This is a genomic window from Paenibacillus sp. SEL1 (assembly GCF_054602535.1).
The window spans coordinates 990,001-1,047,671 of record NZ_CM137723.1 but is presented as its reverse complement, the minus strand read 5'-3'; the positions used below and the strand labels follow the sequence as shown (position 1 = coordinate 1,047,671).

59 protein-coding genes and 1 riboswitch (1 of these 60 running past the window's edge) are annotated in these 57,671 nt (G+C 45.9%); of the genes, 44 read left to right on the top strand and 15 right to left on the bottom strand.

What is annotated here, in order from left to right; genetic code table 11:
• A protein-coding gene (locus ACYCSE_RS04995) for an amino acid permease (protein WP_440723593.1) crosses the window boundary here: on the bottom strand, positions 1-1,059 show its 5' portion. Its footprint begins 408 nt before the window's first position; only the first 1,059 of its 1,467 coding nucleotides appear in the window; its start codon is at positions 1,057-1,059; its stop codon lies beyond the left edge, outside the window.
• A 134-nt stretch (positions 1,060-1,193) separates the two neighbouring features.
• Positions 1,194-1,396: riboswitch (Lysine riboswitch) on the bottom strand.
• 121 nt (positions 1,397-1,517) lie between these two features.
• Positions 1,518-2,651, bottom strand: a complete 1,134-nt coding sequence (locus tag ACYCSE_RS04990) for a virulence factor (RefSeq protein WP_459701705.1) — start codon at positions 2,649-2,651, stop codon at positions 1,518-1,520.
• Between the two features lie 416 nt (positions 2,652-3,067).
• Between ACYCSE_RS04990 and ACYCSE_RS04985 the strand changes: the two genes are divergently transcribed.
• From ACYCSE_RS04985 to ACYCSE_RS04970, 4 genes are all read left to right on the top strand, one after another.
• Complete coding sequence (locus ACYCSE_RS04985; RefSeq protein ID WP_459701703.1) at positions 3,068-4,414, top strand: cytochrome ubiquinol oxidase subunit I; 1,347 nt, start codon at positions 3,068-3,070, stop codon at positions 4,412-4,414.
• Positions 4,411-5,442 (top strand): cytochrome d ubiquinol oxidase subunit II, encoded by a 1,032-nt coding sequence (locus ACYCSE_RS04980; protein ID WP_069290393.1) that lies wholly within the window; start codon positions 4,411-4,413, stop codon positions 5,440-5,442. Before ACYCSE_RS04985 ends, ACYCSE_RS04980 begins: the two co-directional genes overlap by 4 nt.
• Before the next feature lie 6 nt (positions 5,443-5,448).
• The gene (gene cydS, locus ACYCSE_RS04975) at positions 5,449-5,559 is read left to right on the top strand and encodes a cytochrome bd oxidase small subunit CydS (RefSeq protein ID WP_007432143.1); all 111 of its coding nucleotides are present in this window, start codon (positions 5,449-5,451) and stop codon (positions 5,557-5,559) included.
• 211 nt (positions 5,560-5,770) lie between these two features.
• Positions 5,771-6,781 carry an MBL fold metallo-hydrolase gene (locus ACYCSE_RS04970; protein WP_459701700.1) on the top strand — a complete coding sequence of 337 codons (1,011 nt, stop codon included), beginning with the start codon at positions 5,771-5,773 and terminating at the stop codon, positions 6,779-6,781.
• Positions 6,782-6,876: 95 nt separating this feature from the next.
• Here the strand turns inward: ACYCSE_RS04970 and isdG are convergent, their stop codons facing one another.
• From isdG to ACYCSE_RS04950, 4 genes are read right to left on the bottom strand one after another with little or no spacing between them, the layout of a single operon-like run.
• The gene (isdG, locus tag ACYCSE_RS04965) at positions 6,877-7,227 is read right to left on the bottom strand and encodes a heme oxygenase (RefSeq protein WP_459701698.1); all 351 of its coding nucleotides are present in this window, start codon (positions 7,225-7,227) and stop codon (positions 6,877-6,879) included.
• A gap of 1 nt (position 7,228) precedes the next feature.
• Positions 7,229-8,020 (bottom strand): ABC transporter ATP-binding protein, encoded by a 792-nt coding sequence (locus tag ACYCSE_RS04960; protein ID WP_459701696.1) that lies wholly within the window; start codon positions 8,018-8,020, stop codon positions 7,229-7,231.
• Positions 8,017-9,015 carry a FecCD family ABC transporter permease gene (locus ACYCSE_RS04955; RefSeq protein ID WP_459701694.1) on the bottom strand — a complete coding sequence of 333 codons (999 nt, stop codon included), beginning with the start codon at positions 9,013-9,015 and terminating at the stop codon, positions 8,017-8,019. Before ACYCSE_RS04955 ends, ACYCSE_RS04960 begins: the two co-directional genes overlap by 4 nt.
• A 9-nt stretch (positions 9,016-9,024) precedes the next feature.
• Positions 9,025-10,005 carry an ABC transporter substrate-binding protein gene (locus tag ACYCSE_RS04950; RefSeq protein ID WP_459701692.1) on the bottom strand — a complete coding sequence of 327 codons (981 nt, stop codon included), beginning with the start codon at positions 10,003-10,005 and terminating at the stop codon, positions 9,025-9,027.
• A gap of 398 nt (positions 10,006-10,403) precedes the next feature.
• Between ACYCSE_RS04950 and isdC the strand changes: the two genes are divergently transcribed.
• From isdC to ACYCSE_RS04910, 8 genes are all read left to right on the top strand, one after another.
• Entirely contained in the window at positions 10,404-10,919 is a 516-nt protein-coding gene (gene isdC, locus ACYCSE_RS04945; protein ID WP_165179350.1) for a heme uptake protein IsdC, read from the top strand.
• A 72-nt stretch (positions 10,920-10,991) separates the two neighbouring features.
• The gene (locus ACYCSE_RS04940; RefSeq protein ID WP_025718712.1) at positions 10,992-11,459 is read left to right on the top strand and encodes an NEAT domain-containing protein; all 468 of its coding nucleotides are present in this window, start codon (positions 10,992-10,994) and stop codon (positions 11,457-11,459) included.
• Between the two features lie 31 nt (positions 11,460-11,490).
• Complete coding sequence (locus ACYCSE_RS04935; RefSeq protein WP_025718714.1) at positions 11,491-11,988, top strand: NEAT domain-containing protein; 498 nt, start codon at positions 11,491-11,493, stop codon at positions 11,986-11,988.
• A gap of 89 nt (positions 11,989-12,077) precedes the next feature.
• Positions 12,078-16,070 carry an NEAT domain-containing protein gene (locus tag ACYCSE_RS04930; protein ID WP_459701689.1) on the top strand — a complete coding sequence of 1,331 codons (3,993 nt, stop codon included), beginning with the start codon at positions 12,078-12,080 and terminating at the stop codon, positions 16,068-16,070.
• Positions 16,071-16,352: 282 nt separating this feature from the next.
• A complete protein-coding gene (gene isdE / locus ACYCSE_RS04925) occupies positions 16,353-17,312 on the top strand; it encodes a heme ABC transporter substrate-binding protein IsdE (RefSeq protein ID WP_459701687.1) in 960 nt (319 codons plus the stop codon).
• Positions 17,313-17,326: 14 nt separating this feature from the next.
• Positions 17,327-18,310: a FecCD family ABC transporter permease gene (locus ACYCSE_RS04920; protein WP_069290386.1), complete on the top strand. Its 984-nt coding sequence runs from the start codon at positions 17,327-17,329 to the stop codon at positions 18,308-18,310.
• Positions 18,300-19,079 (top strand): ABC transporter ATP-binding protein, encoded by a 780-nt coding sequence (locus tag ACYCSE_RS04915; protein WP_069290385.1) that lies wholly within the window; start codon positions 18,300-18,302, stop codon positions 19,077-19,079. The genes ACYCSE_RS04920 and ACYCSE_RS04915 overlap by 11 nt, the downstream gene beginning before the upstream one ends.
• Positions 19,080-19,362: 283 nt before the next feature.
• A complete protein-coding gene (locus ACYCSE_RS04910; RefSeq protein ID WP_061831472.1) occupies positions 19,363-20,991 on the top strand; it encodes an ABC-F family ATP-binding cassette domain-containing protein in 1,629 nt (542 codons plus the stop codon).
• A 174-nt stretch (positions 20,992-21,165) separates the two neighbouring features.
• On the opposite strand, the gene ACYCSE_RS04905 is transcribed toward ACYCSE_RS04910, so the two are convergent.
• Positions 21,166-21,351, bottom strand: a complete 186-nt coding sequence (locus ACYCSE_RS04905) for a hypothetical protein (RefSeq protein WP_029517162.1) — start codon at positions 21,349-21,351, stop codon at positions 21,166-21,168.
• A 410-nt stretch (positions 21,352-21,761) separates the two neighbouring features.
• On the opposite strand from ACYCSE_RS04905, the gene ACYCSE_RS04900 reads away from it, so the two are divergent.
• Both ACYCSE_RS04900 and ACYCSE_RS04895 read left to right on the top strand, forming a co-directional pair.
• Complete coding sequence (locus ACYCSE_RS04900) at positions 21,762-22,631, top strand: cation diffusion facilitator family transporter (protein WP_459701684.1); 870 nt, start codon at positions 21,762-21,764, stop codon at positions 22,629-22,631.
• A gap of 191 nt (positions 22,632-22,822) precedes the next feature.
• Complete coding sequence (locus ACYCSE_RS04895; RefSeq protein WP_336078269.1) at positions 22,823-23,989, top strand: C40 family peptidase; 1,167 nt, start codon at positions 22,823-22,825, stop codon at positions 23,987-23,989.
• 125 nt (positions 23,990-24,114) lie between these two features.
• Here the strand turns inward: ACYCSE_RS04895 and ACYCSE_RS04890 are convergent, their stop codons facing one another.
• Positions 24,115-24,282, bottom strand: coding sequence for a DUF1328 domain-containing protein (locus ACYCSE_RS04890; protein WP_028541846.1), 168 nt, complete (start codon positions 24,280-24,282; stop codon positions 24,115-24,117).
• Between the two features lie 260 nt (positions 24,283-24,542).
• Between ACYCSE_RS04890 and ACYCSE_RS04885 the strand changes: the two genes are divergently transcribed.
• The 11 genes from ACYCSE_RS04885 to ACYCSE_RS04835 all read left to right on the top strand — a co-directional run bounded on the left by ACYCSE_RS04885 (position 24,543) and on the right by ACYCSE_RS04835 (position 36,589).
• On the top strand, positions 24,543-25,064 hold the full coding sequence (locus tag ACYCSE_RS04885; protein WP_250266674.1) for a DUF948 domain-containing protein: 522 nt from the start codon (positions 24,543-24,545) through the stop codon (positions 25,062-25,064).
• A gap of 51 nt (positions 25,065-25,115) precedes the next feature.
• Positions 25,116-25,634, top strand: coding sequence for a hypothetical protein (locus ACYCSE_RS04880; protein ID WP_061831467.1), 519 nt, complete (start codon positions 25,116-25,118; stop codon positions 25,632-25,634).
• A gap of 96 nt (positions 25,635-25,730) precedes the next feature.
• Positions 25,731-26,072, top strand: coding sequence for a YflT domain-containing protein (locus tag ACYCSE_RS04875; protein ID WP_023990277.1), 342 nt, complete (start codon positions 25,731-25,733; stop codon positions 26,070-26,072).
• Positions 26,073-26,307: 235 nt separating this feature from the next.
• The gene (locus tag ACYCSE_RS04870) at positions 26,308-27,489 is read left to right on the top strand and encodes a PP2C family protein-serine/threonine phosphatase (protein WP_190297954.1); all 1,182 of its coding nucleotides are present in this window, start codon (positions 26,308-26,310) and stop codon (positions 27,487-27,489) included.
• Complete coding sequence (locus ACYCSE_RS04865) at positions 27,473-31,192, top strand: response regulator (protein WP_459701679.1); 3,720 nt, start codon at positions 27,473-27,475, stop codon at positions 31,190-31,192. The genes ACYCSE_RS04870 and ACYCSE_RS04865 overlap by 17 nt, the downstream gene beginning before the upstream one ends.
• Before the next feature lie 79 nt (positions 31,193-31,271).
• Positions 31,272-32,141, top strand: a complete 870-nt coding sequence (locus ACYCSE_RS04860; RefSeq protein ID WP_023990274.1) for a CheR family methyltransferase — start codon at positions 31,272-31,274, stop codon at positions 32,139-32,141.
• A 19-nt stretch (positions 32,142-32,160) separates the two neighbouring features.
• Entirely contained in the window at positions 32,161-33,831 is a 1,671-nt protein-coding gene (locus ACYCSE_RS04855) for a response regulator (RefSeq protein WP_459701677.1), read from the top strand.
• 99 nt (positions 33,832-33,930) lie between these two features.
• Entirely contained in the window at positions 33,931-34,269 is a 339-nt protein-coding gene (locus ACYCSE_RS04850) for an STAS domain-containing protein (protein ID WP_023990272.1), read from the top strand.
• 18 nt (positions 34,270-34,287) lie between these two features.
• The gene (gene rsbW / locus ACYCSE_RS04845) at positions 34,288-34,740 is read left to right on the top strand and encodes an anti-sigma B factor RsbW (protein WP_061831463.1); all 453 of its coding nucleotides are present in this window, start codon (positions 34,288-34,290) and stop codon (positions 34,738-34,740) included.
• Entirely contained in the window at positions 34,737-35,510 is a 774-nt protein-coding gene (locus tag ACYCSE_RS04840; RefSeq protein WP_013311929.1) for a sigma-70 family RNA polymerase sigma factor, read from the top strand. Before rsbW ends, ACYCSE_RS04840 begins: the two co-directional genes overlap by 4 nt.
• A gap of 119 nt (positions 35,511-35,629) precedes the next feature.
• Positions 35,630-36,589 carry a magnesium transporter CorA family protein gene (locus ACYCSE_RS04835; RefSeq protein WP_459701674.1) on the top strand — a complete coding sequence of 320 codons (960 nt, stop codon included), beginning with the start codon at positions 35,630-35,632 and terminating at the stop codon, positions 36,587-36,589.
• 115 nt (positions 36,590-36,704) lie between these two features.
• On the opposite strand, the gene ACYCSE_RS04830 is transcribed toward ACYCSE_RS04835, so the two are convergent.
• From ACYCSE_RS04830 to ACYCSE_RS04815, 4 genes are all read right to left on the bottom strand, one after another.
• A complete protein-coding gene (locus ACYCSE_RS04830) occupies positions 36,705-37,181 on the bottom strand; it encodes a DUF5665 domain-containing protein (RefSeq protein WP_165179367.1) in 477 nt (158 codons plus the stop codon).
• 91 nt (positions 37,182-37,272) lie between these two features.
• Entirely contained in the window at positions 37,273-37,674 is a 402-nt protein-coding gene (locus tag ACYCSE_RS04825) for a YtxH domain-containing protein (RefSeq protein WP_023990268.1), read from the bottom strand.
• A gap of 53 nt (positions 37,675-37,727) precedes the next feature.
• Positions 37,728-37,985 carry a GlsB/YeaQ/YmgE family stress response membrane protein gene (locus ACYCSE_RS04820; protein ID WP_013311925.1) on the bottom strand — a complete coding sequence of 86 codons (258 nt, stop codon included), beginning with the start codon at positions 37,983-37,985 and terminating at the stop codon, positions 37,728-37,730.
• Positions 37,986-38,122: 137 nt separating this feature from the next.
• Positions 38,123-38,827 carry a phosphatase PAP2 family protein gene (locus ACYCSE_RS04815; protein ID WP_459701671.1) on the bottom strand — a complete coding sequence of 235 codons (705 nt, stop codon included), beginning with the start codon at positions 38,825-38,827 and terminating at the stop codon, positions 38,123-38,125.
• A 231-nt stretch (positions 38,828-39,058) separates the two neighbouring features.
• On the opposite strand from ACYCSE_RS04815, the gene ACYCSE_RS04810 reads away from it, so the two are divergent.
• On the top strand, positions 39,059-39,778 hold the full coding sequence (locus ACYCSE_RS04810; protein WP_459701669.1) for a pirin family protein: 720 nt from the start codon (positions 39,059-39,061) through the stop codon (positions 39,776-39,778).
• A 196-nt stretch (positions 39,779-39,974) separates the two neighbouring features.
• Here ACYCSE_RS04810 and ACYCSE_RS04805 read toward each other — a convergent pair whose 3' ends face one another.
• Positions 39,975-40,202, bottom strand: coding sequence for a DUF1128 domain-containing protein (locus tag ACYCSE_RS04805; protein WP_013373034.1), 228 nt, complete (start codon positions 40,200-40,202; stop codon positions 39,975-39,977).
• A gap of 120 nt (positions 40,203-40,322) precedes the next feature.
• Here ACYCSE_RS04805 and yyaC point away from each other — a divergent pair, with 120 nt between their 5' ends.
• Both yyaC and ACYCSE_RS04795 read left to right on the top strand, forming a co-directional pair.
• Positions 40,323-40,913, top strand: a complete 591-nt coding sequence (gene yyaC / locus ACYCSE_RS04800) for a spore protease YyaC (protein WP_459701667.1) — start codon at positions 40,323-40,325, stop codon at positions 40,911-40,913.
• A gap of 88 nt (positions 40,914-41,001) precedes the next feature.
• Positions 41,002-41,796, top strand: a complete 795-nt coding sequence (locus ACYCSE_RS04795; RefSeq protein WP_459701665.1) for an alpha/beta fold hydrolase — start codon at positions 41,002-41,004, stop codon at positions 41,794-41,796.
• A gap of 93 nt (positions 41,797-41,889) precedes the next feature.
• Here ACYCSE_RS04795 and ACYCSE_RS04790 read toward each other — a convergent pair whose 3' ends face one another.
• Positions 41,890-42,456, bottom strand: coding sequence for a pyridoxamine 5'-phosphate oxidase family protein (locus tag ACYCSE_RS04790; protein ID WP_459701663.1), 567 nt, complete (start codon positions 42,454-42,456; stop codon positions 41,890-41,892).
• A 393-nt stretch (positions 42,457-42,849) separates the two neighbouring features.
• On the opposite strand from ACYCSE_RS04790, the gene ACYCSE_RS04785 reads away from it, so the two are divergent.
• Both ACYCSE_RS04785 and ACYCSE_RS04780 read left to right on the top strand, forming a co-directional pair.
• Positions 42,850-43,506 (top strand): DUF6483 family protein, encoded by a 657-nt coding sequence (locus tag ACYCSE_RS04785; RefSeq protein WP_069290374.1) that lies wholly within the window; start codon positions 42,850-42,852, stop codon positions 43,504-43,506.
• A complete protein-coding gene (locus ACYCSE_RS04780) occupies positions 43,493-44,707 on the top strand; it encodes a class I SAM-dependent methyltransferase (protein WP_025721769.1) in 1,215 nt (404 codons plus the stop codon). The genes ACYCSE_RS04785 and ACYCSE_RS04780 overlap by 14 nt, the downstream gene beginning before the upstream one ends.
• 80 nt (positions 44,708-44,787) lie before the next feature.
• Here the strand turns inward: ACYCSE_RS04780 and ACYCSE_RS04775 are convergent, their stop codons facing one another.
• A complete protein-coding gene (locus ACYCSE_RS04775; protein WP_013311916.1) occupies positions 44,788-45,111 on the bottom strand; it encodes a hypothetical protein in 324 nt (107 codons plus the stop codon).
• Between the two features lie 144 nt (positions 45,112-45,255).
• Here ACYCSE_RS04775 and uptA point away from each other — a divergent pair, with 144 nt between their 5' ends.
• From uptA to ACYCSE_RS04705, 14 genes are all read left to right on the top strand, one after another.
• Complete coding sequence (gene uptA / locus ACYCSE_RS04770; RefSeq protein WP_069290373.1) at positions 45,256-45,870, top strand: undecaprenyl phosphate transporter UptA; 615 nt, start codon at positions 45,256-45,258, stop codon at positions 45,868-45,870.
• Position 45,871: 1 nt separating this feature from the next.
• On the top strand, positions 45,872-46,441 hold the full coding sequence (locus ACYCSE_RS04765) for a thioredoxin family protein (protein WP_061831455.1): 570 nt from the start codon (positions 45,872-45,874) through the stop codon (positions 46,439-46,441).
• 3 nt (positions 46,442-46,444) lie between these two features.
• Complete coding sequence (locus tag ACYCSE_RS04760; protein WP_061831454.1) at positions 46,445-47,074, top strand: MBL fold metallo-hydrolase; 630 nt, start codon at positions 46,445-46,447, stop codon at positions 47,072-47,074.
• A gap of 242 nt (positions 47,075-47,316) precedes the next feature.
• Positions 47,317-47,526, top strand: coding sequence for a hypothetical protein (locus ACYCSE_RS04755; protein ID WP_061831453.1), 210 nt, complete (start codon positions 47,317-47,319; stop codon positions 47,524-47,526).
• A gap of 80 nt (positions 47,527-47,606) precedes the next feature.
• A complete protein-coding gene (locus ACYCSE_RS04750; protein ID WP_061831452.1) occupies positions 47,607-47,993 on the top strand; it encodes a hypothetical protein in 387 nt (128 codons plus the stop codon).
• Between the two features lie 368 nt (positions 47,994-48,361).
• Positions 48,362-48,649 carry an Asp-tRNA(Asn)/Glu-tRNA(Gln) amidotransferase subunit GatC gene (gene gatC / locus ACYCSE_RS04745; RefSeq protein WP_013311910.1) on the top strand — a complete coding sequence of 96 codons (288 nt, stop codon included), beginning with the start codon at positions 48,362-48,364 and terminating at the stop codon, positions 48,647-48,649.
• A gap of 27 nt (positions 48,650-48,676) precedes the next feature.
• Positions 48,677-50,134 (top strand): Asp-tRNA(Asn)/Glu-tRNA(Gln) amidotransferase subunit GatA, encoded by a 1,458-nt coding sequence (gene gatA, locus ACYCSE_RS04740; RefSeq protein ID WP_023990257.1) that lies wholly within the window; start codon positions 48,677-48,679, stop codon positions 50,132-50,134.
• A 26-nt stretch (positions 50,135-50,160) separates the two neighbouring features.
• Entirely contained in the window at positions 50,161-51,606 is a 1,446-nt protein-coding gene (gatB, locus tag ACYCSE_RS04735) for an Asp-tRNA(Asn)/Glu-tRNA(Gln) amidotransferase subunit GatB (RefSeq protein WP_013311908.1), read from the top strand.
• Between the two features lie 131 nt (positions 51,607-51,737).
• Positions 51,738-52,199, top strand: a complete 462-nt coding sequence (locus tag ACYCSE_RS04730) for a GNAT family N-acetyltransferase (protein ID WP_069290371.1) — start codon at positions 51,738-51,740, stop codon at positions 52,197-52,199.
• A 98-nt stretch (positions 52,200-52,297) separates the two neighbouring features.
• Positions 52,298-53,011 carry an MgtC/SapB family protein gene (locus ACYCSE_RS04725; RefSeq protein ID WP_023990255.1) on the top strand — a complete coding sequence of 238 codons (714 nt, stop codon included), beginning with the start codon at positions 52,298-52,300 and terminating at the stop codon, positions 53,009-53,011.
• A gap of 83 nt (positions 53,012-53,094) precedes the next feature.
• Complete coding sequence (locus ACYCSE_RS04720) at positions 53,095-53,748, top strand: hypothetical protein (RefSeq protein ID WP_459702479.1); 654 nt, start codon at positions 53,095-53,097, stop codon at positions 53,746-53,748.
• Positions 53,749-53,755: 7 nt separating this feature from the next.
• A complete protein-coding gene (locus tag ACYCSE_RS04715) occupies positions 53,756-55,159 on the top strand; it encodes a DUF4097 family beta strand repeat-containing protein (protein WP_250260441.1) in 1,404 nt (467 codons plus the stop codon).
• A 108-nt stretch (positions 55,160-55,267) separates the two neighbouring features.
• Positions 55,268-55,699 carry a Fur family transcriptional regulator gene (locus ACYCSE_RS04710; RefSeq protein ID WP_013311903.1) on the top strand — a complete coding sequence of 144 codons (432 nt, stop codon included), beginning with the start codon at positions 55,268-55,270 and terminating at the stop codon, positions 55,697-55,699.
• A 152-nt stretch (positions 55,700-55,851) separates the two neighbouring features.
• Positions 55,852-57,570, top strand: a complete 1,719-nt coding sequence (locus ACYCSE_RS04705) for a glycosyl hydrolase family 18 protein (RefSeq protein ID WP_459701655.1) — start codon at positions 55,852-55,854, stop codon at positions 57,568-57,570.
• The last annotated feature ends 101 nt before the right edge of the window (positions 57,571-57,671 follow it).

Below are 57,671 nucleotides of genomic sequence, written 5' to 3'. Positions count from 1 at the left end.
ACCGACAGCGGTCGTGATCAGTAGCGCATTCATAGGAATGCCGCGTCTATTGATACGTCCGAGGAAACGCGGGGCTTTACCTTCCCGTGCCAAAGCGTATAGTACCCGAGTTGCCGCGTACATACCCGAGTTACCTGCCGACAATACGGAAGTCAAAATAACGGCGTTCATAACAGAAGCAGCAATCGCAAGCCCTGCTTTTTCAAATACGAGCGTGAATGGGCTGACCCCGATGTCACTGATATCTCCCCGCAGCAGATTTGGATTGGTGTACGGAATGATCAATCCAATCACGAGAATCGCCAGAATATAAAAGAACAGGATGCGCCAAAAGATTTGACGGATGGCGCGCGGCACATTTTCACGTGGATTTTCGCTCTCTCCAGCGGCTACCCCAATCAGCTCCGTTCCCTGAAAGGAAAAGCCAGCTGCCATGAATACGCCCAATACAGCAAAGAATCCGCCATGGAACGGGGCGTCTCCTACCGTGAAGTTGGCAAATCCGACCGCAGGGCCACCCATAATGCCGAAGATCATCAGCACACCTACGGTCAAAAAGATGACCACGGTCACAATTTTAATCATGGCGAACCAGTATTCAGACTCACCGTAGCCTTTGACTGTCAATGCGTTCAACGCGAAGATTACGGCTAGGAATAACAGACTCCACCAGGCAGAGTGGCTTTCCGGGAACCAATATTTGATGAGCACGGTCGCTGCTGCTAATTCGGCAGCAATCGTCACCGCCCAGTTGTACCAGAAGTTCCAGCCCATGGCGAAACCAAAAGCCGGATCGACGAAGCGACCTGCATAGGTGTTAAAAGAGCCGGATTCAGGCATAAATGTAGCCAACTCACCGAGGCTGGTCATAAGGAAGTAGACCATGAGGCCAACTGCTGCATAAGCCAGCAGCGCACCGCCGGGTCCAGCTTCGGCAACCGCGCCTCCACTGGCGAGGAACAGGCCCGTACCGATAGAGCCGCCGAGGGCGATCATCGTCATATGGCGGGCTTTGAGACTTTTACGCAAGGTTGCGTCAGATGTTGCTTTGTGTTGCACGTTCAAACACTCCTTCATGAAATTGTATTTCATGTCAGGGCAAGAGCCAGAAGGAGGGGGAGTATATAAATCAAAAAACCGCAGGGAATACGCCTGCGGTTTTGTCTATGCATTCCGCACCATACCTTCTTCCATAACAAGATAGCTCAACACACGTGTCTGTGTTAGGACAGCGTGTGACAGTTCTGCTCCTTTCGGTTAGCAGCCCCAGCATTCGGAGTATTTACAAAGAGTCAGCTCCGCATACTTCGGCGGGTGTACCTTTCCACTGGAATCTCAGACGGCTCTTATCGTCTCCTCCGGTGTACTGATTACATCCGCGACCTCTACCTCATCATAAAACAGGGTTGATGAGGTGTATGACATGATATTTTATTGTATAGCGAACTACAGTATATCGTACCTGTACATCTTCTGACAATCGACAATTTTTTGAAAATCACTCGTAGAATCTTAAATTAAGAGTTCCGCTTGGCCATCTGCTGCCAAACTGTGCCCGCGGCTTGTTCGCCTGATTCGATGCGTTCCAGCGCCATTTTAGCCTGCAGACTAACCTCGAATTCGGGATCATCGACAGCCTTCTCCAGCGCATCACGTGCATCCTCGGTTCCAACCTCGTATAAAAAACGTGCCGCCCGCCAGCGCACCAACTTGCTGCTATCCGACAGGGCTCCGATCATTGCGCTGGTAGCGACCGGGTCGCCGATGTCCGACAACGTGTCGCCTGCGGTGCGGCGTACTGCCGCTGAAGGATCGCGCAGCGCCTCGGCTAGCAGATCCATCGCCTCTGATGAGCGAATATCGCCCAGATAGACGACGCCCAGCCGCCGTAGCTGCATTTTATCGTCATGCAGCGCTTGCCGGATAAGCGGCAAATGCTCAGGCGTCGGCTCCAGCCGATCCAGCGCAGCGTAGCGTGTGCGCCAATCCTCGTGCTGCAGGGCCTTCTCCAGCTCGGCATCGCTCCACTCGCGGCGTTCCTCCACGAATTCGCTGTTGTTTGCGCCGTGGGCAATCGCCTGTTGGATAATCTGCTCCAGCCGCTCTTGCGGAAAGGCTGCCTCCAATTCCTGCTCGACCTCGCGTGCAATGTCCGGCAGTTCACCGTAGCGGACGCCGTAATCACTCAGCTTGCGTTCCTTGATCAGCGTTGCACTCGCTACACGGGTAACGGCCTGCACGAAGCGGTCGGACAAGGAAATTCGTTCCTCCTGCTGCCCCGCCTTGACTCGGATTTGCATTGGAATGCCACGAAAAAATTGCACAAAGACCTGTGCCTCGCCAAATGCTTCTCCAGAGGTTTCCTCTGGCAAATCCCAATTGGCGTCAGCGCCTTCCTCGCCTAGCTGATCCCGGACTTGACCCAGAATGGTGGACCAATCTGCATTCCCTTTGCGGTCAAGGGCTACGAAGTCAGTCGTGTGAAACACGCTTTTGACCCCTTCAATGCCCAGCATGCGCCGGATAAATGGGGGAGCGGAACGCTCATTGTCCCGTGTATATGTTCTGCGGATACCCGCTTCCAGTCGCTCATCCAGATGCAGCATCATGGTGTTCGGACTGGGAGTAGGCTCGATAGATGTTATTTTCATAGCTCAGTACAGCCTCCTGTTCAAAAGTTCTCCATATATAGCTTATCTGTATTGTAACTCATTCTGCGAATGTCTCCAAAGATAAGTTCGCGTATACAGGAAAAACACAATGACATATCTCACACTAATTCAGGTAAACACTAAAAAGAAATACTGCTACATTCAATGCAGAAGCAGGGTTAAAACTCGATAGAATGAACCAAACTGTGAATAGGTTACCAAAATGCGCCAATAGATAAGTGAAGGAGGCGTTCCTATGTTCCGCAAGCAGGAAAGAACGCTCATTATTGTATGTATAGTAATTGCGGCCATCATGCTATATGCCGTAATTAAAAGCATAGCTCGCTTGACTCCTTAGTTGGTAATCCAGAGTGATCTGCGATGTTTAAAATGTGAAATGAAGGAGTGAAACCCATTTGTCTTCACTGGACCCTGTATTGCTAAGCCGGATGCTGACCGGAATTACCCTGTTTGTTCATATCGTATTTGCATCCATCGGCGTCGGCGTACCCTTAATGATTGCACTAGCAGAATGGCGCGGGCTGCGAACTGGTGATCCGCATTATACACTGCTGGCCCGACGGTGGGCGCGAGGGTTTGTCATTACCGTTGCCGTGGGTGTCGTTACAGGCACCTCCATTGGTCTGCAACTCAGCTTGCTTTGGCCCACCTTTATGCGTGTGGCTGGACAAGCGATTGCGCTGCCCTTATTTTTGGAGACGTTTGCTTTTTTCATCGAAGCTATATTCTTGGGCATCTACTTGTATACCTGGGATCGGTTTAAAAGCAAATATTTTCACCTGATGCTGCTCATCCCGGTAGCGATTGCCTCGTCTGCCTCAGCGGTTTTTATTACGACTGTGAACTCGTTCATGAACCAACCTCAAGGCTTTACACTCAAAAATGGAGTCATGACAAATATTCATCCCATCGAGGCTATGCTAAATCCGGCTACGCCAACCAAAGTGTCCCATGTATTGGCTTCTTCGTATACATTGAGCGCTGGTGTGCTGATGGGGCTGGCTGCTTACAGCATGCTGCGAGGGCGTAATCACCCTTATTTTAAAAAGGCGCTAAAGCTGACTGCCACCTGTACCATTGTGTTTGCCATCAGCACCGTGATGATCGGAGACGCATCCGGTAAATTTCTGGCCAAATATCAGCCGGAGAAGCTGGCTGCCGCCGAATGGCATTTTGATACGATGACGCACGCCCCCTTTGTATATGGCGGATACATGGATGAAAACGGTGAAATCAAATATGCCTTGAAAGTGCCTTATGCACTTAGTGTGTTGGCTGGTAATTTGCCCAGTACGGAGGTTAAGGGATTAAATGACTATCCGGTGGAGGAGCGTCCGCCGCTGTCTATTCATTATATGTTTGACCTTAAAATCACCACAGGAGTGCTGATTCTCGTCATCCCACTGCTGTATCTGATCCGTAAGCGCCTGCCAGGCCGCAAACCGTACCCCAGATGGCTACTGTTGGCGCTCATTCTGGTCGGGCCGATGGCGATGGTAGCTATTGAGCTCGGATGGATGTTTGCGGAGGTCGGTAGACAGCCGTGGATTTTACGCGGATATATGAAGGTCTCCGAAGCAGCAACCACTTCTACGAGTGTCGGGTGGATGCTGGTGTTGTTTGTTATTTTGTATCTGGTGTTGTGTTTCTCGGCCATTAAGGTACTCAGCAAGCTATTCCGCAATAAGGATGCGGTGGAAGAGATAAGGCAGCTGGGCCTGGAAGGGGCTGAAGGCAAGTGAGCTATGAAATTGTAGGTATCGCCATTTTGTGGACGTTCCTGTTCGGATATTTGCTTGTGGCATCCATTGATTTTGGTGCAGGGTTTTTCAGCTTTTACAGTGTGTTAACAGGCCACCAGAACAAAATCCACAATATCATTCAACGGTATCTATCCCCGGTGTGGGAGGTAACAAACGTATTTCTCATCTTTTTTGTGGTGGGATTAAACGGGTTCTTCCCGGATGCAGCATATTACTATGGTACGGCGTTACTCGTTCCCGGCAGTATTGCGATTGTGCTTCTTGCCATCCGGGGAGTGTATTATGCATACAATACGTATGGGCATTCCGGTAAAAATAATATCGTCTACATGGCGTTGTACGGTGCGACAGGGTTGCTGATTCCGGCGGCACTGTCCACAGTTCTCGCTATTTCGGAGGGCGGCATTATTATAGAAAACAGTACAGGTGTACACCTGCAATGGGGTCAGCTATTAAGTAATCCCTACACGTGGGCGGTTATTATTCTGGCGCTGGTGAGCGTGCTGTATATCTCGGCGATGTTTTTGGCCTATTATGCCAAAAGGGCGGGAGACAAGGTCGCTTTTGAAATCGTACGGGGATATGCGCTGCTTTGGAGCGGTCCAACGATTGTTGCGAGTCTGCTCGCATTTTTTCAGATTAACAAACAAAATCCAGATCATTTTACCAATATGCTGAACATAGCCTGGATGTTTGTTGCATCCTTCATATGCTTTGCAGGAGCAGTTTATCTGGTATGGCAGCGGCGGCATCTGGGGGTTTCATTCATATTGGTGATGCTGCAATTTGCATTTGCCTGGTATGGCTACGGCCGCTCGCATCTCCCGTATGTTCTGTATCCCTACATTAATGTCTACGACAGCTTTACAAATTCTACGATGGCGTATGCGTTGATTACGGCGTTTGTTGCGGGTCTGCTGGTGCTGATCCCTTCGCTTATCCTGATATTAAGATTGTTTCTATTCGATGCAAAATATGTGCGCGGACATGAAGGGAAGAAAGGGTGAGTTAGAGTGGCTGCTTTCGAGCATTTTACGATTATGTACGAGTCACCTATCATTATTGTCGTGGCGATTGTGTTTTTGTTTATTTATTCGGCACGCTTTAAAAATCCACAGGACTGACAACTACAGGTGGAACAGGCCTTCCTGATTGATACGGGAGGTCTGTTTTTGCTGTATTATCGCAGAATTTCCTTTACAGACGTGATTGAATTATACTTTACATATATCAGGATGTTGCATCATTTCATGTTCACACTCGAGTGACAATATATAGTTAAATTGAACCGCTGTGTTTTTTGGAGAACGGGTTCATCAGGGAGGGAGCTGCATCATGCCCAAAGTACGCTTTAACAATATGGATCATGTAAATACCGATAAAACAATCAAGCAATTCAGACAATGGCGGCAGGAGCGACGCAGCAAAATAAAGGATTATACGTTCGTTGTGCCAAACCATCCCCCGGAGCTGGAATTTCTGCATAGCAATCGGGAGATGGCGACAGCCACCTGGGTTGGACATTCCACCTTTTTCATCCAGTATCTTGGGCTGAATATCGTCACCGATCCGGTATGGGCAGAGCGTATGGCTTTTGATAAAAGGTTGGCTCCGCCCGGCATTCGTATTCAGGATGTACCACCACTGGACATCATTCTGCTGTCTCATTCCCATTATGATCATTTACATTTAGAATCGTTGCGGAAATTATATCGTGCAGATACGTTGATGCTTGTCCCCTCGGGGTTAAAGGCGAAAATGATCCGCAAAGGTTTTCGAAACTGTCATGAGCTGCAATGGTGGGAGCATTTTACGGTAGGGGGGGTACGATTTACGTTTGTTCCAGCCCAGCATTGGACACGACGCACGCCGTTTGATACCAATACTTCGCATTGGGGTGGATACGTTCTGCAAAGTGAACAGCAGGTGATTGGCTCTGCCACGTCCGTCACGGAATCCCATCCTCATTCTAGTGCAGACTCAGAGGATGCACCAACGTTGTATTTTGTGGGAGACACCGGATATTTTCGTGGGTTTAAAGAGATTGGCGAGCGCTTTGCCATTGATCTGACCTTTATGCCGATTGGCGCCTACGAACCGGAATGGTTCATGACCTCGCAGCATGTGACACCAGAGGAGGCATTGCAAGGGTTTATAGATTGTGGCGCAGACCAGATGATTCCGATGCACTACGGAGCCTTCAAGCTGGCGGATGATACGCCAAGAGAGGCGCTGGACCGGCTCGAAGCGGAGCGTGAGCGTAGGGGTATTGCGAAGGAACGCATTCATGTTCTTGGGCACGGAGAGACCCTGAAAATTGGACGTCGCTGCTCAACTACAATTTGAGGAATTCGACATAATCCTTATACAAAAAGCGGCTCGGCGGACAATTAATTTTGCCTGCCGAGCCGCTTTTTTTGGTTTTTAGCTATAATGCAGGATTAAACTGCTTCGGAATCACTTGCCAAAGAGGAATCGCTGTTGGCGATGGGATGACGAACGATTTTAACTTCATAGAACGTGATTTTATTTTCAATAATATAGTCCGGAATTTGACGATGGCTATGGGATTCGCGGAATGCTTCGCTTTTCGTCCAGCCTTGGAAGTTCTCTTTTTCTTTCCAGCGTGTACTGATGGTTACTTCCTCATAATCTTTCGTGTTTTCAGTCAGCAGTATTTCCAGACCGAGAAAGCCCTCCATTTTTTCAACTTTTCCTTCTTTGTTAAATCTTTCGATGAGTAAATGTGCATTGCCCGGTGTGATTTTAGATGTATTTGTAACGATAATCATATTAAGTTCCTCCTAAATGATGTGGTATGGTCGGTATAATAACCGGATAGCCATCCTCAAATTTGATGGTAGCGTTCATTTCATAAATGTCGCGAAGAAAAGCAGACGTCAAAATCTCACGGGGTTCGCCGGCAACGGCGATTCGTCCCTTTTTAAGTGCAATCATATGATGACAATAGGCCGCAGCTTGCTGCAAATCATGCAGTACCATAACAATCGTCAAGCCGGACTCGTGATTGATACGCCGCAGCATATCCATAACTTCAAATTGGTGGGCGATATCCAGAAAAGTGGTCGGTTCATCGAGCAACAGAATACCTGTTTGTTGGGCCAAAGCCATTGCAATTCGCGCTTTTTGTTGTTCACCTCCTGATAGAGTATGGAACATTCGATCTGCATAGGGCTGGATGCCCGTGATCTTCATGACATGGTCCACGATTTGCTGGTCCTGTCCGGTATGGCGTACCCTCAAGCCTTTGGCATGAGGAGATCTCCCGTAAGCGACCAGCTCGCGGACCGTCAATAACGGCAGCATGTCCTTCATTTGCGGCAGCATTGTAATCGTCTGGGCAAAGTCACGCCGCTTGTACTCCTGCACGGGTTTGCCCAGCACGGCAACCTGACCCTGATCCTGCTTGAGCAGCCGGGTCATAATCCGCAAAAGCGTGGACTTGCCTGAACCGTTCGGCCCGACGATCGCGGTGAGCTGACCAGCAGGCAAGGTGATATTTACATCGTCCAGCTTGAAATACCCACGTTGTAAGGAGATATGCTCCCCCTGAATGGCTGTCATCCGAAATTCCCCCGTTTCTTGAGCAGGATTAAGAAGAACGGTGCCCCGATGACGGCCAACAAAATACCTACAGGCAGTTCAATCGGGTCAAACCAGGATCGTGCCACCGTATCTGCCAGGACAACCAGCGTTCCACCGCCTACAATGGAAAGGGGGAGGAGGAAACGATAATCTTCCCCGATTAGCAGCCGTATGACATGGGGAACGACCAGCCCTACAAAGCCGATTAGCCCGGCTACACTGACCGCTGTACCGGCGAGCAGGGCAGACAGCAGGATAATGAGCATACGTTGAAGCTCTACTCGCTGACCAAGCAGCTGTGCTGAATCGTCGCCCAGCAGCAGTAAATTAGCAGGTTTAATTGCAAAGAAAGAGGCGATTAATCCAATGATGGCGTAAGGTGCCATAAACTCTAGATGATGCCAGCTTCTTCCGTTTAATCCGCCGGATAGCCAAGGAAGAACGGCCTGTACGCGGTCGCTGTACATGACCATTACGCCGTTAGTGAGTGCGCCCAGCAGCGCGTTGATCGCAACGCCGGCGAGCACAATTTTGACAGGCGATGCCCCTCGGTCCCAAGCCAGCAGATAAATGACGATTGCGCTCAGAAAGGCTCCCAAAAAGGCGGTTATCGGAAGAAGGTAGCTGAGCTGTGGAAGCATCACCATCGTAATGACGGCGGCAAGTCCACCTCCAGCCGATACACCAATAATGCCAGGGTCAGCCAATGGATTTTTCATCACACCTTGAAGAAGTGCTCCGGAAGCTGCAAGACAAGCTCCCACCAGTAAACCTACTAATACCCTAGGTAGCCGGAGATCCATCAGGATCGTGCGATATGTAGATTCATCATTATGTAGCAAAACATGATAGATTTCTTGAAGTGGAATCGACACCGAACCGTAGGTCAGACCGTACACAGAGACGGCCAGCAGTAGAATCGGAAGGGTAATCCAGGCGATGGTGCGTCTTCTGGCGCGCTGTAGTTTGTTCATCTCCATCGCCTATTTCGCCGGATACAGCTTTTGATGCATCAAATCCAGCGCTTTAGTGACACGTGTGCCCGGATTCGTACCGAACAGATCTGAAGGTAAAACCTCGACCTGATTGTTTTTGACTGCTCGGATTCCGTTCCAAGCTGCATTTTCCTGCATTTCTTTTATAAATGCGGCTTTAACATCTTCCGTATTGCCATGGGTCATGATGAAGATGTAGTCAGGGTCAGCCTGTATGATGCGTTCTGTGTTCAGCTGCGCATATTGCGGGAAATTTTGCAGGCCCGGAAAATCAGCGGCGATGTTCGAGCCACCCGCAGCTTCCAGAATGTTTCCACTTAGTGAATTTGGCAGTGCCGCCATATACGTAGCCGGGGCTCCGTAGACCAGCAACACCTTCGGTTTGGAGGCAGAAGCGGTTTCCTTTTGCAGCTTGGTTACTTGTTGGTCAATTTGCTGGTTCAGCTTCACGGCCTGAGCCTGCTTTTGCAGTAATTGTCCGAACAGCGTAATTTGCGACTGAATATCGTGAACTGAATTGGCTCCCGTCAGCAGCAGCTGTGAACCGACTCCTTCAATGGCTGGAATGTCTTTTTCATTCATAGGATAATTGCCTAGCACGACATCCGGTTTGAGCATCGTAATTTTCTCCAGATCAACTTCGTGAGTGGAGCCTATTTGTTGAACGTTTTCAGCAGCAGGTACGACGGAGGGTCCATTGGAGTTGGGCCTGCCCACGGCTGTCCCGCCCAATGCGTATATAATATCCAGATCGCCATTGCTGAGCGCAACGATATGTTGAGGGACCTTCTGAAAGGCCAACGTCCGGTTTGAGAAATCAGTAACTTGAATCGTCGCGCCACTTGTCGTGCTTGAAGCGGTAGATACGGAAGCACTGGCTGGTTTGTGATCTGCGGTCGAGGTACCATTACTGCATCCGGTAACTGCCAATAAAAGCGCTGCGGATGACCACAACACATAAGATTTCATGTTATTCCTCCTGCAATTTTCAAGTTAAACAATAATGATAATCATTTTCATTTATGCATAAGAGAATGATAATGAATATCACTGAGGAATGTCAATTGAAAAAAGTAAATTTTTAAATAAATTTTGAACTAAAAATAAAAGAGAGTAATTCGAATTATAGAAGAAGGAACTACAAATTTTTATTAAAAAATAGCATATATCAAGGGATTACATACACACAAATACATATTGACATTTTCGAAAAGTGTAAGATATATTGGTGATGGGTTTACTTGATTTTGCGAAATTATGGAATAGAGAGGTGGGGAGACAAGCTCGAAAAGAGCTATTTTTTTTAAATTATCAATTGAGAATGATAATCAATTAGTTTATTCTCGTGGGGAGGGACTGCTGTCAAAATGAAGAAGGGGTATTCTGCAATTATTGCTGTGTTTCTGCTGGTGAGTGTGCTGAGCTTTTGGCCAACTTCGTCATCTGTAGTAGCCGCTGCGGCTTCTCCAACATTGGCGGATGGTACATACACGCTCAAATACAATATCCTCAAGGCAGAAAATGATTCGGTGTCCATGGCTAATGATTATTTTGAAAAACCAGCTAAGTTGTATGTAAAAAAAGGTCAAATGACCATGCAAATTAAGCTGAATCATAGCGAATGGACAACTGGGTTTAAAGTAGATTACAAAGGCAAAATCATCGATACAAAGGTCATCCATAAGGATGCCAAAACCGATACCCGCACCGTACAATTTCCAATTACGAGTGTGAACAGCCCGCTAATCTCTAAAATTCATGTTACTGTCCCTGCGTATAACTACGATCATGATTATACGATCCGCTTCGCTTTTGATTCCAAAAGCCTCAAAAAAATAGCAGCCGTCCAGTCGGCGAAATCAACTAAATCTTCCAAGAAGTAAATTCAAGCCATCTTTATCGTTCATAAAATCAACACAAATTGAAGCATAAAAAATTGAGGAGTGTGTGTAGATATGAATATGGTAATGAATCGCTTTGAGCAATTTTCTTTTAAGAAGGTATTTGTAGCATTGATCATGACAGCGCTTGTTTTTGCACTCGTTGCTCCATTCTCAGCTAAAGCGGCAGCAGCCGACGGCACGTATAACGTAGACTATACCGTTCTGAAGGATCAAACCAATGAAACTTCTCGATTGGATAGCTACCTGACGAAGCCTGCTCAGGTTACGGTAGCTAATGGCAAAAATGTCGTTCGTCTGACTGTGAAAAGCAGCAATCTGATTACAACGTTCAAAGTAGAGCAAAATGGCGTACTGCAAGATGCGACTGTGGTAAGCACAGATACTGCGAACAACACTCGTGTAGTGGAATTCGAAGTTGCTGATCTGAATGCAAAAGTGAATGCTTACGCTGAAATCACAATTCCAGTAATCGGCTACACTGGCAAGTACGATGTACAACTGCAATTCGACGAAATCTAATCCAAAATAAAACTAAAAGGAGATTAAGAACATGAACATGATTATGAATCGTATGGAAAAATTGTCTTTGAAAAAAGTAATGCTTACTGTACTGATGGCAGCGCTTGTTTTTGTGGTACTAGCTCCATTTTCTGCTAATAAAGCGAACGCGGCTTTGCCTAATGGAACGTATAACGTTGATTATACAGTGTACAAAGATGGTACCAATGAAACCTCATACATGGACTCAAACGGTTATGTCGCCAAACCCGCTACATTAATCGCTAATAATGGTCAATACAAAGTTAGAGTAGCTATTACTAAAAGTGCTTGGGTCACTGAATTCAAAACGCAACAAAACGGCCAGTATGTGAATGCGACTGTGGTAAGTACCTCAGGTGATACAAGAATAGTAGAGTTCCCTGTAAGTAGTTTTTCCCAAAAATTGAATGTTAAGTTGCATGTAAGTGTGCCTAAAGAATACACTGGCGGCATTCCATATGATCACGATTACACTGTTCAGTTTTTATTTGACGAAGATTCCATCTAATAGTGGAGTAATTATACATTGATCTTATACTCATTTGGAATTCTATTGAGCTCCAAATGAGTATATTTTAAGTAGGGGGATTAATACACTTGAAAAGGCAATTAAAAAAATACTTAATGACGTTTGCAGCTATTGTTATGCTGCTCTCAGTTGTTTTCCCATTTGCTCCGACCGTATCTGCTTCTGATGAGACAAGCTCATCAACTGAATCTGGTGTATCCGAGCCCTCTGTGACGCAAGATGTATATCCGATAGAGCCAAGTCCAGAAGAAGTGGTTCCAACAGTAGATGTAGCAAGTGCGTACACAGTAGCAGCCGCAGACTCACAGAGTTCCAGCACTGTGAAGGATACTAATGAATATTCTATTAGCTACGTTGTTAAAAGTGAAAGCAAGGTGTCAGGGGTAGTGACTTCCCCTTATAATGATATGTTCCTAAAGCCAGCTACGTTGACGGTTGAACAGAGTTCTACTGTAGGGCAGGCTACGTATCATGTTTCTTTAATTCTCGACAATCCTAATATTCCCTTTACAGATATCGAATTTAGACAGAACGGAGAAACCGTTCCTGCCCATATTTCAGATTTAGTAAAAGGGGAAAAGACGTATGAGCCACGAACAGTAACATTTGATGTGTATAATTTGGAACAGAAAATTGATGTGAATTACAATTTAAATAATAGACTCAGACAAAACTGGATTGAATTTGATCCATCAACTATAGCTGTAAAAGAGGGACCCGTAACTCCCCCTACCCCTTCACCTGAGCCGGAAGTTCCCTTGAAACCGGGTGTCCTTAATTTCACAATACTGAAGGACAAATCAGAAGAAGTTTCTGTGATGGACGGTTACGCCTCAAAGCCTGCAAAGCTCGTTCAAAAAGGAGATAAATGGTATATTCAACTGACGTTTAATAACAGTAGCTGGATTCCTTCATTTCAAACAGAGCAAAACGGTAAATTTGTAGAAGCAGCAACTATTTCGGAGGTTAGTGACGCTAATCAGCGTACGGTTGAGTTTGAAGTAAGCAACTTATCCAATAAATTGAATGCTTACACTCATGTGATTGTGCCTGGTTTGGAACTGGGAGGAGTACCATACGATCATTGGTATCATGTTCAAATCAAGTTTGACACAAGTATTACACCTGACCCTAGTGCACCACCGACTTTGGCGGATGGAACGTACTCTATTAACTTTAATGTGCTGGATGCAACAAAAGATCAAGCATCGAGAATGGCGCAATATCTGGTGTCTCCAGGGACTTTGACGGTATTGAAGGGGCAAAAAGAAGTTTCCTTCACCATTAAAGACAGCACTACAGTAACGGAATTCAAAACAGAACAAAATGGAACGTTGATGGATGCGGATATTGTAAGTGAGGACAAAACAGCCAATACGCGTGTGGTGAAATTCAAGGTAGCGAATCTGGATACAGTTTTGAACGCACAAGTCCATATTCTCATGGGTACGTATAGTGCAGACCACAAAATCCGTCTTAAATTTGACCAGCCAGGAACGGACAACGGTTCAACTCCAGTAACGTCAAATCTGGACTTTACGCTGTTAAAAGACGGTTCAAGTGAAAAGTCCATGATGGATGGATATACAGAAAAACCGGGTACCCTGGTTGAACGTAAGGGCAAGAAATATGTACAGTTTACTTTGAAAAAGAGCAAACAGATTGACGGCTTTAAAGTAGAACAAAACGGAGTATTGACCAATACTGCCGTAGTAAGCGAAAATCAAACGGCGAATACACGTGTTATCGAATTTGAGGTTAAAGAAGTGCCTGCCAAGCTGAACGCATGGGTAAGCATCAACTGGCCTGAGTTAAATTATGTGGAAACATATAATGTCGATCTCCAATTAGGAACGGCAACACCCCCGGTTGATCCTGGGACGCCAGGTACGCCCGGGAAGGTTTTAGCTGATGGAACGTATTCAATCCATTTCGATGCATTGCACGCAACAAAGGATCAAAAATCGGCAATGGCGCAATATTTATTATCTCCAGCGACACTGACGGCATTGAAAGGCAAGTATGAAGCTTCCTTTACCATCAAAGACAGCGCAACGGTGACGGAGTTCAAAACAGAACAAAACGGAACGTTGACAGATGCAGATATCGTAAGTGAGGACAAGAATGCTAATACACGTGTTGTGAAATTCAAGGTAGCGGATCTGGATGCTATTCTGAATGCACAAGTACACGTGAGCACGACCTACCCGGGTGGAGTTTATGAGATGGATCATAAGCTTCGTCTGCAATTTGACCGCAGCAGCATTGCGGTAAAAGGAACAGACGGCGGCACAACTCCCGTGACTGAAAACGGCAGATACAGCATTGATTTCTCCGTACTTAAAAACGGAAGCAATGAAATATCTGTGATGGATGGCTATATGCAAAAACCAGCCACGCTGCTAAGACAGTCCGGTAAAAATGTGATTCAGATCAAAATGGACAAGAGCAGCTGGATCAAAACCTTTAAAGTAAATGGTGCAGAAGCTCCGGTGGTTGAGCAATCGACATCCGCAGATACAAGAACAGTACAATTTGAAGTACCAAATCTGTCGGATAAAGTGACAGTGAATACGCATGTCATCGTACCTGGATTAGATTTGGGCGGCATCCCATATGATCACGTATATGATGTGCAATTTCAATTCGAGCCTGCTACTATTCGCAGCTTTGTCGAGCCTTCCTCTACAGGAGCTACAGATCCTATCGTCAAATTGGATTTTGACAAGCTTGTCAATGGCAAATATGCTTTGAAATTCAGTATCGTTTTGTCTGATGGTTCCACAGGAGTGGATTCTCCGGCTCAACGCTTCATCACTGACGAATCGGCGCAATTGGTCGTGGAAGGCGACAAACGGTTTGTAGGTCTGAAGCTGCAAAACAGTAATGAAGTGAAGGCGTTGCGCATCTGGGACAACGCAAGCGGGGACTACCGAGACGCAGAAGTGACCCAGGAAGATGCAGCAAGCAATACGAAGCACGTTCGTTTTAGCGTAAATGACTTTAAAAACAATGTGAAAGGCCAACTAGTTGTCTATGAAGCCCCTAAAGTGGCAAGTGCCACTCCGATGGTCTTTAAGACTGAGGATCGGGTAGAGAAGGTATACGATTTTGAATTTAAATTCGATACCAGTAATGTATCTTATCACAACGAAACCAAAGCAGACGAAGTAGAACAGGGGAAAAATAACTTAGCCGATGGAGAGTACACTGCGAACTTCCGTGTGCTTGCAAACGGAACGGATAAGGATTCTTTGGTGGCTCCATTTGTACAGAGTCTGGCGAAGTTGATTGTAAAAAATGGTAAGGTCCAGGCCCATGTAACCATAACGGACAATCAGGCTTTGAAATTATTCCAAACGGACTTTGAAGGCCGCTATGCTAATCCAACGATTGTGGCTTCCGACACAAAAGGTGACACGCAAACTATTGCGTTCGAAGTGCCTGATCTGGATAAAAAGTTGAGTGTGTACACACAGGTATATCTGCCTGAGAAATACATTCTAAATGAGAAATTCGGCGGACAGATTCAATTTGACCGTGCATCGCTTAAAGGTGAGGGAGTCAATGTAGCTACAACTGCAACCGCAACGGAACCAACAGCAGCTTCTACGGACAAGACAGCAGAAACAACTGCATCTGTGGCTGAAACAAAACCAGTAGTTGAGCAACCGGTTCAAACGGCTTCCGAGAAGCAATACACGATTAATTACAACGTATTTAAAGATAAAACGAGTGAAGCTTCCGTTATGGACGGTTATCTCGACAAGCCAGCTACACTGATTGAAAAGGGAGACAAGCGCTATATTCAAATTACTTTGAAAAATAGCTCCTGGATGCCAGCTCTCCAAGTAGAGCAAAACGGTACCCTGAAAGATGTGGAAGTAATCTCGACATCCGGCGATACACGTGTCGTTCAATTCGAGGTAGGGGACTTGTCTCAGAAAATGGGTGCTTACACACACGTCATTGTGCCTGGTTTGGTCCTTGGCGGAGTGCCGTATGATCACTGGTATACAGTTCAGTTCCAATTTGATGAAGAAAGCCTAAAAGCGAAGTAGCCTCAGGTTGTGATAATTAATGAAGTCTGAATAACAGCAAAGTTTGTATGCGAGCAAGTCTTGGTGCCCCGGCATCAAGACTTGTCAGCATTTACATACCCGAGGAATTTGCAAAAATCCAATAAGCGACTTCTAATGAACAATATGTAGATCGAAATGGTCTAATTCGTCTATATATTGCACTTTGGAGCGACTGGAATCGAATTTTGCAAAATCCAGATACCCGAAAAGTTGGGGCTCCTACTGTTTTTCTATATTTTGAATTGAGGTGACTGGATTTTCATGAAACGGTATATAGCATTGGCTCAAGGAAAAACATTTGGTTTGTATATGTTAATCGGCATCGTGATCTTGTTGCTGGCTGGATGTTCGGGAGGGGCACAGGCCGGGCAGAACCAGAGCGATGGTTCGAAATCAGCGGCAACATCTAATGCAATCGGAAAGTCGTCTGACGGTAAAGCTCAAGCTCCTCGTATTGTGGCGACTACGGTAGCCATTGCGGAAATCACGGATGCACTGGGCCTGGATTTGGCAGGCAAGCCGACAAGCACGAAAGTGCTGCCTGACCGTTACAAGGATGTGCCTGATGTGGGTAATCCGATGAGTCCTGATATGGAAAAAGTGATGTCATTGAAGCCGACGGACGTACTGTCGGTGACGACACTGAAATATGATCTGGAGCCTAAATTTAAAGATTTGAAAATCAATGCCGAATTTTTAAATTTTGAAAGTCTCGCGAATATGCAAAAAGAAATTCAAAAACTGGGAGACACGTTTGACAAAGCCGATAAGGCCAAAGAGATTAATGGAGCTTTGGATGCGAAAGTAGCCGAGATTCAACAAAAGATCAAAGGGAAGAAATCCCCTAAAGTATTGATTTTGCTGGGAGTACCGGGAAGCTATCTGGTGGCTACAGAGCATTCCTATATTGGGGATCTGGTTAAAATTGCAGGCGGAACCAATGTGGTTCAGGGCGAGAAAGTGGAGTTCATTGCCCACAATACCGAAGCCTTGCAGCAATCCAACCCCGATATCATTTTGCGCGCTGCACACGGGATGCCGGATGAAGTAGTGAAAATGTTCGATGAAGAGTTCAAAACTAACGATATCTGGAAGCATTTCAACGCTGTGAAAAATGGGCATGTCTATGATCTGCCTGAACCGTTGTTTGGCACAACAGGGAATTTAGCGGCAAACTCGGCGCTGGATGAGCTGATGAAAATGCTGTATCCTTCGAATTAAAGGAAGCTGATGACATGTCCAAAAAAGGTTGGAGCCTTATTGTTGTAATTGTCTTACTCGTTGGCGTCATGCTGTATTCAGCGATGACAGGCAGTCTCAAGGTGGATTTGAGTCAGTTGGTGACCGGATTATGGACAGGTACAGATGATCAGGTGAATGTGGTCAAGGACCTGAGACTACCGAGAATTTTCGTGTCCGTAATGGCAGGTGCAGCCCTTGCAGTAGCGGGTGTTTTGCTGCAAGCCGTCATGAAAAATCCGCTGGCGGATGCTGGGGTTATCGGCATTTCTTCGGGAGCGGCATTGATCTCGCTGATTGCGGTGACGGTCTTTCCGGCGCTTTATTTCTGGATGCCGTTCTTTTCATTTATTGGCGGTGCGTTAGCTTGTCTAATGGTTTATGGGTTTTCGTGGAAATCTGGCTTGCATCCGATTCGTCTCATTCTGATCGGGGTAGCTGTGAACGCTATTTTTTCCGGTCTAGGTCAGTCGTTTAACTATCGAGGCAGTTATGCGGTCACCAGCATTAACCAGGTTACTACATCAACCTTGTCTATGAAAAAATGGGTAGATGTCGAGGTTATTGTGACCTATGGTGGGATTGGGCTAATTTTAGCCATGCTCGTGTTCTCTTGGTGCAATTTCTTGTCTCTTCAAGATAAAACAGCTAAAAATCTAGGATTCAATGTAACGCGCGCACGACTTTTGATTTCTGTGATTGCAGTGCTGCTTGCAGCAACGGCTACAGCCATCGCAGGAGTAATTGCCTTTATCGGCCTGCTCGTTCCGCATTGTGCCCGCTACCTGGTTGGCTCGGATCATAAGTGGCTGATTCCATTTTCCGCATTATGCGGCGGCTTGCTGCTGCTGCTTGCGGATACACTGGGGCGGACGGTACTTGCTCCCAATGAAATCCCGGCTTCTATTATTATGGCCGTCATTGGCGGGCCGTTCCTGATATTCCTGATCAGAAAGGCGGATCGCACCTATGGACATTAAGGATATAACCTTCACATATGATCGGAAAACGGATCGTCTGCACGCTATTAATGCTGTTATTGAGTCGGGACGGATTACGACCATAATTGGTCCCAATGGATGCGGCAAATCGACGCTGCTCAGCGTGATGTCCAACAATGCTGTTCCCCGCTTGGGCCAGGTGATTCTGGACGGCAAGGAGATAGCCCACTACAAGCCCAAGGAGCTGGCCCGTCAACTGGCGGTAGTCCATCAGCAGAATGAGGCACCTTCCGACTTGACTGTAGAAAAACTCGTCAGCTTCGGAAGGTTGCCCCATAAGAACATGTTCACAGCGAGACGTGATGAGGATGAGGAAGCGATCGAGTGGGCGATAGCCTGTACTAATCTGAACGAACGTAGAACTCGCACGTTGGATCAGCTCTCAGGAGGAGAACGGCAGCGTGTATGGATTGCAATGGCCTTGGCACAGCGGACGCCAATTTTATTTTTGGATGAGCCGACCACCTATTTGGATATGTACTACCAGCTTGAAATTTTAGAGCTCATTCGGCAGTTAAACCAGGAACATGGACTGACCATCGTGATGGTGCTGCATGATATCAATCAGGCTATTCGGTATAGCGATGTGATGATTGCCATGAAGGAAGGGCGTATTATAGCGAACGGCCCACCTACAGAGGTCGTTACATCTGAGCTGATCCAGGCGGTCTATGACGTGGAGGTCGTAATCAAACAGGATGATGAAGCGGGCATGTACCTCATTCCGATAGGTGTCGGGGTTTCCTGACGTTTACCAGCGCACAGAACAATCAATGCTGCGACTGAATAACGCGTCTGTCCTCACGGCATCTCAACGAATTTAAAACATGAAAATGGTTCTGATCCATGTGTTTGTCAGGTGACAATCGTGGAGACAGAAGCATTTTTTATTTTATTTATAAGATATTGGATGAGATTCAGGGGCGGTTATGCTTATACTACGGTTCGAATCCGATCTTTTGTGTGTTATACTATTGCCGTCGGTAATTTTGTGTTTAGCACTTTACTAATGATAAGGATGGTATGCTTATATGATCAGTACAAGCGGCGTAACGCTTCGTTATGGTAAACGCCCACTTTTTGAAGACGTAAATATCAAATTTACTCCTGGGAACTGCTACGGCCTGATTGGGGCGAATGGCGCGGGTAAATCCACCTTTTTGAAAATTCTTTCCGGTGAAATCGAAGCCAATTCTGGTGAGGTTCACATGACACCGGGCGAACGGATGGCAGTCCTCAAGCAGAACCATTATGAATACGATGAATTCCCGGTTCTGGAAACCGTTATTATGGGTCACACGCGTCTGTATGAAATCATGAAGGAAAAGGATGCGTTGTACGCTAAAACGGAGTTTTCCGAAGCAGACGGTTTGCGTGCCGGTGAACTGGAAGGCGAATTTGCGGAGCTGAACGGTTGGGATGCCGAGCCGGATGCAGCTGCATTGCTGATCGGTCTTGGTATTCCACGTGACCTGCATGATAAAAATATGTCTGAGATGAGCGGGAACGACAAGGTACGCGTTCTCTTGGCTCAAGCGTTGTTTGGTCGTCCGAACAATTTGCTGCTTGATGAGCCTACCAACCATTTGGATCTCGAATCCATTCAATGGCTGGAAAATTTCTTGATGGACTATGAAGGCACCGTCATCGTTGTATCCCATGACCGTCACTTCCTGAACAAGGTATGTACGCATATTGCGGATATCGATTTTGGTAAAATCCAGATGTACGTCGGCAACTATGACTTCTGGTACGAGTCCAGCCAGCTTGCGCTTGCATTGACTCGTGATGCGAACAAGAAGAAGGAAGAAAAGATCAAGGAACTGCAAGCCTTTATTCAGCGCTTTTCCGCGAATGCTTCCAAGTCCAAACAGGCAACTTCACGTAAAAAGCAACTGGATAAAATTACGCTGGACGATATCCGTCCTTCAAACCGTAAATATCCGTTCATTAACTTCAAGCCTGAGCGTGAAGCGGGCAAACAACTGCTGACCGTAGACAGTCTCAGTAAAACCGTTGAAGGCGAGCAAGTGTTGAACGAGTTCAGTCTGGTTGTGAACAAGGGCGATAAAATCGCGTTTGTGGGTCCGAACGGTTTGCCTAAAACGACGCTCTTCCAGGTGTTGATGAACGAGATTGAAGCAGACAGCGGAGAATTTTCTTGGGGGATTACAACTAGCCAGGCTTATTTCCCGAAAGATAATTCCACCTATTTTGAAGGTGTGGACATGAATCTTGTGGAATGGCTCCGTCAATATTCCAAGGATCAGGACGAAACGTTCCTGCGCGGCTTCTTGGGACGTATGCTTTTCTCTGGAGAAGAAGCGCTTAAGAAAGCAAGTGTGCTGTCCGGGGGCGAAAAGGTTCGCTGTATGCTGGCGAAAATGATGCTGAACGGTGCCAATGTGTTGCTGCTGGAAGAACCGACCAACCACTTGGATCTGGAGTCCATCACAGCGCTGAACAATGGTCTGATTGATTTTGATGGTACTATATTGTTCACATCGCATGACCACCAGTTTATTCAAACGATCGCGAACCGCATCGTGGAAATTACACCAAACGGCGTAATCGACCGTACGATGAGCTATGATGAGTACTTGGAAAATGAAGAAATCACAAAGTTGCGTGAACGTATGTATCCGGTAGAAATTGGCTAAACTTCAAACCGGCTAACTTCAAATTAACTAGATAAACGAAAGAGGAGCTCCTTTAGGCCATTAAGATGGCAGGGAGACTCCTCTTTTTCGTTTTTGTACCATGCCCATAGCTTATTTGGTTCTGGCAGTGAGGTACGCCAGACCTTTGATACCCTATTAAGGCTACGAGGTGGATTATGATCCGCCTGTACGACGGCGTTGGTTGTTCGGCTTCTTCGTATTTTGGCTTTTCAGTGTTTTGGTGGAACCGCCTTGAAAGCCGCCCTGCTGTGAAGCGCCGGACTGCTGTTTTTTTTGTGCCAGCTTTTCCCGAATGGCATCTGCGAGATTTACTTTACGTGGTTCATTGGCATCGCTCATGAATAAATTCCTCCTGTTGCCGCCAGATTCATGTCAATCATGCTGGATTGAAGAAAAACGCGGCTGTGTCCTCATTTTATACGTTTTTAAAAGAAGGGACAAGGGCAACAATGATAACACACATCTGGGGTGGGGTGGAAGAGAAAACGTCTGTTTTTTGTGTGAAGGAAAAAATGTTTTGTGTAACCTACAGGAATGGGGCCTGGCAATACTTTTTCGTTGTTACTACAGCGATGCAGAGCGGAAAGACTGTTTCTCTAGACCCACACAAAGTTCGTCTGCTATCCTGAAAATAACAGTTAACCCAAGACAAATTGTTATTATTCAGGGCAGCGATGCTGCTATTTTTATTTTGGGCGCGGCGAGATCGTTCTGCTGGAAACTATATATTTGAAGGAGTGTCCTACGTTGTGGTAAATGTCTATGAAGAAATACGAAAAGGTGAGCGCGGGGCGTGGGTGAGCATTGCTGCTTATCTCTTGCTGTCCGCCTTTAAGCTGATTAGCGGATATATATTTGCTTCTAGTGCGTTGCGGGCGGATGGCTTCAACAATGTCACCGATATTGTAGTGTCGGTTGCTGTACTGATTGGACTGAGAATTTCCCAAAAGCCACCGGACTCTGACCATGCCTATGGACATTTTCGGGCAGAAACGATCGCGGCGCTGCTGGCGTCCTTTATTATGGCTGTCGTCGGTTTGCAGGTGCTTATTGATGGGATCGGGAGCATTTTTAAGGGCGGAAAGCAAATACCGAATATCACCTCCGCGGGTGTAGCTGTGATTTGTGCGGTGATTATGCTGGGAGTGTACCTTTACAATAACAGACTGGCACGGCAAATTAACAATAAGGCTTTGCTGGCAGCGGCCAAGGATAACCTATCGGATGCACTTGTCAGTGTTGGGGCAGCAGTTGGCATTATCGGCGCACAGTTCGGGCTACCCTGGCTGGATACTGTAGCTGCGATCGCGGTAGGATTCATCATATGTAAAACAGCGTGGGATATTTTTAAGGATTCCACGCACAGCTTGACCGATGGATTTGATGAGCAAGAACTGTCTGACTTACGGAGTACGATTGCCTGTATACCTGGAGTAGAGGGGATTCGGGACGTTAAGGCACGTGTACACGGCAATCATGCGCTGGTGGATGTGGTCATTGAGGTGGATCCGCAACTCAGCCTGATTGAAGGGCATCGGATCAGCGACCGGATTGAGGAACGCCTGCAAGAGGTTCATAACACGATGCATGTCCATGTCCATGTAGAACCCAAATTATAGATTAATTATTAAATTGTTAGTATTAAAAGTGACTTTAGACCTATATGTAAAAGGCGTATACGCTTCCTTTTGTGACGTTTGGATTATATCTCTCTTCCTGCTGCTTTTACTATAATGAAGGCATGTCCGGCTATATTCGTCGGAATTGGATATGCTCTTCAAATTCGTAAAAACAGCCAGGAGGTGCAACATTGAGAAGACGCGTGATGGGAATGCTCATGACGTCAGCCGCGCTGTTGGCAGCAATTCATGTGGCGCCGGGTCAGGTTGACGCAGCGGCATCAACAGCATCCACAGGACAGAAGGCGGTTATTCAGGCGGCTGTAAAGCTTAGATCCGGTCCTTCGACTACAGGGGATGTAGTCAGCTTTATGAAGCAGGGAGAGGCCGTAACGGTATTGGAGAAAACGAACAGCTATTGGTATAAGATCAAGACTTCTGATGGAGTAACCGGATACACTAGCAGCTCCGACAAGTACATAAAAGTTGGCGCTACCAGCGTCGCTGCTGCTGTCACCCCGTCTACCACTCGTAAATCGGAAGCCACAGAGTCAGTTAAAAATGTTTCAGCTAAAGAGGCAGTGGCCTCAGTGAATAGTTCTGCCGGTCAAACGAAAGCCACGATTCAAACGTCCGTTCGTTTGCGGGCGGAGGCATCCACTTCTTCCGAGGTTTTGGGCTATTTGAATGCAGGGGATGTCGTAACGATTACCGACCCAAGTAATGCTTATTGGTTCAAGGTTACCAAAGCTGATGGTACGGTGGGCTACGTCAGCTCGTCTCCACAGTATATTCGTATTGGTGAGGGCGTTGTTGTGCAGCAGCCTGTGTCTGCCCCGGTGACAACCACTCCTGATACTACCGTAATACCTGCGACAGCCTCTCCTGTGTCAACTATGAACATGTTTTCCGGTGATGCAGCGGCTGCAATAGACCAGGTTATTAACACGGGGATGACTTATCTCGGAACTCCATATGAATATGGTTCAGATCGTAACAGTACGGCTACTTTTGATTGCTCGGCATTTACCCGTCAAATTTTCCGTCAGGCTGTAGGTATCCAGCTTCCGGCAGATTCTCGTTCACAGGGTGAGTGGATCAAGCAAAACAGTCAGCCGAATACGGACATGACTACGCTGAAGCGTGGTGATTTGCTCTTCTTTACAAATTATAATGCATCTTCCGGGGCGTACACGTCCTTGGATAATTCCTCCCAAACGATTACACACGTAGCTGTATATTTGGGAGACAACAAGCTTCTCCATACGTTTTCTGTAGCGGGTGGCGGTGTAAAAGTTACGGATTTCAGCAAGCCTTGGCAGGATCGTTTCCTGTTTGGGGGCAGCGTGATTCAATAAAGCGCCGCTAACTGTTAAAAAGCTGTATCAAAAAAGGATGTTCCACAGCCCTGTTAACCAGGGTGGGAACATCCTTTTTTTATAAACATTAAGAATATTGCTCTTGTGCAGCTAGCATCCGATAACTATGAAACCCGTTTTCTTCCGGTAAAGAGTGAAATGACGAACAACACCAGAAATATCACAAATAATATTTTAGCGATTGTAGCAGCTATGGACACGACGATACCAAAAAAACCTAAGATCCCGGCGATCACAGCAAAAATTAAGAATAAAGCGGACCATTTTAGCATGTTCTGTATTCTCCTTTAATTGTATATAATGTGGCATACTCACGCTAAGATAGAGCGTGGTTGCAGATGACAGTGACTTCTATAGATTATTCGTGGCTGTGCCATCGTTATATGGTGTTTTAAACGGTGCGAGAGTCCGTGAATCATAACGTTTGGAGCGGAGAAGAAGCCAGCTTGGACGTTGTTTCGTGTCTGAATCTAAAGGGTAACTATGCAGTAATCATAAACATCATCGTGAAAGACGAAAGAGAGGTTACGCTATGTTAACACAGGTCAGCATTTTTATTATTGCTATCGCATTTGCAGTTCTCGTTATTTTCCTCATCAAAACGTTAAAAGCAGCACAAGGCTCTCTGGATAAGGTGACTCAAACCTTGCAGGATGTACAAAAAACGATAGATGAACTGAGTTATGAAGTAAAACAAACGGTTCGACATGCGAATGACATCACCGCAGACGTTGATCATAAATTGAAGCAAGTGGAGCCAGTGATGGAATCGGTTAGAAACTTGGGAGAGGTACTCAGCGAAGTGACGCTGGCTGCCAAGCAGGCCTCAACAGCGTTAATGACACGGTTTCAGAAATCGCATAGCGCTACGAGTAATACCTCCAGAACGGATCACGCGATCAAGGCAACGACACCGAATAGACCTTTGACCGCAACGGAGCGGACGGTTCAGAGCTACAATGCGACGTATGAGGAACCTGCGGCCAAACCGGGTAAAAACTGGTTGGGTTATGTAGACATCGCTGCTGGGGTGTGGCAGAAAATGCGTCAGTAGCATAGTGGCTGAACCGTAAACTACAGGAAATTCATTGAAAGGGTGAGATTTATGATGAAGACGTTATTACTAGCTGCTGGTTTGCTCACTCCCTTTTCCGGACAGGATACGGTTCAGCAAACCGTTTCCCCGCAAACAGCGGGGCATATGGTTAGGACTGTGCAGACGATACCCGCTCCACATGCTGTACCAGCAGATTTTCATACCTTAAATGGCATATCTTTGGATGATACCCGTGCGGATGTATTAAAAAAACTGGGTAAGCCAATACGAGTCAAAAAAGATACGCTGCTGCTTTCTACAGAATACCAATATCCAGATGTTGTCGTAGGTATGCGTGAGGACGTCGTTTCTTATGTGCATGTAGATCCTGCTGCTGGTCGAATCAAGGTAAATGATAAGTGGCTGCCGCTGCAACGGAAAACGCTGGATCAGGCGCTGGGTGGCTCGCAATTCACGGCGGAAGACGGAGAGGTCTATGTACGCGGACAACGTGCAATCAAAGTGTTTATGGATGAGACGTCTGATAAACCTAAGTATGTTGAGTTTTTTGATGAAACGGAATGGTAATCGATTTTTACGAGGCGTGACATAACATGGAAGTTTCAAATGGATATGTGAAGTGTAATAGTCAGAGAAGTCAATCCTTAAAGGAGCGTGAGAAACATGAATCAGACCAATCATAAATCTTATGCCAAAGTGGTAGATAATGGTGTACAAGCCGTTGAAGCAGTAAATGAGTTGCGTAACACGGGCTATCGTTATGAAGATGTGTTCGTGCTCGCTCATGATCAGGATCGGACAGATCGTATTGCCGATACGGTGGATGCCAAGGAAATTGGGATTAAGGAAGAGGGCGTTTTCGACTCATTAGCCAACTTGTTCCGTTCCCGCGGCGATGAGCTTCGCGCTAAAATTACTTCTTTGGGATTTACAGATACCGAAGCTGACTTTTATGAAAAAGAACTGGATCAGGGTAAAGTGCTGGTCATTGCTAAAAAAGCGTGATATTGCTGTTCACCATAAAAGCTGAGTGACATTAGATTCGAAAAAGAGGAAGTTGACCGCACCACAAGTGTTTCGCGGGTTCTCCAAAAACATAGATAAGGAATGGGGTTTTAGCCTCATTCCTTATCTATGTTTTTGGAATGCCTTCTTACGGAAACACTACTTCCAATCAACAAGGGTGTTGCCGTATAAGCAGGTATAGTATAATACATGAGTTACAGATAAGGAGAGGCCAATGAGAATTCTAATTGTTGACGATAACCCGACGAATGTCATTATTATTCGTGAAATACTGAAAAAAGAAAATTATCGGGATGTGATCTCTGCTAGCTCGGCCGCAGAAATGTTGGAGCATCTGGGAATCGGCGACCGTACCATTAGTCTCAGGCCCCGTCCTTCAGATATTGATCTGGTGCTGCTGGATATGATGATGCCTGAAATGGACGGCATTGAAGCTTGCAGTATTGTGCAGGAATATGAGCATTTAAAAGATATCCCGATTATTATGGTAACGGCGGTAGGCGATTCCAAGAAATTGGCCGAAGCTCTAGATGTGGGAGCCGTCGATTACGTCACGAAGCCGATCAACAAGGTAGAGCTCATGGCGCGAATCCGGTCTGCCTTGCGTCTCAAACAGGAGAAGGACTGGCATAAGGATCGGGATCAGCGAATTCAAGATGAGTTGAAGCTGGCCGCAATGGTGCAGCAGGCGGTGCTTAGTCCTGCCATCCAGGACCCAGTGCTGCAAGTGAATGCGCTCTATCAGCCTTCCTTTGAACTGGCAGGGGATTTATATTCATGGTATCCGTTAGGGGAGGGGCGATATGCCATCATTTTGCTTGATATGATGGGGCATGGCATTTCTTCCTCGTTGTTCTGCATGTTCATTGCGTCTGTACTTAAGGATACGGTGACCACATATGTGGAGCCTGAGAAAGTCATACAAGAGCTGAATCGTCGTTTTAATCAACTGGATCTGGGCAAGCAGCTGGTACAGTATTATTTTACGGCGATTTATATGGTGATTGATACCCGTTCACGGCGAATTGACTATGTAAATGCGGGACATCCTCCCGGTTTGCTGTTCAACCAGGATGGCAGCATTACCAAATTTGACCGTGCATGTAGCCCGGTTGGTTTGTTTGATAAGATTGATGCAGAAATGCACACGATTCATTATGAAGGAACTGGACATATCGCTTTGTATACGGATGGCTTGCTGGAAGCGGTGGAAGGTGAATATGAGGAGCAGTTGGAGTATCTGACTGAGTGTCTACGTAAGTATGAGGAATGGAACGAAGAAGCGATGCTGGATGCATTTTTTCGTAATGAGACGCCACAGGATCGCGATGATGATAAGTGCCTGATCTGGATTTCATTGAAAGAGGGAGAGAGCTTGCATGAAAATCAGAAATAAACTGCTGATCGGCTTTGGATCGCTTATGGCGATCCTCCTTGTGCTGACGCTAATCAGCTATGACCGGATGGGGAGCCTGAATGAACAGCTAAACCAGGTTTATCAGGATCGATATATGAAGGTCCGGAAAACAACAGCTATTCGCGGGCAGGTGAATGATATGGCCAAAGTGATGGCCAATCTGATCTTGAATCCAGGTTCCTCCGTTAGTGAGGCCAAACGCGAGCTGGACGATATTTCGGCTACTGGGACGAAAGTGCTGGCAAGTTTGCAAACAAATTCAGGCACCAGTGAAGAGCAACAGCAGGTTGATCGGGTAGCCGTCGCGTGGAATGAATTTTTAAGTTACGAACAAAGACTGGTTTCTTTGTTGGGGCAAGATCGTATTGATGAGGCTAACGCTTTCCGCAATAGTACTGGTTTGCCTGCCCAAGAAGAGGCGATGGATAGTATTAATGCCCTTGCCGTTTTTCAGGATCGGGAAATTGATAGCGACATGAAGCAGGCCAATTTGGCGTATGAAGAATCTGTGCAGATTACCACAATTCTGATGGCCGCCGGCCTGATCATGGGCTTACTGGTTATTTTGTGGGTGCTCCCAAGCATTGCCAAAGGTCTAAATGTCGTGAATCTCATGATTAATGGTTTTGGCAAGGGAAAGTACAGGGCCATCAGCCGAATGAGTGTTGCCTCCAAAGATGAAATTGGTGAGGTCGCTCGTGTATTTCAACAAATGGCCGGAGACTTGGAAGAAAAGCGGAAATTTGAACATTCCGTCCTTCAAACGCAGAAGGATCAAACTTGGCTTAATGCCAATACTGCTCGGGTGACTGAGCTGTTCCGTGGTGTGAATTCACTGGAGCAGGTTGCTCAGATGTTCATTAGTGAGTTTACGCCCATCTTGGGAGGCAGCTATGGAGCCATCTATTTGCAAGGGAAAGATGTAGAAGACAACCGTTTTAAGTTATACGGCTCCTATGCAAAGGTGACTGGCGAAAATTCGATTAGGGACGTTATCCATGTGGGCGAAGGCTTGCTCGGACAATGTGTTCTGGATCGTAAGTCGATCTTGATTACAGAGGCTCCTGACGGATATTTGTCCATAGGCTCTGCCTTAGGAGAAAGTAAGCCCGTGGGAATTATGATTTTCCCTATTTTGTTCGAGGATGAGTGTATTGGTGCTGTAGAAATAGCGTCACTGGATCGCTTCAGTGATCTGGAAACCAAGCTGTTTGCTCAATTAGTAGAGAGCTTGGGGATCATTCTGAACAATATCAAGGGACGGATGCGTGTAGAGCAATTGCTGCGCGAATCTCAGGCACTTACTGAGGAATTGCAATGCCAATCCGAAGAACTACAAACTCAGCAAGAGGAACTCAAGCGCTCCAACGAAAATTTGGAGGAGCAAACAGAAGAACTCAAGCGTTCAGAGGAATTGTTACAACGTCAACAAGAAGAATTGGAGCATTTTAATACTGAACTGATTGCCAAAACGAGAGCTCTGGAAGAACAAGTTCGAGAAGTGGAAGAAAAGAACGACGAGATTGAACATGCACGAGCTCAGTTGGAGCAACAGGCAATGCAGCTAGGAATCACAAGCAAATACAAATCCGAGTTTTTGGCCAATATGTCTCATGAGCTGCGTACTCCGCTAAATAGCTTGCTTATTCTATCTCAGCTCTTGTCTGAGAACAAGGAAGGCAATCTCAAGCCAAAGCAAGTGGAATATGCACAAACCATTTATATGTCAGGCGCGGATTTGTTGAAAATGATTGATGAAATTCTGGATTTATCCAAAGTGGACGCTGGAAAAATGGATATTAACCATGAAGCGGTCCACTTGAAGGAACTGGAACTGTTTGTGGAGCAGAATTTTGCTCCGGTTGCAGCCCAACGTGAGCTTCAACTGCATACCGAAATCGAAGAGAACCTGCCGGATGCCATTATCAGTGACGGTTATCGTCTCAAACAAATTTTACGTAATTTGCTGTCCAATGCGTTTAAGTTCACCACGGAAGGTTCTATTCGTTTCAATGTATCCCGGGCAAACGGAGAGCAGCTTCCTGGTCTGCTAAATCCACGAAGATCCTATCTGGCTCTATCTGTGCGTGATACGGGCATTGGGATTGCTTCCGATAAAACGGATCTGATCTTCGAAGCCTTCCAGCAGGTAGACGGTACAACCAGCCGGAAGTACGGAGGGACAGGACTAGGTCTGTCGATCAGCCGCGAGCTTTCCAGATTGTTGGGCGGCGTTATTACGGTGGAATCCGAGCAGGGACAGGGCAGTTGCTTCACACTGTATTTGCCGGAACAAACGCCAACGGCTGAGGATATGGATACTCATTCGAGAGAGGAATTTAACGGTAGGGTTGTGAATTCGGATTTTGAGAATGTCGCAGCCTCGGCAGAAACGGATCTTCCCATGATTATGCCTGCTAAACGATTGCCATTATATCAGATGCCTTCGAAAAACAAAGCGGCGGACATTATTCATCCGGGGGACGACCGAAACGAGATTACCTCACAGGATAAAGTGCTGCTGATTATTGAGGATGATATTAATTTTGCTAATATTTTGTACGATATGGCCCGTAGTCGGGGCTTTAAGGCCCTGATCGCTCTCCAAGGAGACGATGGGCTCAACATGGCTCAGTCTTATTTGCCGGACGCTATTATATTAGATATTCAATTACCTGTGATGGATGGCTGGTCCATTTTGGGCGAGCTAAAAGGAAATTCATCGACACGTCATATTCCAGTGCATGTTATTTCGGTCATAGATGATGTGAAGCAGGGCTTGATGATGGGCGCGATTGCCTATCTCAAAAAGCCATCTTCGAAGGAAAGTCTGGATAAAGCATTTTCACATATCAAATCGTATACGGACCAGATGGTCAAACGTCTCCTTGTGGTTGAAGATGATGATAATCAGCGTAAATCCATTATTGAGCTGATCGATCATGATGATGTTGCCATTACGGCGGTATCGACAGGTCAGGAAGCACTAAATGAGCTGGCTACCCAGCGGTATGACTGCATGGTACTGGATCTAATGCTGAGCGATATGACTGGTTTTGAACTGCTGGATCGTATTCGAGAGAATGAACAGCTAACTGATCTGCCGATCATTATTTATACAGGCAAAGATCTGGATAGCAAAGAAGAAACGCAACTTCGTAAATATGCAGAGTCTATTATTATTAAGGATGTTAAATCGCCGGAACGGCTTTTGGACGAAACAACGTTGTTCTTGCATCGTGTAGAGGCGAACCTTCCTGAGGACAAACGCAAAATTTTGCAGAAGCTATACAACAAGGAAGAACTGTTTGAAGGTAAAAAAATATTGTTGGTAGACGATGACATTCGCAATGTATTTGCTCTGTCCAGTGTGCTGGAAAGCTATCGTATGGAGGTTACCTTTGCGGAAAATGGAAGAGAAGCACTGGAACTGCTGGAACAGACACCTGATTTTGATCTGGTGCTGATGGATATGATGATGCCGGAAATGGATGGATATGAAGCGATGCGACGTATCCGGCTAATGCCACAATTCGAGAAGATGCCCATTATTGCCCTGACAGCCAAGGCCATGAAGGATGATCGTTCCAAGTGTATTGAGGCAGGCGCTTCCGATTATGTGAAAAAACCGATTCAAACCGAACAGCTTTTATCATTAATGCGGGTTTGGTTGTATTCGTAACCCAAAAAAATGGGTAATATAAATCGACACATGATTGGAGCGGCATAGGCAAAACCTATTTAGGAATTGGAGAGAGATTATGACATCTAAGGATATGGCGGATAATGCTGCTAATGAAGTGAAATCGAATGATACTGAGCGGGAATTGATTGAGATTGAGCTGTTGCTGGAAGGTATACATCGGCTGTACGGCTACGATTTTCGTAACTATGCTCTGCCTTCGATTAAGCGGCGTGTTTATTATCATGCGCAGTCCGAGAACGTAAGCACGATATCAGGACTTCAGGAGAAGGTGCTGCATGATCGCAGCGCCTTCGATAGACTGGTACAAAGCCTTTCCATTCCGGTGACCGAGATGTTCCGTGACCCGGAGCTGTTTCTAAATTTCAGGCAGAAAATCATTCCTATTTTGCGAACGTATCCGTACATTCGAATCTGGCATGCAGGTTGTTCCACTGGTGAGGAAGTATATTCTATGGCGATCTTGCTGCATGAAGAAGGCTTATATGATAAGGCTCGCATTTATGCGACGGATATGAATAACCTGTCTTTACAGCAGGCGAAGGAAGGCGTATACGGGATCGACCGAATGAAGCTGTATACCAAAAATTATTTGGAGTCCGGGGGCACACAATCGTTCTCTGAGTATTATACAGCCAAGTATGATTCAGTGATGTTTCATCCTTTTTTACGGAAGAATATTATTTTTGCGGAGCACAACTTAGCGACAGACCGGTCCTTTAACGAGTTCAATGTGATTTTTTGCCGGAATGTCATGATCTATTTTAACGACGAACTTCGCAACCATGTACATGGGTTGTTTTATGATAGCTTGAGTCATTTTGGTGTGTTGGTGCTTGGGGCCAAGGAATCCATACATTTTACCGATTATAGTGATTCCTACGAGCCGCTGGACCGGATAGAAAAAATATACCGGAAGATTAAATAGAGATGCTTAGGAGGATTCCATGGGGCTTCATGAACCGATTCATATATTGCTGGTAGATGACAGACCTGAGAACCTGCTCGCTCTTGAGGCGGTGCTGGAGAGTGAACAATATAATCTGGTAAAAGCCACATCCGGGGAAGAAGCGCTGCGATGTCTATTAAAAGATGAATTCGCACTTGTAGTCCTTGATGTGCAGATGCCGGGTATGGATGGAATTGAGACTGCAAAGTTAATCAAGGCCAGAGAGAAAACAAAGGATATTCCGATCATCTTTATTTCAGCTAACAGCAAGGAAGCTGAGCATTTGTTTGCGGGATATTCAGCCGGTGGTATTGATTATATGGTGAAGCCGTTCATCCCTCAAATTCTCAAGTCCAAAATTGAAGGCTTCGTGCAAATGTATCTGACAAACAAACGCTTGAAGACACAATCCATGCTGCTTCACCACAAGACGCAGGAGCTTGAGAAGATGAACAGCGAACTGATTGCCGCCAAGGAGGCAGCAGAGATTGCTGCCAATGCCAAAACGGAATTTCTGGCAATGATGAGCCATGAGATCCGCACACCTATGAACGGTGTTATTGGCATGATTGATCTGCTGATGGAGACAGAGCTGCAGACCGATCAGCAGGAATATGCTGATATCATCCGTCGTAGCGCAGACGCGCTGGTAGCGGTCATTAATGATATTCTGGACTTTACCAAGCTGGAGTCAGGCAAAATGGAGGTAGAGGAATATCCTTTTGATCTGGTTTCCTGTATCAAGGAAGTTTTCAGCCTGTTTACGGTAGAAGTCAACCGAAAGAATTTGGAGCTGGTTTATTTTCTCGATGAACAGATGCCACCGGTGTTATATGGAGATATGGGGCGATTGCGACAAGTATTGATTAACCTGGTATCCAATGCCGTCAAATTTACAGACCAAGGCGGGGTATATGTCTTCGCATCTGTCAAAGAGCAAAGTGACAATGGACTTACCGTTGAGTTTTCTGTGAAGGATACAGGCATTGGCATTGAATCGGCTAAGGTCGAAAGGCTATTTCAGCCCTTTTCCCAACTGGATTCTTCAATGACGCGTAAATATGGTGGTACCGGGTTAGGACTCGCCATTTGTAAAACCTTGGTGAATATGATGGGCGGAGATATCCGTGTAGATACGAGCGGAGAACAAGGTGTGACGTTTCATTTTACAATGAAGCTTGGCTTTGCTGAGGAAAATGAACTGGAGGGGGAGTCCAGCCACGATTGGGAAATTCCACATCAGGAGTCTCCAAGTCGTAAACCTGTACTGGTGGTGGATGACCATCCGATCAACCAGAAGCTAATGGTTAATATACTGGATAAGCTTGGTTTAGCTTCAGATGTGGCAGCAGATGGGCAACAGGCGCTTGATATGGTCATGGCGAATCAGGACTATGACTATATCTTTATGGACTTGCAAATGCCTGTGATGGACGGTCTGGAGTGTACGGGTAGAGTGCGTGAACAATTGGCGGGAAGATCCCAACCTGCCATTATCGCCATGACGGCTAACGTCATGGAGGGTATTCAGCCTCGATGTATTGAAGCTGGGATGAACGATTATATTAGTAAGCCCGTTAAAATCAGCAGTGTAAAACAGGCGTTGCTACGGCATTCTCCGGACCATTTTCCAATGCAGTCGGGTAAAGATCAAATCAATGAAGCCTAGATGGTGGCATTTGGTAGTGTTTAAAAAGTTATACCGTGATTCAAACGCTCGTATAATGGGTTAGTATGTAGGGAAATCTTTTTTCGGGAGAGTAGGCCTATGAATACAAATAAAAATGAGAAATTTAATGCAATTACAGAAACAACCGATGGCGTAAATACCGTTTATCTGAGTGGAGAGTTGGATCTTTCGGTAGCACCTGATTTTCGTCTGGTGATGGAGCCTTTGGTGGGGGAGTCCAGCCAAGATTTGATTATTAACTTGAGAGACCTTAAATACATTGACAGCACGGGTATTGGTATCTTGTTATCCATTTTAAAAGCAAGGCATGGGATGGAGTCTCGCTTTGCTGTTCAAGAGGTACCGCCTCAAATTCAAAAGCTGTTTGATATGACCGGTATTGCCAAATTCTTTGTCCCCCAGGAGAATTCCCAATAGGAAAGGAAAGAAAAAGAAATGAATGCTCAAATTCAAAAAGTAGTTCTTAATTTGCCGGCAACTGCTGACTTTGTTGATATTGTAAGATTAAATTTATACGGTATTGCCGCGAAAATGGGATTCTCTTATGAGGATATTGAAGACATGAAAGTGGCTGTATCGGAAGCCTGTAATAACTCTGTCCTTTATGCGTATGGTCATGAGGGGGGAGTCGTGGAAGTGACATTTGAATTTGATGAAGCTTCGTTGTCCATTCGTGTCAAAGATGAAGGGGAGAGCTTTGAACGTGTGGAGGACCCGTCCCGTATCGCATCCTTGCATGACAAGGAGTTGAATGATGCGCAGATAGGCGGATTAGGCTTTTATCTCATGCAGGCGCTTATGGACGATGTCCATATCTTGAATGAGACAGGAAAAGGCACCGAAGTGGTGCTGGTAAAGCGCCTGACCAGAAGTGAGGAAAGAGTATGAATGAAAAGGTAACTCCCCCGGAGTCGATGGATGAAGCCGTTGGTCTAATCTGGGAGTACCAGCAAACAAAAGATAACGAGATTGCTACCGTGCTGATCCGCAAGTATGAGCCGATGGTCAAGATGGCTGCCGGGAAGATCTCCCGTAACCGTCCGGACTTATACGAGGATTTATATCAGACCGGTCAGATGGCTTTGATACGTCTGCTTCAGCAATACGATATCAGCTTGGGTATCCCATTTGAACCGTATGCTATGAAAAGTATGCTGGGACATATGAAAAATTATTTGCGCGACAAATCCTGGTACATCCAGGTTCCTCGCCGCATTAAGGAAAAGGGTGCGCTTGTTCAACATGCTATTGATGAACTGACCGTTAAATTGGAACGCTCACCCAATGTAGACGAGATTGCGACCTATTTGGATCTTACCGTAGAAGAAACGATCGAGGTGCTTGCTGGTCGTGAGTGCTATCACTATGTTTCACTAGACTCTCCTTTATCTCAGGAAGAGAGTGCAGCTACGTTAGGCGAGCTCATTAGCTCGGATGCTAACGATTATGACACTGTAGAAAAACGAATGGATTTGCAGCAGGCTTTAAGCCAACTGAAGGAGCAGGAACAAAAGGTGCTTCTTCTAGCATTTCAGGACGGTCAATCTCAACGTGCGATTGCACAGACGTTGGGCGTATCGCAGATGAGCGTTTCCCGTATTCAGAAGCGGGCAACGGAAAAGCTGAAGCAGATTATGTCTAATTCCTCTATTTCATGAGAAGACTGCGGAATTCTTGGCTTAACATATTTGACGTCACATCGTAAGGACACGTTATTCCGATATGGGAAGCGTGTCCTTTTTATAAAGCAAAAAGGTTGGGAGGAAGTTTGGAATCCATGACAGCATTTGAACAGATTTCTTCCTTTCGCGGAGGATGGGAATGGTGGGACATCAGTGCTGGGAATTGGCAAGAATCGGTCATACAGCACTTGAAGGAAAAGCTCCCAGAAGCCGCAGAATGGCTGGACAAGGTAGAGGACATTCCATCCAGCTTTATATCTGTGCGCTTTCCAGATGGCAATCAACCCTTAATGTATGGGTCGTTGATTTACTCCGTTCAGGAGGAGATCGACAGTCAGCGCAATTGCAACAAGTTTTATTTTTTGGTTCTGAACCAGAAGTTAGTGACGTTAAATTTGGATCAAAATACCCGTGAAATTATGCACACCGTGGAACGCCAAAAAATGCTGGAACAGTGTGAGAATTCAGCTGACGGCATGTTTGTATTGGCGAGAGCCGTGCTTCATTATTTTCATACAGGTATGGATAAGTTCGAGATCAACCTGAGAAGACTGGAAGAGGAGATGGAGAAAAGGAATGCTCGTACGCTAATGGATTCTATATTGAATGCACGTTTCGAGCTGTTGTATTGGAGCAATATGTTCATTCCTTTTTCAGAGCTGGTAACGGCTTCTCGGGAGGCATATCTGGATCAACTGGAGGAGAATCGTTTTTTCAAGCAGTTACTTTACCGTGTTACTCGGATGGAAGGACTTTTCCTGCATTATGAAAAGGAAATTGACACATTGATCTCCATTGACGACGCCATTTCCGCATTTAGGGGGAATGAGATTACGAAGACGCTCACCATTGTCACCGCCGTATTTACACCAGCAACCGTAGTGGGCGCTATATGGGGCATGAACTTTGAAAATCTGCCTTGGATTAAAACAGGCTGGGGTTTTACCACCGTGATTATTGCCACATTGCTAAGTATGGCGGGAATGTACGGCTGGCTGATGATGAAGGGGTGGACAGGAGATTTATTGAAGGCTAACAAGCGCAACAAATTGTAGCGGTTGATTACAGCTGTTACAATGTACAAATAAAAAACGATCCATCGTAACTGGAGGCTCTTTGAGGAGTCTATTATCGGTTACGATGGATCGTTTTTAAATGAGATAAGGACGATTACTTAGTACCTTGGCTCATTTTGATATATCCTAATAATTCGGCGATGAAATCTCCGATGACCGGAAGATTTAACTGTACCAGGAAACTGAGCAACCAAGCGAGCAAGGCGAGTATAACCACTGTGCCCAGCGTAAGACCGAGACCACGTGCAATGCCTGCGGTCAGATTGCTCATAATTCTTCTTTTAGTGCTGGAGTAGTTCTCCAGAATATCTTTGAATTCTGCTCTTTCGAGCGTATCTGCTATTTGATCTAAGCGTTTGTTAAGCCGCTTGACCTCATGGCGCAGCTCAAAAGGATGCTCATTTACATCAAAGTCCCTCTCCTGATCATGTGTTTTAACATGATTATGAGTAGAAGAAGTCTGCTTGGATGAAACTTCATCTGGCTGATCTTGAGCCTGTAGGGGATGAAAGGTTCTTTTGTTGTTCGCGGTAAGATCATCTCCATAGGAATTTGGCTTGTTCATTGTCATCCCAGCCTTTCTATCATTTAAAAACAGCCAGCTTCTTGCATGCTGGCTGTTCAGTGTAGGGCTTATTTTTTGCCATCAGAATGTGTAGCTGTTAGGAATTTGCATTCAATTGTTTTTGCGTATCCTTGGCCGCTTGAGCCGTTGCATCCATAACTTCTTTATCCGCTTTGGCTGCTTCATTAGCGACATCTGCAGAAGCCTTGGTTACGCTGGATACGATGTTGTCTTTGCTCTCGGATACCGTTTTGGCTACATCTGCTGTTTTGGTGGAAACGGTTTTGGCCAAATCTGTCGCTTTGCTGCTCACTACAGATGCCACGTCCTTTGTTTTATCAGAGACAACTGTAATTTTATCAGACAGATCACTACGCAAATCACGACCCGGCTTCGGCGCGAACAGCAGGGCTGCGGCAGCACCAATCAAACCTCCAATAAATAAACCTTTTGCAAAACCTGAAGTACTTGCCATATTTTGATTGTCAATGTTACTCATGTTATATCACTCCTCTTATAGAATTAAAGAATAAAAAATATATATATAAAATTTTAGGTAGCCCTTCTTAATAGCCTGGACACCAGTCCGAGCAAGAACACGAACAATGCGGTTCCGAGTATGGCTGGAATGACTGCAAAATCTCCGATGACCGGGCCCCAGTCTCCCAATAGCATGACACCTAGCCAAGCTCCTACAAATCCAGCAATCATAGAGCCCGCAATACCGCCAGGCATTTCATGACCAGCCAGTGCATCGCCAATCAATCCGATAATAATAGCCATTACAATACTTAGTACAATTCCCCACACAAGGATCGCCTCCCTTATCCTAAGTTCACAAAACCATAACGTTTTTGATGAATGCTGAGCTTCGATATTGCTGTGCCTTGCTTACTTCGTATATAAACGTCGTGACCCGGAGTGAAACAAAAAGCCGTCTCGGACATTTACCGGTGGGGGGTGGAAGGAAGCTGCATGCGCGCTTGCCAATAGATCACAGGAACGGTAAACACCAGCCAAATTATACCCGCAATATAGCCACCCACGATATCTGTAGGAAAGTGAACGCCTAGATATACGCGGCTTAATCCAATCAAGAGAATCAGTAGTGCACCCAGAGCGCACGGAAGAAAGAGCGAACGCCCACGAATCTTTCGTTCTATGGCCCAAATGGCAAATATCGTTCCGAAAAATCCCATAGAAATCATCGCATGACCGCTGGGAAAACTATAACCCCCGGCTTCAACCAAATGTTGAAGTGACGGGCGTTCCCGTTGCAAAATTTCCTTGATGAGCGTATTTAGCACCCACATCGCCGTAAAGCTGCTTAGGATCGCAAAGGAATAAGCTTTTGAACGGAGGCTGACCCAACACAAGGTAGCAGCACCGAGGGCGATGATCAACGACATGCGGAGTGAACCTAAAGATGTAATGAATATAGCGATGGTTAGCAGTTGGTAACGAGCAGCTGCTGTGTCTGGAAAAACGGCATCCTGTATGCGTTCATCCCAATATAGAAAAGGAGCTGTGCCAATCCACTTCACAGAGTAGGCGATGAGAAGCAACACAGCGATCATGATAATAGATGCATACAGACTACGACACAAATAGCTTGGTAGGAACCGGGATGATTGGGGTTCATGGGATAGCATATGTAATAAATCTCCTCCTTATGGCTGTAATAGATTCAATTTTTCGTACTATTAACTTAACTAATAATGAACTTAAGAGCAAAAACCGACGGAGAAGACAGGCTGATTGAGGCATATAAGCCCGGGGTAAAGGGATCGTATCACAGCGTTTGTAATGCCAGGGCCGGAAGTGGAATAGTCATCACGAAGCAAGGCTACTTTACGGAACTGTAATCCATGGAGGTGTTAAGGATGATTAAAATAGTGACATCGGCAGAAAGACATACCTCAAATAAAGGATGGATTCATAGTGAGTTTAGCTTTTCGTTTGCCGATTATGAAGATCCGAGCAATGCCCATTTTGGCTGTATGCTAGCCCATAATGATAACGAGCTTGAACCGCAGCAAGGCTTCAAAAGACATCCGCATCACGATTTGGAAATCGTCACCTATGTAATTGAAGGCCAATTGCATCATAGCGACAGCTTAGGACATGAGCAGGATTTGAAAAGCGGCTCGATCCAGGTTCTGAGTGCAGGCACCGGAATTGAACATGAAGAGCGAAATACCGGGGATGAAAGACCGGTTCGTTTTTTGCAAATGTGGTTTTTACCCGAGAGTCCTGGCATTCAGCCTTCTTATCAAGTGCAAAGATTCAAGCACAGTGAACGTCTAAATCGGCTTCAGACTGTTGTGTCTGGTTCAGAAGTGGAGGGAGCGTTATCCATCGCGCAGGATATAAATCTGTATCTGAGCAGATTGGAAAAAGGACAGCAGCTTGAATATCCGCAGCAAGAGGAGCGCCGCACCCACATCTATGTAGTTAACGGTCATGTGGAAGTTACGTGCCAGGATGGGGATTTTCAGTTAGGGCCTGGCGATGCCGCGCGAATTCAAAAAAGCTGTACATTAAAGATCCGAGCTACAGGCAATGAGGATATATCTGAATTGGTGTTAGCGGATTTGCCTTGAAGCATCCTTGAGTGAGTGAAGAAGTGTATGGAAATGCGTATATGCAATCGAAAAAATAAAGCTCGTATCCCGTTGCACGTCTGTTGAGACGAGCGGGAATACGAGCTTTATTTACGCTGACAGGGCCACTATCATGAAGGCTGTTGTTCATGATGATAGGTTGTAATACAGCTAAGCTGTATTCCTATAAGCTAATTCAGGAGGACTTACGCAATCTACCCAGTTCAGAAACAATAGCTTCAACCTCTGAAATGCTCAGGTTAGGCTTGCTTATCACCATATCATAGACATCATGGATGTCCTCGTATTGCTCCAGCGAGAAAGCGGATGCCTGCATAGCAGCACCACTCGCCATACGGAGCTTGGTTTTAATACCCTCAATCATATACTCAATGTTGGCATGAGACGGTACAGACAAATCCATCGTTAATTTTCCATCCTTTCATAACAGGGGAAGTTGCCTGTATTGTATCATGTTTTTGTTGTAGAATGTACTGAAAGCCAGATTACCGATATACAACCGAATCAAGGAGGATGGACAAAGTTGTCTTTGTATAATCGAGCTTCCGCACTCGGTCGCTCGTCCTTAGAACATAATGTAAAGAAAACAGATCGAGATGGACTCGCGCCGTTTTTCCGAGAAATTCATCATCAGCATGCTATAGATAAGTTGACTTTTGTTTGCATCGGTACAGATCGCTCATCGGGTGATTCACTCGGGCCACTGGTAGGCACCATGCTCAAGGAGCAAGGCTTTCCGCACGTGATTGGCACAATGACGGAGCCCTGTGATGCAGATCATCTGGTATCATACTTGGAGTGCATTCCCCAAGATCATCATGTGATCGCCATAGATGCTTGTCTTGGACAGCACGGCTCAACGGGAATGTTTCTTATTGCGCGTGAACCGCTAACTCCTGCGCGATCGGTGGGGCTGTCTCTGCCGTCTGTTGGTCATTATAGTGTTGCAGCGATTGTGAATGAGCGCAGTCCCAAACCCTATTGGACACTCCAAATGACGTCGCTTCACTTGGTCATGACCATGGCTGCGCATATTGCTAATGCGGCGGCTTATGAATTTGGCTTAAAAACAGCTTCGCAAGATTTTCCAGAGGGTTACCGTTTCAGATATTGATGGTCTGCTTAATAATATACATCAGCATGTTCTACTCACTAATATATTCAGATCCAATAGATTATATACAGAGAAGGAAGGGTTCCACATGGAAAAGGTATTATGCGAAGGAACGACGATCTGCTATGCCGAACAGGGAAAAGGAGATCCGATCATTCTATTGCACGGATTTTGCGGAAGCTCTTCCTACTGGGATGAGGTTGTTCCCTTGCTATCCCCAAGCTATCGTTGTATTGTTCCAGACTTGCGTGGACACGGACGCAGCGATGCTCCACTAGGAGCCTATACTATTGATCAAATGGCAGATGATGTGCTTAAACTTCAAGAACAATTGGACATTCCTCAGGCTGCCTGGTTTGGTCACTCCCTAGGAGGCTATCTTGCCCTTTCGGCAGTGCAGAGACATGCAGAACGCCTGACAGCCTTTGGACTGATTCATTCCACAGCATATGCAGATACGGATGAAGGTAAAGAAAAGCGGAATAAGGCGGTATCCACCATCCAAACGGAGGGGATTACGACCTTTGTAGATGGACTCGTACCGGGACTGTTTGCTCCTGATCATGTGGAGTCAATGTCTAGCCAATTACTTAAAGTCAAAGAAATTGGCTACAAAACACCACCACAAGGAGCCGTAGGAGCATCACTGGCTATGCGCGAGCGTACTGATCGGCGGGATGTGTTGTCGGCTTCTGCATTGCCAGCCCTTTTAGTAGCGGGTGAGCAGGATCAGGCGGTTCCTCCAGCGCGGACGTTTACAACAGATCGGGCCGGAGTAACTCAGATTACCCTACCGGAAGCAGGTCACATGAGCCTGTTCGAGGCACCGGAGTTATTAGCGAACACCATCTTGATATTTTTAGAGCAAAACTTGAAAAGGTAGACCAAGGTAAGCCCAAAAACCGGGACCTTCTGATGTGATAAACAGAAGGTTCCGGTTTTTGGATAGTCAATTATTTTTAGGTGTGTAAGGTGTCTAATTTATATTGCTTTTGTTAAAGGCAAATGCTGTCGGCAAACCGTCAATACTCTCCAGATTTTTCTCATAGGCATATTTTTTAAGTGCTTCTTCTCCCATCTGAATCGAGACTTCCTTCAGCTTTTCCCGTTCGCTCGTGTATGTCATAAAGGGAACCGCAAAACCACATGAATTCTGCACCATGTGAACGTCCACAACAATGATTTGTCTTGCACCGGGAAGCGGGTTGAAGAGAGGGTACAGTTCATTCCATTGCTTAGTATCGGGCAGCGCGACGGTACCAGTACCATAGAGCTTTAGTACACTGGGAGCGCCCTCAAATGCACAAAACATGATTGTTACCCGTCCGTTCTCGATAATGTGGGCGCTTGTCTCGTTGCCGCTTCCCGTCAAGTCGAGATAGGCTACCCTTTGGTCCGATAGAATACGAAAGGAATCATATCCCTTGGGGGAAAGGTTAACGTGCCCTGTCTTGGATAGCGGTGCTGATCCTACAAAGAAAATGTGCTGTCGCTGTATAAACTCTTGATGTTCCGGTAATATCGAGCTAAATTGTTTACCCAAGCTCCATCATCCTTTCTCACAAAAATATTCATATAAATTTTGTTTCTAAAGAAATTAATTATTATAAATAATTTTATGGAATGATTAAATATACTGATTATTTTTTGTTTCGTATGAAACAAAAATATCACAACACTAACGAAGAAGCAATATTGATTAAAAAAACTCGTCATTCGCTAGTCACATGATCAGCTATAAAGTACTGTACCGTAGGAATTCACTGCCATACGTGAGCATTCTGACTTCCTGATCATTGATGTTATTAACTGAGGGTGAAGGTTATAAGTGGTATTTCTGCATGGTAGGGCATTTGGCTTTTAGACAAGGATGTCATACAATCAGAAGACAGAGTTTCTGGTTGTCTAGGCATCGGGATGAAAGGAAGGGAACGGCTTGCTTAGAAAAGATTATTTGCTCAGTATGATGGAAGAATTGACATCCGCAGTAGCATCGGTGCTCGGTCTAAGGCGTGAAAATAAACATGTCGAAGCGCTAAAACAGCTAGATGACCTGCTCAACAAGCAGTTTCGTCTTCGTTCAGATCTGCTCAGACGATTGCCGCCGGAACAAATTATTGAGCTTTTCCGATTGGGCCCTGGAATTGAAGCGGATAAGCTTCAGCAGGTGGCTCGCATTTTGGAAGAAGAAGCCGTGATTTACCTGGAAACCAGCAGAACAGACGAGGGCATACGAATCTTGATGAAATCTCTTCATTTATATTTGTACAGCGATACGAATGGCGCGACTCGTGATCTGCAGGTCTTGCCTGAACGAATAGCGTGTATCGTGAAACTGGTGCGTGAATATGAGCTTCCCCCTGAAACCAGCAAACTGTTGGCTGTTCATTACGAGCGAGAAAACAGGCTGGACGAAGCCGCCGATGTCTGGTTTGGATTGGCATGGGAGCAGCCAGAGCTTCTATCCGAAGCGGAGGCGTTTTACAGTCAATTACTGGATAAGACCAATGCAGAGCTGGAGCTGGGTGGAATTTCACGCCAGGAAGTCACCGAGGGTTTGACCGAGATCACCCAATTACATGAAAGAAAGTGAGATGTACCTTTTGGATTCACTGCGCGAACTTATATACCAATTGACCACGGGAGGATCCCTCATAACAGCGACGCTGAGTCAGCTTCGCAAACGGGAGGATGCTTCTTTTACTAAAGTGCAAATCAAACCTGTAGAATTGAAAAATAAGCTGCATTACCAGTTTGCTTTTCATTATAGCAACAAAGTCATTCATGAAAATCTGACCCCTGACGAAGCTAATGAGCGTATGACTGCCTTGTTTGAGGACACGTTCCGCCAAGGACTTCTATGCGCCAAAGATGCAGACTACCAAGTGCTGATCAGTAAAAAATATAAAGTATCCATTCTGACAAAGTCACCGAGCAAAAGTAAAGCCGACCTGTCTCATAATCGCAAAAAGCAATATGTACTCGAAGAAGGAGAGCGAATTCCTTTCCTGATTGAGCTGGGGATTATGAATGAGGATGGTAAGGTACTGGCCCGCAAGTATGATAAGTTTCGTCAAATTAACCGTTTTCTCGAAATGGTGCAGGATGTATTGCCTAGCCTTCCGGTAGGCCGCCCATTGACGATTGTGGATTTTGGTTGTGGCAAATCGTATTTGACCTTTGCTCTGTATCACTATTTGGCTGTACAGCAAAAGCGACCATTGCAGATCGTTGGTTTGGACTTGAAGGCAGATGTCATTGAAACCTGTAATGTTCTGGCTCAAAAGCTGCAATATCGACAGTTGGAGTTTTTGGTCGGTGATATCGCAGACTATAACGAACTGGAACAGGTGGATATGGTCGTTACCTTGCACGCTTGTGATACAGCAACAGATGCGGCGCTGGAAAAGGCCGTCCGCTGGGGAGCATCCGTTATTTTGTCGGTTCCGTGTTGCCAGCATGAGCTGTTCAGCCAACTAGAAAATCCAGTATTGGAGCCTTTGCTTTCCCACGGTATTTTAAAGGAGCGTTTTTCTGCACTGGCAACGGATGGAATCCGGGCCAAACTGCTGGATATGATGGGATATCGGACACAGCTATTGGAATTTATCGACATGGAGCATACACCTAAAAATATTCTGATTCGTGCCGTCAAAGGGCAGGCGGGAGAACAATCCGTTTTGTGGCGTGAATACACAGCATTTCGGGATTTTATTCATGCTGATCCTTATTTGGAACGCGCTTGTGCGGATTTGCTTCCCGAAGGAGCGGGGAAGAAGCAGACACATAGCTAGGAATATAGTAAAAGTGGAGCCACTGCGGGGTGGCTCCACTTTTTTGTAGTTCACAGTTCATGGTTGCAGTACGCCAATATCTATCCGCCATAGGCGCTTCTAAAAGCGGTGCACAAGACATCGCGATCCACCTTCCACAATGCCGCGAGCTCCTCGCTGACATCTTCGTCCCACCAGTCGCATAGTAGTTTGCGATTACTATGGTTTTCCGCAATCCAGATAAGGTGTCCGACGACCTTGCGGCAGTATAGCTCCTCGCCCTGCTTGACCAGATCAGGAGCAATGTGAACAGGCAGACGTTTGCAGGTTCGATACAACTCTTTGGTACATGCGCGGCGGATACCACGAGCCGTGGGTAAACGGGATTGTGAATTATCATGTTTGGGGAATTTGCCGGGAGGCATATTGTACCCCCTCCTCTCTCTCCCAACTTATGCGGGCAGAGGAGCCGGGGTCACTGACCTCCCTATTTGGTCGAAGTGGCGACTTGTTCTGCCGCTGTGATACACTAATGAAAATAGAGAAACAGGCAGGGAGTGGGAAGAGAATTGGACCAAATATCTAGTATCATTAATTATTTGTTTGAGATCATTCGTAGTCTTGGGTATTTTGGTATTATGCTAGGCTTGATGGTTGAGGTCATTCCAAGCGAAATTGTCCTCGCTTATGGTGGCTTTTTAGTATCCTCGGGTCATATTAATTTTTTTGGCGCAGTCGTTTTTGGAACGATTGGCGGGGTTCTGGCCCAGTTGTTCATTTACTGGATTGGACGCTATGGCGGCAGACCGGTATTAGATAAGTACGGGAAATACATACTTATCAAAAAAAGTCATGTCGACCATGCTGAAGCCTGGTTTAACAAATACGGCACAGGGGTCATTTTCACAGCTCGCTTTATTCCTGTTGTGCGTCATGCCATCTCAATCCCTGCCGGGTTGGCTCGAATGAACGTATGGCGCTTTATTATTTTGACAACGCTAGCGATTATACCTTGGTCTGTTTTGTTTATATATTTAGGTATGCTGCTAGGAGACAAGTGGGAGCAAATTGACGAAGTGGCAGCACCTTACATCAAACCGATTTTGCTGGTTGCCCTTGCGCTCTTGATCATTTATTTTGTTATCAAATGGATTTTGTCCAAAAACAAAAAAGGAAGTGTATAACATGAGCCGTACTAATGTATCGCAATACTTCGGAAAGGGCTTAAGCCCTGAACAGTTTATGGAGGGCATGGAAAAGAACAAAGAAGCCTTCCGCTCTGGGTACGATCAGTTTGTGTGGAATCGCGAAGAGGATCGAGAGTATTTTGAAAGCCTGAACCATCGGGATGATCTGCGCGTGCTTATTTTGGCTGCCGACTGGTGTGGGGATGTGGTACGTAATGTGCCAGTTGTGTTCCGTGCACTGGAAAATAGCGGGATTCCGACCGAAGTATTAATCTTGGAAAACCATCAGGCGCTGATGGATGACTTCCTGACAATGGGCGGACGTGCTGTACCGATTGTGATTTTTGCGGATACAGGAGGTCACGTACTTGGCCACTGGGGACCACGCCCTGCACATGTCCAACAAATTATGATCGAATTCAAACGTGAAAATCCAGATCGGGAAGCCGATGATTATCAAGAAAAAATCGCAGTTGCTCGTAAAGAAATGGCTGAAAAATATGGGGAGGGAACCGAGGTCCATCCTGTGATTGTTCAGGAATTACGTGAGCTGATCTCGGGATTTTAACTTATGGTGCTATCTATTCGCAGCTTTAATCTCGGTCCACTTCAGACGAACGCTTATTTGCTTCAAGGGGATGATCCACAGCGCGCCATTATTATTGATCCAGGAATGAATCCGGGTCCTTTGCTGAGGGCGATTGAGTCTCTGACTATTGAAGCTATCCTGCTGACCCATGCCCATTTTGACCATATTGGTGGGGTGGAGGAGATTCGCAATGCTAAAGGATGCCCGGTGTATTTGCACGCCTTGGAGCAAGACTGGCTCACATCTCCTAAGCTGAATGGCTCCTTGATGTGGCCAGAGGCATCTCCACCAATCTCAACCGGTCCTGCCGAATATGATTTGGCGGAAGGTCAGCAATTGAACCTGATCGGGCACACGTTCAAGGTGTTCCATACACCGGGCCATTCACCCGGAAGTGTCAGCTTTCTGTGTGGCAAAGATCTTTTTTCCGGGGATGTGCTATTCCGTCAGGGCGTTGGACGCACGGATCTGACGGGTGGCCGGGAACGGGATTTATACGATTCTATTCAAAACAAATTGTTTCCGCTCGGAGATGACGTTACAGTCTATTCCGGTCACGGTCCCAAAACGTCCATCGGTTATGAGAAAGCTAATAATCCGTATATCCGGTAAATGTGATGAACCTTTCAGGAGGGGCAAAATCAAAGGTGTGACAAGTTTTGCCCCAATTCGACAACAAATTATAAATTATGTATAGACAGAGGTTTTTATTTTTGTTAACATAAATTTATTAAAGTTACATACTAAACTCGCGAAGCACGCAAGCTGTGGATGAATCCCGGTTTGCGTTCTTTTTTTTGCCCATTAAGAGGATAAAGAGGCATGAGGCCGTCAGATCACAAGGGGGAGCAAGAATGAAAAGAAAACATATATATGGGGTACAACGTGAGATTGGAGGTAGTTTCCGTGTTCCCAATATAATAGATATTGAAGATTCTGTGGTAGGTTCCGAACCGAAGATCATAACTTGGAAAAAGGTGAAACGACGGGGCGGAATCCCTTCACAAAACTGGCATGTGAGATTGAATGAACACAGGTTGGGACGTGGAGACGGTCGATTATGAAGATACATAGATGATATAGACAAGCTACTTTTTTTTTAGTAGACTTAGCAGATAAGTTCAGACAAACGGGGGGGCTAACGATGCATCATTTAGGAGCTAGAATTATGATCGTCGCGGATGCTTTTGAGCAGAATCTTCCTGTGGGCGAACATGGTTATATCATTGCTTACGACCGTAATGCGGACAATGCTTTTGACTATGTCATTCGCGTACCGAAGGTGAACCGCAATTTTTTTGTACCATCCGGGGACATCGAGCTGGAGGAGAGTATTCTCAAGCTAGAAGCCGAGCGGATTGAGCGTGAAGCGCTGATAGATTATGCCCTTGCTACTCATAATGAGCAACTGTTCAAGCATGTAATGAACGGTGGTCTTGATTCGGTAGAGACTGAAGAAGAAGAAACCGCGGCAGAGTTGTTGTCACAGGCTGATTTTATCAGACAAGTCAATTTGCGTGCTTGGATATAGGGGTCGGCTACTGCCGACTCTTTTTAAAAATATATAATGGGCACAATCTCAGCTCTTATAGTTATCTCGAAAGAGCACCGAGAGGTGCTTTTTTTATATTCTTTTAGCAACATTTCCCTCATGGATGTACAGTTTGCTTCTGTACCGCGTCAAAGATTGAATTGTAAAGGGTTCTATCCTATAATTAAAAACGTTATTTCAAAGTTCGGTGCAGCATTTTTTAATATCAGGATTTTGCAAAATTCGATTCCAGTTGCTCCGAAGTGCAAGATATAGACGAACTAAACCATTTTGATCTATATCTTGCTCATGGGAAGTCGCTTATTGGACTTTTTGCAAAATCCTCATATACATGAGGAGGGTTTTGTATGAACATTTCCACGGAAGATGTCCGTCACGTAGCCAAGCTGTCTAGGTTGAATCTGACCGCGGCTGAAGAAGAAACGATGACAGGACAATTAAACGCCATTCTCCATTATGCGGAGAAGCTGAATGAGCTGGATACGGAGCAGGTAAAACCGACCACTCATGTGCTGCACGTCAGCAATGTCATGCGAGACGACGAAGTTCGTGAAAGTTTGACACATGAGCAAGTGATGCGCAATGCACCTGAAGAAGAAGACGGACAGTTTAAGGTTCCTGCTGTTCTGGAATAGATCTCATATTTGAAAGGAGGATGCAAATTGAGCTTGTTCAATAACACATTGCCCGAGATACATAACAAGCTGCATCAAAAGGAAATTTCCGTGAGTGATCTGGTGGGACACGCTCTGGAGACAATTGGTGCGCGGGAAGACAAGATCAGAGCTTATATTACCGTTGACGAGGAACAGGCCCGTGCATCCGCACGTCAGCTGGATGATCAGCTGATTTCCGGAGAGGAAAGAGGATTGTTGTTTGGTCTGCCGGTTGGTATTAAGGATAATATTGTGACAGAAGGGCTGCGTACAACATGTGGCAGTCAGTTTTTGAAAAATTTTGATCCTGTTTACGATGCCACAGTTGTTAGCAAGTTGCGCGCAGCGCAAACTGTGACACTCGGTAAAATGAACATGGACGAATTCGCCATGGGCGGCTCTAACGAGAACTCCAGCTTTTTCCCTGCACGTAACCCTTGGGATTTAGAACGTGTTCCCGGCGGTTCCAGTGGCGGCTCGGCTGCGGCTGTTGCAGCGGGTGAGGCTTATTTCACGCTCGGTTCGGATACAGGTGGTTCCATTCGCCAGCCCGCTTCTTACTGCGGTGTAGTTGGCCTGAAACCAACCTATGGTCTAGTATCCCGTTTTGGACTGGTGGCTTTTGCCTCCTCTTTAGACCAAATTGGACCTATTACTAAAAATGTTCAGGATTCGGCCTATGTCCTACAAGCTATTGCAGGTTATGACCAGAAGGACTCCACTTCTGCAAAGGTAGACATTCCTGATTATTTGAACGCTTTAACCGGGGATGTAAAAGGACTTCGTATCGCTGTGCCTAAAGAGTATCTTGGTGAGGGCGTAGATCCACAGGTCAAGGAAAAGGTGCTCGACGCACTGAAAACGCTGGAAGGATTGGGCGCAGTATGGGAAGAAGTGTCTCTCCCTCACACAGAATATGCGGTAGCTACATATTACCTGCTGGCTTCATCCGAAGCGTCGTCCAATCTGGCCCGTTTTGACGGCGTGCGCTATGGTGTGCGTTCTGACAATCCGGATAACCTGCTTGATCTTTACCATCAGTCCCGTACGCAGGGTTTTGGTCCCGAGGTGAAGCGTCGGATTATGCTGGGTACCTATGCACTCAGCTCCGGGTACTACGATGCTTATTATTTGAAAGCTCAAAAAGTGCGCACACTGATTAAACAGGATTTTGATCGTGTGTTTGAACAATATGATGTGATTATCGGACCTACTGCACCGACAACTGCTTTTAAAATCGGCTCACAAGTGGATGATCCATTGACGATGTATTTGAACGACATTTTGACGATTCCGGTGAGCTTGGCTGGTGTGCCAGCTATCAGCATTCCGTGTGGTCTTGCGGATGGAATGCCAGTCGGACTACAAATTATCGGAAAGGCCTTTGACGAGTCTTCCGTGCTACGCGTAGCTCATGCTTTTGAACAAAATACCGAATTTCACAAGCAGCGTCCGCAGCTGTAATTTGCTAAAAAGGAGGGAACCTATTCATGTCTACAACTACATCCAAATATGAGACGGTCATCGGACTTGAAGTGCACGTGGAATTGCATACGAAGTCTAAAATATTTTGTGGATGCTCGACATCCTTCGGAGCACCACCCAACTCTCATACATGTCCGGTCTGTCTCGGTCATCCAGGGGTATTGCCGGTATTGAACCGTCAGGCCGTTGATTATGCAATGAAAGCAGCAATGGCGCTGAATTGCACCATTGCTGATGTGAGCAAGTTTGACCGTAAGAACTATTTTTACCCCGATTCACCTAAGGCTTACCAAATCTCACAATACGATCAACCCATTGGCGAAAATGGCTGGATTGATATTGAAGTGAATGGTGAGACAAAGCGTATCGGTATTACCCGACTGCATCTGGAAGAGGACGCAGGGAAATTAACACATGTTGATGGTGGCTACGCATCTTTGGTCGACTTTAATCGGGTCGGCACACCATTGGTCGAGATCGTTTCGGAGCCGGAAATATCTTCGCCGGAAGAAGCCAAGGCCTATCTGGAAAAAATACGTGCCATTATGCAGTATTGTGACGTATCCGATGTGAAGATGGAGGAAGGATCACTTCGCTGCGACGCGAATATCAGTCTTCGTCCGCATGGACAAAAAGAGCTGGGAACTAAAGCGGAACTGAAAAACATGAACTCCTTCCGTGGCGTACAGCGCGGACTGGAATATGAGCAGTTCCGGCAGGAGCAGACGCTGGACGAAGGCGGAACGATAGTACAGGAGACACGTCGTTGGGATGAGGCGCAAGGTAAAACCTTATCCATGCGTGGTAAGGAACAGGCTCATGACTATCGTTATTTCCCAGACCCGGATCTGGTTACATTGCATATAGATGAGGAATGGAAAGAACGCATCCGTGCTTCGATTCCTGAATTGCCTGACCAGCGTAAAGCACGCTACACTTCGGAATATGGATTACCTGAGTATGATGCGCAGGTGATTACGTCCTCCAAGCCATTGGCCGATTTGTTCGAGGATAGCCTTCAATTCACCAAGGATGCCAAAGCAGTATCCAACTGGATTATGGGGGATCTACTCGGCTATTTGAACAGTGCCGGTGTAGAGCTGTCGCAGGTTAAATTGACCGGTCGGGGCTTGGGCGAAATGATCGGACTGCTGGAGAAGGGAACGATCAATAGCAAAATCGCCAAAACGGTCTTCAAGGAAATGCTGGAAAGTGATAAACTGCCACAGCAAATTGTTGAAGAAAAAGGGCTTGTACAGATCAGTGATGAGGGTGCAATCTTGACCATTGTCGAACAAGTTGTAGCAGCTAACCCGCAATCGGTCGAAGATTACAAAGCCGGCAAGCAAAAGGCCATCGGCTTCCTAGTCGGTCAAGTGATGAAGGAGAGCAAGGGAAAGGCAAACCCTGGCCTTGCTAATAAGTTGCTGACGGAAGTGCTGAACCGCTAATGGCATAGATTTGACAGGGGGCTTGTCTTTTAGGGACAGGCCCCTTTTGCATAGACGCTGAGAACGATTGGCGCGAACAAACTTTAGAATCCTGATGGCATTTTATGAGTTTCCTTAGGAGGGAAAACAGCATGGTTACCCTATGTTCATTGGAAGATGATGATATCGTCAGTCAGATATGGCGTCTACAGCACGTTGCCTATAGGCTGGAAGCTGAGCTGATTGGGTTTGATGAGATTCCTCCACTGATGGATACATTGGATACTCTGAGAAGCTGTGGAGAGTCTTTTTATGGGTGGCTGGAGGAAGGTGAATTGCTAGGGGCACTGGCTGTGCAGTCTGAGTCGCCCGATTCGCTTACCCTTACACGTATGATGGTTCACCCAGATCATTTTCGAAAAGGCATTGCAGACTCTTTAATGAAGCATGTTTTGAATGAATATCAAAATATCCCGTTGTTTATCGTCTCTACAGGAACTTTAAATACTCCTGCGGTGACATTGTATCGAAAACATGGCTTTCGCCCCGTATCTGCGGCGGAGGTCGCCCCAGGCGTGGAATTAACCACCTACCATCTGCATAAGTTGGAATAGCATTGAGATATCATTAAATTGGCATTAAAAATGCACATAAGCCCACAAACCGCGCACCCGGAGTGGGAAGCACGACATAACCGGGAGGAGTGACTTGAATGAATAATCCGTGGATTATAGACGATTCACATATCATTTTACGGCTTTTGCTGTCCATGCTTCTCGGTGGATTCATTGGCTTTGAACGCGAACGTTCCAATCACGCAGCTGGTTTGAGGACTCATATTATGGTCAGCCTTGGTTCGACGCTGATTATGCTACTCTCCATTTACGGCTTTGCCGATTTTATTAAAGAAGCTAATGTACGCATAGATCCCGCTCGTTTGGCTACGGCTGTGATCACTGGCGTAGGCTTTTTGGGTGCAGGGACGATTATGTTCACAGGTAAATCCATTACCGGACTAACGACTGCGGCTTCCATTTGGGTCGTGGCTGCTATTGGCCTTGGGGTGGGAGCAGGCTTTTATTTCCCGTCTATAGCGGCGACAGTGCTCGTATTTTTAAATTTATGGGTGTTTAACAAAGTTGAACTTCGGTATATGCGTGGACGCAAGCGTCATCTTATTACATTGTACGGATTGTCCTCTCACGGACTGCTGGAGCAGATTTCGACTTATTTAGAGCAAGAAAAAGTGGAAATACGTAAAATAATGATTAAAGAACATGAAAATGTCCCATTTCACGAATTACATCCAGATCGGCAGAGTATGGAGGTTTCCCTAGAGGTGCTGTCCCGTCATGATTTTAATCCCGTACGTATTGCAGCTGATTTACGACAATGGGAAGATATAGCTGCAGTCTCTGTTGAGTAATAGCCTACCTTTTTTTAACAGTTACTCTTAAATCCGATTGGGGTACTATGTAAGCATTGAAGTATTTTTCAGCGGAGCCACGCATGGGATTCAAAGGGGAGGATGGCATGAACTCGGAACAACCGTTACCGTCTGGAGAGGCTGGGCAGCTACAAGCGCCGGAACAGCGGGAACAACCCAGACAGGGGAAGCGTCTAAAATACGCTAAATTTCGCAAAGTGATTGCCATTATCATGGCAGCATTGTTACCCGGACTGGGACATCTTTTTCTAGGGCTGTTTATTAGGGGGCTTAGTTTTATTGTGTTGCTCCTGCTAGATATTTTTGCGATGCTGTATGTTTCTTCTGATGGCTTGAGGATTAACATCCCATTACTTATTTTGCTTGGATTGTTCATACCCGTTTTATATTTTTATAATGTATATGATGTCTTACAGTCAGCAGATTACATGGTTCGTTATCGGCGTAAGCCAGATCGTTATGCACGGATGGATGCTAAAGGCCAGCAAAGTAGTCCTTTTTATGCATGGGAGAGAGGCTTTGCTTTTGCTGTGCTGATGGTGGCAGGCGGTGGGCTTATGATTTTGTTTTGCATGAAACCTCGCTGGTTGAGCAATTTCTTTGAGGATTATGGATTCCTGACGCTGGCCATTTTATTAATGATGATCGGTTTATCCCTTTTTCTAAGGGAAGCCTTTCTGTCCTTTAAGCGTAAAAAGTTGAAAGAAAGAGGGTGAAGCTGGCGTGCACCGTAAAATAAGAGTCGGTCGCTACACCTCTTCGCTTCTGTTGATGGCTGTAGGCATTTTGCTTATTGTAGATGTGTTTCAAAATACTGAATATATGCTTCAGCTCCTCGTTTGGTGGCCCGTAATCTTCGTGCTTTGGGGACTGGAATATCTGATTTTTTTTGCTGTGTACTATCGGAAAGAAGGCAAGTCTGACAACGGAAGGCGGTTCAGACCTGACCTAAAGGGGATTCTGTCCGCTTTGGTAGTGGCAGCCTCGGTTTTTATCGTGACCCAGCAAAATCATTATATGTATTTGTGGAACCGGGTTAGTCTCAATCTGACATCAGCCTCTATGGATTTTAGTCAGGCTAAAGAGAATCGGTATGATATGGGTGGTGTACTGGTACCTGTAACTATGCAGACGTCCGATTTAGTAGTTGATTCGGTTAATGGTGATGTAACACTGATCAGACGGCCTGTGTCCAATATAGAGGTACGTGGGACTCTATGGGTGGATCAAGCGCCTGCTGCCGAAGCGGACAAGATTGCTCAAGCTTCTTCACTGACTTCTACCGACGGCAAGACCATCCAGATTCGTCCGGAGGCACAGTCATACGGAGCTTCAAGCAAACGTCAGCCCCGTGTGAACATGCTGATCACCGTGCCGGAGGACCGGCGGTTCAATGTGCAGATTAGAACCTCCAACGGGAATATTACCCTGAATGGAGTTGATGCTATTGATAGCATTCGGCTCGAGAGCGGTAATGGAAATCTCACCGTTAATGACGCTATCGGCAATGTCAAGGGAGGCACGCTGAACGGTCAGGTTAAATTGCATCGGATTTCTGGAGATGTAGATGTGCGCACGAACCGTGGCGATATGCAGGCAGGAGATATTGAAGGAGCTGTGACACTACACACCATGGTAGGTGATATTCAACTCGCTCGCTCGGAAGGGGACATCACCGTAGATACTCAGAATGGTGACATGAATGTGCTGAATTCTACAGCCAAGCTGAATGCAAATTCGCTTAATGGCTCTATCAAAGTGCATAGCGAGCAGGTGGGCGGAGATTGGAAAATATACAGTGCTGTCGGTGATATCGTATTGGATCTTCCGTCGAATGGAGATTTTCAGTTAGAGGGTTCAAGCAGTTATGGTAATCTTCAATCCGATTTTCCATTTAAAATAGATAGTAAAAGTATTTCAGGTCAGAATGGGGCAGGTAAGTATGCGATCAACGTAGAGGGTAACAGCAATTTAACCATTAAAAAGTTACTGATGCCGTCGTTACCCGACTTGGATGATTCCGGGGGTACGACTGCGCCCGATACATCTGAAAGCTCTCCGGCTGAACCCGGAGCTCCTGAGTCAGATACCTCTATAGGAACATCCGGCGACAATACGGCGCGTTGACAAGAAACTTGAGTAGACCGTACAATGTGAGTAGGTTTAGAAGTAAGTTGTAAATAGATGCGTGGTAATTGATAGGATCGTAAGTAAGGGATAAGGCGGTGGACATATATGGCGGCACGCGTCCAGCATGCTTTGGAACTTCTGAAGAAGACAGGTGTACGCATAACACCCCAGCGTCATGCCATATTAAACTATTTGATGGAAACCATGGGGCATCCGACTGCAGATGAAATATATCGAGCGCTTGAGTCCAAGTTTCCAAGTATGAGTGTGGCTACGGTTTATAATAACTTAAAGATGTTTATAGAAGCGGGTATGGTACATGAGTTGACCTATGGAGATAACGCCAGTCGTTATGATGCCAATATTTCGGAGCACTATCACATCATTTGCGAAAAATGCGGAAAAATTGAAGATTTCAGTTATCCGTATTTGGCTGATGTGGAACGCCATGCCGCGTTGGAAACAGGCTTCGAGGTGCATGGACATCGTATGGAGTTACACGGAGTATGCAAAGCTTGTAGTAACAAACAAACGTAACGAAACAAGGAATAGAAGTTTTTTGTGCGGTATGTATATATTGTAATGGATTGGAAACGTGAGGAATTCCCCATAAGCGGGGATTTACCGCGTTTTTTTATTTAAATCACTTTATTTTTGTAATTCAAAGTTCATACAATGGAGGTTCAATATTGGCCAGAAATCATTCCAGACGCCGCCGTAAACGTTCACGATTCAAAGGAGCGGCAAGCCTGCTATTATTTGCAGCGATTATATGCGCAATTACTGTCGTATGGTTTGGTAATCCCCTTCACGAGAAACCCGATTGGCAGGGCAGTGTCCGTCCTATTTTTATGCAGGGCAAGTTGACTGGATATGAAGCTCAAAGCTCGGGCAAGAACATGCTGATGCCGCTTAAATTGGTGCAAAGTCAAATTGATCCTACGGTTCGCTATGAGGATGACAGCCAAACCGTCATTATGGCGACGAGACAAAGCCTGCTCTATATGAAGGTTTCGAAGGCACAAGGGGAACTGAATGGTAAGACATATGCGCTGAGCGTAGCCCCTCAAGTGATCAGTGGAGAGGTATATATCCCGATAGAGGCTGTACGTGAAGTATACGGCGTTTCTATACACGAAGACCCTGTAACTGGTGCTGTCATCCTAATGAAAGCTGGAGAGAAGGTCAGGCTGGGGAGTGTAGAAAAGAAGGATGGCCCACAGGATGCTAGAATTGCCTTACGTAAAGAAGCCTCCAGCCTATCTTTCATTTTGACAGATATATCTCAGCGGACGAAGGTACGTATTTGGTCCAAACAAGGAGATTGGTATTTTGTTCAATTAGACAATGGCTATGCGGGATACATTAAGTCAGACCATATCGCTGAAGGAGAAGAGCTTGTGATCCCTTCGGCTAAAGACGATTTGTCCATCTCGGAAAAACATTGGGAGGGTAGGCCAGTAAATCTCGCTTGGGAAGCTGTCTATAATCGTAAGCCCGATCCTTCCAAGTTTGATCCTATGCCTGGAGTAAATGTGGTGAGTCCTACGTGGTTCAGTGTCGTCGATCATGAGGGCACTGTAGAAAGCAAGGCAGATCCTGCCTATGTCAGCTGGGCACATCGCAAGGGGATGGAGGTTTGGGGCTTGTTGAGCAACAGCTTTAATCCCGAATTAACAACTGAAGCATTGTCTACCTTTGAACGTCGAAAGGCGATTGTAGATCAGATGATTTCACTTGCCCTAGAAAATGATCTGGATGGTATTAATATTGACTTTGAAAATGTTCATACGAAGGATGGCCCCAATGTCACCCAATTTTTGCGGGAACTTAAACCGATGGCTCGGGAACATGATTTGATTCTGTCCATTGATGTTACGCCTAAATCTCAAAGTGAAATGTGGTCAGCTTTTTTGGATCGAAAATCATTAGGCACCATCACAGATTACCTTATGGTAATGGCGTATGATGAGCATTGGGCTGCTAGTCCAAAGGCTGGTTCTGTCGCCTCGCTACCATGGACGGAAGCGTCAATTAAGCGAATTATTCAGGAAGATGAAGTGCCGCCTCAAAAAGTGGTTTTAGGTATTCCGTTATATACTCGCGTGTGGTCCGAGACTCCCAAAGAAGGGAAGATTAAGGTCACCTCCAAATCACTTGGTATGAAGTCAGCAGCCGGTATCATAGCCGAATTTAACTTGAAGCCCAAGTTTAGAGCTGCCGAAGGCCAGAATTATGTCGAGTATACAGAAGATGGCGTGGTCAAAAAGATTTGGCTAGAGGATCAGGTATCTTTGAAGGCAAGAGTAGAACTTGCCAAATCGCTGAAGCTCGGAGGAATTGGGGCGTGGAATCGAACCTTTGCAGATGAAAACGCTTGGGTAACACTGAATAAAATAAGTGAATAAGATAAAAATTTATACAATTGAAGAAGGAAGTTTCTTATTTATAGTAGAAATGATCACATGTATCCAAATATCCAATTTGCGGTCATAGCCGCCTTGCAGGT

What these genes read in the sequence shown, in the direction of transcription:
- ACYCSE_RS04890 (WP_028541846.1), bottom strand. Translation starts at nt 24,282, where the DNA reads ATGCTAAAATGGTCCGCTTTATTCTTAATTTTTGCTGTGATCGCCGGG.
- ACYCSE_RS04865 (WP_459701679.1), top strand. Translation starts at nt 27,473, where the DNA reads ATGAAAATCAGAAATAAACTGCTGATCGGCTTTGGATCGCTTATGGCG.
- ACYCSE_RS04940 (WP_025718712.1), top strand. Translation starts at nt 10,992, where the DNA reads ATGAATATGGTAATGAATCGCTTTGAGCAATTTTCTTTTAAGAAGGTA.
- ACYCSE_RS04875 (WP_023990277.1), top strand. Translation starts at nt 25,731, where the DNA reads ATGAATCAGACCAATCATAAATCTTATGCCAAAGTGGTAGATAATGGT.
- isdG (WP_459701698.1), bottom strand. Translation starts at nt 7,227, where the DNA reads ATGATTATCGTTACAAATACATCTAAAATCACACCGGGCAATGCACAT.
- ACYCSE_RS04795 (WP_459701665.1), top strand. Translation starts at nt 41,002, where the DNA reads ATGGAAAAGGTATTATGCGAAGGAACGACGATCTGCTATGCCGAACAG.
- ACYCSE_RS04835 (WP_459701674.1), top strand. Translation starts at nt 35,630, where the DNA reads ATGACAGCATTTGAACAGATTTCTTCCTTTCGCGGAGGATGGGAATGG.
- ACYCSE_RS04780 (WP_025721769.1), top strand. Translation starts at nt 43,493, where the DNA reads ATGAAAGAAAGTGAGATGTACCTTTTGGATTCACTGCGCGAACTTATA.
- ACYCSE_RS04725 (WP_023990255.1), top strand. Translation starts at nt 52,298, where the DNA reads ATGAATAATCCGTGGATTATAGACGATTCACATATCATTTTACGGCTT.
- ACYCSE_RS04850 (WP_023990272.1), top strand. Translation starts at nt 33,931, where the DNA reads ATGAATACAAATAAAAATGAGAAATTTAATGCAATTACAGAAACAACC.
- isdE (WP_459701687.1), top strand. Translation starts at nt 16,353, where the DNA reads ATGAAACGGTATATAGCATTGGCTCAAGGAAAAACATTTGGTTTGTAT.
- ACYCSE_RS04885 (WP_250266674.1), top strand. Translation starts at nt 24,543, where the DNA reads ATGTTAACACAGGTCAGCATTTTTATTATTGCTATCGCATTTGCAGTT.
- ACYCSE_RS04775 (WP_013311916.1), bottom strand. Translation starts at nt 45,111, where the DNA reads ATGCCTCCCGGCAAATTCCCCAAACATGATAATTCACAATCCCGTTTA.
- ACYCSE_RS04990 (WP_459701705.1), bottom strand. Translation starts at nt 2,651, where the DNA reads ATGAAAATAACATCTATCGAGCCTACTCCCAGTCCGAACACCATGATG.
- ACYCSE_RS04840 (WP_013311929.1), top strand. Translation starts at nt 34,737, where the DNA reads ATGAATGAAAAGGTAACTCCCCCGGAGTCGATGGATGAAGCCGTTGGT.
- ACYCSE_RS04910 (WP_061831472.1), top strand. Translation starts at nt 19,363, where the DNA reads ATGATCAGTACAAGCGGCGTAACGCTTCGTTATGGTAAACGCCCACTT.
- ACYCSE_RS04830 (WP_165179367.1), bottom strand. Translation starts at nt 37,181, where the DNA reads ATGACAATGAACAAGCCAAATTCCTATGGAGATGATCTTACCGCGAAC.
- rsbW (WP_061831463.1), top strand. Translation starts at nt 34,288, where the DNA reads ATGAATGCTCAAATTCAAAAAGTAGTTCTTAATTTGCCGGCAACTGCT.
- gatB (WP_013311908.1), top strand. Translation starts at nt 50,161, where the DNA reads ATGTCTACAACTACATCCAAATATGAGACGGTCATCGGACTTGAAGTG.
- ACYCSE_RS04880 (WP_061831467.1), top strand. Translation starts at nt 25,116, where the DNA reads ATGATGAAGACGTTATTACTAGCTGCTGGTTTGCTCACTCCCTTTTCC.
- ACYCSE_RS04905 (WP_029517162.1), bottom strand. Translation starts at nt 21,351, where the DNA reads ATGAGCGATGCCAATGAACCACGTAAAGTAAATCTCGCAGATGCCATT.
- ACYCSE_RS04710 (WP_013311903.1), top strand. Translation starts at nt 55,268, where the DNA reads ATGGCGGCACGCGTCCAGCATGCTTTGGAACTTCTGAAGAAGACAGGT.
- ACYCSE_RS04950 (WP_459701692.1), bottom strand. Translation starts at nt 10,005, where the DNA reads ATGAAATCTTATGTGTTGTGGTCATCCGCAGCGCTTTTATTGGCAGTT.
- ACYCSE_RS04960 (WP_459701696.1), bottom strand. Translation starts at nt 8,020, where the DNA reads ATGACAGCCATTCAGGGGGAGCATATCTCCTTACAACGTGGGTATTTC.
- ACYCSE_RS04760 (WP_061831454.1), top strand. Translation starts at nt 46,445, where the DNA reads ATGGTGCTATCTATTCGCAGCTTTAATCTCGGTCCACTTCAGACGAAC.
- ACYCSE_RS04815 (WP_459701671.1), bottom strand. Translation starts at nt 38,827, where the DNA reads ATGCTATCCCATGAACCCCAATCATCCCGGTTCCTACCAAGCTATTTG.
- ACYCSE_RS04720 (WP_459702479.1), top strand. Translation starts at nt 53,095, where the DNA reads ATGGGATTCAAAGGGGAGGATGGCATGAACTCGGAACAACCGTTACCG.
- gatC (WP_013311910.1), top strand. Translation starts at nt 48,362, where the DNA reads ATGAACATTTCCACGGAAGATGTCCGTCACGTAGCCAAGCTGTCTAGG.
- ACYCSE_RS04955 (WP_459701694.1), bottom strand. Translation starts at nt 9,015, where the DNA reads ATGAACAAACTACAGCGCGCCAGAAGACGCACCATCGCCTGGATTACC.
- ACYCSE_RS04915 (WP_069290385.1), top strand. Translation starts at nt 18,300, where the DNA reads ATGGACATTAAGGATATAACCTTCACATATGATCGGAAAACGGATCGT.
- ACYCSE_RS04920 (WP_069290386.1), top strand. Translation starts at nt 17,327, where the DNA reads ATGTCCAAAAAAGGTTGGAGCCTTATTGTTGTAATTGTCTTACTCGTT.
- ACYCSE_RS04870 (WP_190297954.1), top strand. Translation starts at nt 26,308, where the DNA reads ATGAGAATTCTAATTGTTGACGATAACCCGACGAATGTCATTATTATT.
- ACYCSE_RS04855 (WP_459701677.1), top strand. Translation starts at nt 32,161, where the DNA reads ATGGGGCTTCATGAACCGATTCATATATTGCTGGTAGATGACAGACCT.
- ACYCSE_RS04765 (WP_061831455.1), top strand. Translation starts at nt 45,872, where the DNA reads ATGAGCCGTACTAATGTATCGCAATACTTCGGAAAGGGCTTAAGCCCT.
- ACYCSE_RS04970 (WP_459701700.1), top strand. Translation starts at nt 5,771, where the DNA reads ATGCCCAAAGTACGCTTTAACAATATGGATCATGTAAATACCGATAAA.
- ACYCSE_RS04755 (WP_061831453.1), top strand. Translation starts at nt 47,317, where the DNA reads ATGAAAAGAAAACATATATATGGGGTACAACGTGAGATTGGAGGTAGT.
- ACYCSE_RS04730 (WP_069290371.1), top strand. Translation starts at nt 51,738, where the DNA reads ATGGTTACCCTATGTTCATTGGAAGATGATGATATCGTCAGTCAGATA.
- ACYCSE_RS04810 (WP_459701669.1), top strand. Translation starts at nt 39,059, where the DNA reads ATGATTAAAATAGTGACATCGGCAGAAAGACATACCTCAAATAAAGGA.
- ACYCSE_RS04750 (WP_061831452.1), top strand. Translation starts at nt 47,607, where the DNA reads ATGCATCATTTAGGAGCTAGAATTATGATCGTCGCGGATGCTTTTGAG.
- ACYCSE_RS04860 (WP_023990274.1), top strand. Translation starts at nt 31,272, where the DNA reads ATGACATCTAAGGATATGGCGGATAATGCTGCTAATGAAGTGAAATCG.
- ACYCSE_RS04805 (WP_013373034.1), bottom strand. Translation starts at nt 40,202, where the DNA reads ATGGATTTGTCTGTACCGTCTCATGCCAACATTGAGTATATGATTGAG.
- isdC (WP_165179350.1), top strand. Translation starts at nt 10,404, where the DNA reads ATGAAGAAGGGGTATTCTGCAATTATTGCTGTGTTTCTGCTGGTGAGT.
- ACYCSE_RS04935 (WP_025718714.1), top strand. Translation starts at nt 11,491, where the DNA reads ATGAACATGATTATGAATCGTATGGAAAAATTGTCTTTGAAAAAAGTA.
- ACYCSE_RS04825 (WP_023990268.1), bottom strand. Translation starts at nt 37,674, where the DNA reads ATGAGTAACATTGACAATCAAAATATGGCAAGTACTTCAGGTTTTGCA.